This is a genomic window from Enterococcus devriesei (genome assembly GCF_001885905.1).
GTDB classification, from domain to species: domain Bacteria; phylum Bacillota; class Bacilli; order Lactobacillales; family Enterococcaceae; genus Enterococcus_A; species Enterococcus_A devriesei.
This window is the reverse complement of the sequence record NZ_JXKM01000009.1, coordinates 1-57,671: the sequence shown is the minus strand read 5'-3', so window position 1 is coordinate 57,671 and position 57,671 is coordinate 1. Positions and strand designations below refer to the sequence as shown.

Annotated in this window: 50 protein-coding genes, 1 tRNA gene and 1 other RNA gene (1 of these 52 running past the window's edge); 35 read left to right on the top strand and 17 right to left on the bottom strand. The window is 41.0% G+C overall.

Annotated features, from left to right (window positions below; all coding sequences use genetic code 11):
- The 4 genes from RV00_RS12145 to budA form a co-directional block, all read left to right on the top strand.
- Positions 1-401, top strand: the end of a protein-coding gene (locus RV00_RS12145) for a MerR family transcriptional regulator (RefSeq protein WP_071862863.1). The gene continues 445 nt to the left of window position 1, outside the view; the window shows 401 of its 846 coding nt (coding positions 446-846); its start codon lies off the left edge, out of view; it ends in the stop codon at positions 399-401.
- Between the two features lie 35 nt (positions 402-436).
- Complete coding sequence (gene tsaA / locus RV00_RS12140) at positions 437-901, top strand: tRNA (N6-threonylcarbamoyladenosine(37)-N6)-methyltransferase TrmO (protein ID WP_071862862.1); 465 nt, start codon at positions 437-439, stop codon at positions 899-901.
- Between the two features lie 192 nt (positions 902-1,093).
- On the top strand, positions 1,094-2,746 hold the full coding sequence (alsS, locus tag RV00_RS12135; RefSeq protein ID WP_071862861.1) for an acetolactate synthase AlsS: 1,653 nt from the start codon (positions 1,094-1,096) through the stop codon (positions 2,744-2,746).
- 55 nt (positions 2,747-2,801) lie between these two features.
- Positions 2,802-3,515 carry an acetolactate decarboxylase gene (gene budA / locus RV00_RS12130; RefSeq protein WP_071862860.1) on the top strand — a complete coding sequence of 238 codons (714 nt, stop codon included), beginning with the start codon at positions 2,802-2,804 and terminating at the stop codon, positions 3,513-3,515.
- A gap of 60 nt (positions 3,516-3,575) precedes the next feature.
- Here budA and RV00_RS12125 read toward each other — a convergent pair whose 3' ends face one another.
- The gene (locus tag RV00_RS12125) at positions 3,576-5,018 is read right to left on the bottom strand and encodes a peptidoglycan DD-metalloendopeptidase family protein (RefSeq protein ID WP_071862859.1); all 1,443 of its coding nucleotides are present in this window, start codon (positions 5,016-5,018) and stop codon (positions 3,576-3,578) included.
- 299 nt (positions 5,019-5,317) lie between these two features.
- Here RV00_RS12125 and RV00_RS12120 point away from each other — a divergent pair, with 299 nt between their 5' ends.
- Together RV00_RS12120 and RV00_RS12115 are read left to right on the top strand one after the other, a co-directional pair.
- Positions 5,318-5,800, top strand: a complete 483-nt coding sequence (locus tag RV00_RS12120; RefSeq protein WP_071862858.1) for a GAF domain-containing protein — start codon at positions 5,318-5,320, stop codon at positions 5,798-5,800.
- Between the two features lie 110 nt (positions 5,801-5,910).
- Positions 5,911-6,138: a hypothetical protein gene (locus RV00_RS12115; RefSeq protein WP_071862857.1), complete on the top strand. Its 228-nt coding sequence runs from the start codon at positions 5,911-5,913 to the stop codon at positions 6,136-6,138.
- Between the two features lie 95 nt (positions 6,139-6,233).
- Here the strand turns inward: RV00_RS12115 and icd are convergent, their stop codons facing one another.
- Both icd and acnA read right to left on the bottom strand, forming a co-directional pair.
- On the bottom strand, positions 6,234-7,463 hold the full coding sequence (gene icd, locus RV00_RS12110) for an NADP-dependent isocitrate dehydrogenase (protein ID WP_071862856.1): 1,230 nt from the start codon (positions 7,461-7,463) through the stop codon (positions 6,234-6,236).
- Complete coding sequence (acnA, locus tag RV00_RS12105) at positions 7,463-10,114, bottom strand: aconitate hydratase AcnA (RefSeq protein ID WP_071862855.1); 2,652 nt, start codon at positions 10,112-10,114, stop codon at positions 7,463-7,465. The genes icd and acnA overlap by 1 nt, the downstream gene beginning before the upstream one ends.
- A gap of 169 nt (positions 10,115-10,283) precedes the next feature.
- On the opposite strand from acnA, the gene RV00_RS12100 reads away from it, so the two are divergent.
- Positions 10,284-11,627 carry a citrate/2-methylcitrate synthase gene (locus RV00_RS12100; RefSeq protein ID WP_071862854.1) on the top strand — a complete coding sequence of 448 codons (1,344 nt, stop codon included), beginning with the start codon at positions 10,284-10,286 and terminating at the stop codon, positions 11,625-11,627.
- Between the two features lie 43 nt (positions 11,628-11,670).
- Here RV00_RS12100 and RV00_RS12095 read toward each other — a convergent pair whose 3' ends face one another.
- A complete protein-coding gene (locus tag RV00_RS12095; RefSeq protein ID WP_071862853.1) occupies positions 11,671-12,459 on the bottom strand; it encodes a Cof-type HAD-IIB family hydrolase in 789 nt (262 codons plus the stop codon).
- Positions 12,460-12,684: 225 nt separating this feature from the next.
- Between RV00_RS12095 and RV00_RS12090 the strand changes: the two genes are divergently transcribed.
- The 3 genes from RV00_RS12090 (at position 12,685) to RV00_RS12080 (ending at position 14,896) form a co-directional block, all read left to right on the top strand.
- On the top strand, positions 12,685-12,870 hold the full coding sequence (locus tag RV00_RS12090) for a hypothetical protein (RefSeq protein ID WP_071862852.1): 186 nt from the start codon (positions 12,685-12,687) through the stop codon (positions 12,868-12,870).
- 148 nt (positions 12,871-13,018) lie between these two features.
- The gene (locus RV00_RS12085; protein ID WP_071862851.1) at positions 13,019-13,867 is read left to right on the top strand and encodes an aldo/keto reductase; all 849 of its coding nucleotides are present in this window, start codon (positions 13,019-13,021) and stop codon (positions 13,865-13,867) included.
- Positions 13,868-13,960: 93 nt separating this feature from the next.
- Positions 13,961-14,896: an FAD:protein FMN transferase gene (locus RV00_RS12080; protein ID WP_071862850.1), complete on the top strand. Its 936-nt coding sequence runs from the start codon at positions 13,961-13,963 to the stop codon at positions 14,894-14,896.
- A gap of 39 nt (positions 14,897-14,935) precedes the next feature.
- Here RV00_RS12080 and RV00_RS12075 read toward each other — a convergent pair whose 3' ends face one another.
- Positions 14,936-15,871 carry a LysR family transcriptional regulator gene (locus tag RV00_RS12075; RefSeq protein WP_071862849.1) on the bottom strand — a complete coding sequence of 312 codons (936 nt, stop codon included), beginning with the start codon at positions 15,869-15,871 and terminating at the stop codon, positions 14,936-14,938.
- A 183-nt stretch (positions 15,872-16,054) separates the two neighbouring features.
- Here RV00_RS12075 and RV00_RS12070 point away from each other — a divergent pair, with 183 nt between their 5' ends.
- From RV00_RS12070 to RV00_RS12060, 3 genes are read left to right on the top strand one after another with little or no spacing between them, the layout of a single operon-like run.
- Positions 16,055-16,681, top strand: a complete 627-nt coding sequence (locus tag RV00_RS12070; RefSeq protein ID WP_071862848.1) for an NADPH-dependent FMN reductase — start codon at positions 16,055-16,057, stop codon at positions 16,679-16,681.
- Positions 16,678-19,119 (top strand): flavocytochrome c, encoded by a 2,442-nt coding sequence (locus RV00_RS12065; protein WP_071862847.1) that lies wholly within the window; start codon positions 16,678-16,680, stop codon positions 19,117-19,119. Before RV00_RS12070 ends, RV00_RS12065 begins: the two co-directional genes overlap by 4 nt.
- 11 nt (positions 19,120-19,130) lie before the next feature.
- Entirely contained in the window at positions 19,131-20,357 is a 1,227-nt protein-coding gene (locus tag RV00_RS12060) for an L-lactate MFS transporter (protein ID WP_071862846.1), read from the top strand.
- A 180-nt stretch (positions 20,358-20,537) separates the two neighbouring features.
- On the opposite strand, the gene ssrA is transcribed toward RV00_RS12060, so the two are convergent.
- Positions 20,538-20,906: a transfer-messenger RNA gene (gene ssrA / locus RV00_RS12055) on the bottom strand.
- Between the two features lie 228 nt (positions 20,907-21,134).
- On the opposite strand from ssrA, the gene RV00_RS12050 reads away from it, so the two are divergent.
- Both RV00_RS12050 and RV00_RS12045 read left to right on the top strand, forming a co-directional pair.
- The gene (locus RV00_RS12050) at positions 21,135-21,857 is read left to right on the top strand and encodes a response regulator transcription factor (RefSeq protein ID WP_071862845.1); all 723 of its coding nucleotides are present in this window, start codon (positions 21,135-21,137) and stop codon (positions 21,855-21,857) included.
- Positions 21,854-23,317: a sensor histidine kinase gene (locus RV00_RS12045; RefSeq protein ID WP_071862844.1), complete on the top strand. Its 1,464-nt coding sequence runs from the start codon at positions 21,854-21,856 to the stop codon at positions 23,315-23,317. The genes RV00_RS12050 and RV00_RS12045 overlap by 4 nt, the downstream gene beginning before the upstream one ends.
- A 38-nt stretch (positions 23,318-23,355) precedes the next feature.
- Here RV00_RS12045 and RV00_RS12040 read toward each other — a convergent pair whose 3' ends face one another.
- The 3 genes from RV00_RS12040 to RV00_RS12030 all read right to left on the bottom strand — a co-directional run bounded on the left by RV00_RS12040 (position 23,356) and on the right by RV00_RS12030 (position 27,818).
- Positions 23,356-24,795, bottom strand: a complete 1,440-nt coding sequence (locus RV00_RS12040; RefSeq protein ID WP_071862843.1) for an NCS2 family permease — start codon at positions 24,793-24,795, stop codon at positions 23,356-23,358.
- A 134-nt stretch (positions 24,796-24,929) separates the two neighbouring features.
- The gene (locus tag RV00_RS12035; RefSeq protein WP_071862842.1) at positions 24,930-25,586 is read right to left on the bottom strand and encodes a hypothetical protein; all 657 of its coding nucleotides are present in this window, start codon (positions 25,584-25,586) and stop codon (positions 24,930-24,932) included.
- A 120-nt stretch (positions 25,587-25,706) separates the two neighbouring features.
- A complete protein-coding gene (locus RV00_RS12030) occupies positions 25,707-27,818 on the bottom strand; it encodes an LTA synthase family protein (RefSeq protein ID WP_071862841.1) in 2,112 nt (703 codons plus the stop codon).
- Positions 27,819-27,995: 177 nt separating this feature from the next.
- Here RV00_RS12030 and RV00_RS12025 point away from each other — a divergent pair, with 177 nt between their 5' ends.
- Both RV00_RS12025 and aroD read left to right on the top strand, forming a co-directional pair.
- A complete protein-coding gene (locus tag RV00_RS12025; protein WP_315306232.1) occupies positions 27,996-29,165 on the top strand; it encodes a class I SAM-dependent rRNA methyltransferase in 1,170 nt (389 codons plus the stop codon).
- Between the two features lie 20 nt (positions 29,166-29,185).
- Positions 29,186-29,935 (top strand): type I 3-dehydroquinate dehydratase, encoded by a 750-nt coding sequence (gene aroD / locus RV00_RS12020; protein ID WP_071862839.1) that lies wholly within the window; start codon positions 29,186-29,188, stop codon positions 29,933-29,935.
- 76 nt (positions 29,936-30,011) lie between these two features.
- Here the strand turns inward: aroD and RV00_RS12015 are convergent, their stop codons facing one another.
- Entirely contained in the window at positions 30,012-31,049 is a 1,038-nt protein-coding gene (locus RV00_RS12015; protein ID WP_071862838.1) for a tagatose 1,6-diphosphate aldolase, read from the bottom strand.
- Positions 31,050-31,186: 137 nt separating this feature from the next.
- Between RV00_RS12015 and ybaK the strand changes: the two genes are divergently transcribed.
- On the top strand, positions 31,187-31,672 hold the full coding sequence (gene ybaK, locus RV00_RS12010; protein ID WP_071862837.1) for a Cys-tRNA(Pro) deacylase: 486 nt from the start codon (positions 31,187-31,189) through the stop codon (positions 31,670-31,672).
- On the opposite strand, the gene RV00_RS12005 is transcribed toward ybaK, so the two are convergent.
- The gene (locus tag RV00_RS12005) at positions 31,669-32,925 is read right to left on the bottom strand and encodes a BaiN/RdsA family NAD(P)/FAD-dependent oxidoreductase (protein ID WP_071862836.1); all 1,257 of its coding nucleotides are present in this window, start codon (positions 32,923-32,925) and stop codon (positions 31,669-31,671) included. The genes ybaK and RV00_RS12005 overlap by 4 nt on opposite strands.
- A 163-nt stretch (positions 32,926-33,088) precedes the next feature.
- Between RV00_RS12005 and gdhA the strand changes: the two genes are divergently transcribed.
- From gdhA to RV00_RS11990, 3 genes are all read left to right on the top strand, one after another.
- On the top strand, positions 33,089-34,432 hold the full coding sequence (gdhA, locus tag RV00_RS12000; protein ID WP_071862835.1) for an NADP-specific glutamate dehydrogenase: 1,344 nt from the start codon (positions 33,089-33,091) through the stop codon (positions 34,430-34,432).
- Positions 34,433-34,517: 85 nt separating this feature from the next.
- Complete coding sequence (locus tag RV00_RS11995; RefSeq protein WP_071862834.1) at positions 34,518-35,864, top strand: glucose-6-phosphate isomerase; 1,347 nt, start codon at positions 34,518-34,520, stop codon at positions 35,862-35,864.
- 311 nt (positions 35,865-36,175) lie between these two features.
- Positions 36,176-36,394, top strand: coding sequence for a hypothetical protein (locus tag RV00_RS11990; RefSeq protein ID WP_071862833.1), 219 nt, complete (start codon positions 36,176-36,178; stop codon positions 36,392-36,394).
- A 202-nt stretch (positions 36,395-36,596) separates the two neighbouring features.
- On the opposite strand, the gene RV00_RS11985 is transcribed toward RV00_RS11990, so the two are convergent.
- From RV00_RS11985 to RV00_RS11970, 4 genes are all read right to left on the bottom strand, one after another.
- Positions 36,597-38,156 carry a glycerophosphodiester phosphodiesterase family protein gene (locus RV00_RS11985; protein WP_071862832.1) on the bottom strand — a complete coding sequence of 520 codons (1,560 nt, stop codon included), beginning with the start codon at positions 38,154-38,156 and terminating at the stop codon, positions 36,597-36,599.
- Between the two features lie 34 nt (positions 38,157-38,190).
- Positions 38,191-38,790, bottom strand: a complete 600-nt coding sequence (locus tag RV00_RS11980) for a TVP38/TMEM64 family protein (RefSeq protein WP_071862831.1) — start codon at positions 38,788-38,790, stop codon at positions 38,191-38,193.
- A gap of 176 nt (positions 38,791-38,966) precedes the next feature.
- Positions 38,967-39,416: a threonine/serine exporter family protein gene (locus RV00_RS11975; RefSeq protein ID WP_071862830.1), complete on the bottom strand. Its 450-nt coding sequence runs from the start codon at positions 39,414-39,416 to the stop codon at positions 38,967-38,969.
- A gap of 45 nt (positions 39,417-39,461) precedes the next feature.
- The gene (locus RV00_RS11970; protein ID WP_071862829.1) at positions 39,462-40,214 is read right to left on the bottom strand and encodes a threonine/serine exporter family protein; all 753 of its coding nucleotides are present in this window, start codon (positions 40,212-40,214) and stop codon (positions 39,462-39,464) included.
- Positions 40,215-40,604: 390 nt separating this feature from the next.
- On the opposite strand from RV00_RS11970, the gene RV00_RS11965 reads away from it, so the two are divergent.
- The 4 genes from RV00_RS11965 to RV00_RS11950 all read left to right on the top strand — a co-directional run bounded on the left by RV00_RS11965 (position 40,605) and on the right by RV00_RS11950 (position 42,587).
- Complete coding sequence (locus tag RV00_RS11965) at positions 40,605-41,177, top strand: TetR/AcrR family transcriptional regulator (protein WP_071862828.1); 573 nt, start codon at positions 40,605-40,607, stop codon at positions 41,175-41,177.
- Between the two features lie 40 nt (positions 41,178-41,217).
- Positions 41,218-41,305: transfer RNA gene (locus tag RV00_RS11960), tRNA-Ser, on the top strand.
- A gap of 126 nt (positions 41,306-41,431) precedes the next feature.
- Positions 41,432-41,659 (top strand): hypothetical protein, encoded by a 228-nt coding sequence (locus tag RV00_RS11955; protein WP_071862827.1) that lies wholly within the window; start codon positions 41,432-41,434, stop codon positions 41,657-41,659.
- Positions 41,660-41,804: 145 nt separating this feature from the next.
- Positions 41,805-42,587 (top strand): DUF4357 domain-containing protein, encoded by a 783-nt coding sequence (locus RV00_RS11950; protein WP_071862826.1) that lies wholly within the window; start codon positions 41,805-41,807, stop codon positions 42,585-42,587.
- A 55-nt stretch (positions 42,588-42,642) separates the two neighbouring features.
- On the opposite strand, the gene RV00_RS11945 is transcribed toward RV00_RS11950, so the two are convergent.
- Complete coding sequence (locus RV00_RS11945; protein WP_071862825.1) at positions 42,643-43,449, bottom strand: Cof-type HAD-IIB family hydrolase; 807 nt, start codon at positions 43,447-43,449, stop codon at positions 42,643-42,645.
- 273 nt (positions 43,450-43,722) lie between these two features.
- Here RV00_RS11945 and RV00_RS11940 point away from each other — a divergent pair, with 273 nt between their 5' ends.
- On the top strand, positions 43,723-44,925 hold the full coding sequence (locus RV00_RS11940; RefSeq protein WP_071862895.1) for a multidrug efflux MFS transporter: 1,203 nt from the start codon (positions 43,723-43,725) through the stop codon (positions 44,923-44,925).
- Between the two features lie 69 nt (positions 44,926-44,994).
- Positions 44,995-45,405: a hypothetical protein gene (locus RV00_RS11935; RefSeq protein ID WP_071862824.1), complete on the top strand. Its 411-nt coding sequence runs from the start codon at positions 44,995-44,997 to the stop codon at positions 45,403-45,405.
- Positions 45,406-45,500: 95 nt separating this feature from the next.
- On the opposite strand, the gene RV00_RS11930 is transcribed toward RV00_RS11935, so the two are convergent.
- Positions 45,501-45,680 carry a YjzD family protein gene (locus tag RV00_RS11930; protein WP_071862823.1) on the bottom strand — a complete coding sequence of 60 codons (180 nt, stop codon included), beginning with the start codon at positions 45,678-45,680 and terminating at the stop codon, positions 45,501-45,503.
- Between the two features lie 213 nt (positions 45,681-45,893).
- Here RV00_RS11930 and RV00_RS11925 point away from each other — a divergent pair, with 213 nt between their 5' ends.
- From RV00_RS11925 to RV00_RS11890, 8 genes are all read left to right on the top strand, one after another.
- Positions 45,894-49,154, top strand: a complete 3,261-nt coding sequence (locus RV00_RS11925) for a DNA polymerase III subunit alpha (RefSeq protein ID WP_071862822.1) — start codon at positions 45,894-45,896, stop codon at positions 49,152-49,154.
- A 140-nt stretch (positions 49,155-49,294) separates the two neighbouring features.
- Positions 49,295-50,257 carry a 6-phosphofructokinase gene (gene pfkA, locus RV00_RS11920; protein WP_071862821.1) on the top strand — a complete coding sequence of 321 codons (963 nt, stop codon included), beginning with the start codon at positions 49,295-49,297 and terminating at the stop codon, positions 50,255-50,257.
- 61 nt (positions 50,258-50,318) lie between these two features.
- Positions 50,319-52,103 (top strand): pyruvate kinase, encoded by a 1,785-nt coding sequence (pyk, locus tag RV00_RS11915; RefSeq protein WP_071862820.1) that lies wholly within the window; start codon positions 50,319-50,321, stop codon positions 52,101-52,103.
- A gap of 463 nt (positions 52,104-52,566) precedes the next feature.
- Positions 52,567-53,115 (top strand): YceD family protein, encoded by a 549-nt coding sequence (locus tag RV00_RS11910; protein ID WP_071862819.1) that lies wholly within the window; start codon positions 52,567-52,569, stop codon positions 53,113-53,115.
- A 57-nt stretch (positions 53,116-53,172) separates the two neighbouring features.
- Complete coding sequence (rpmF, locus tag RV00_RS11905) at positions 53,173-53,352, top strand: 50S ribosomal protein L32 (RefSeq protein ID WP_010740070.1); 180 nt, start codon at positions 53,173-53,175, stop codon at positions 53,350-53,352.
- Between the two features lie 243 nt (positions 53,353-53,595).
- Entirely contained in the window at positions 53,596-55,017 is a 1,422-nt protein-coding gene (gene gndA, locus RV00_RS11900; protein WP_071862818.1) for an NADP-dependent phosphogluconate dehydrogenase, read from the top strand.
- Positions 55,018-55,127: 110 nt separating this feature from the next.
- On the top strand, positions 55,128-55,814 hold the full coding sequence (locus tag RV00_RS11895) for a response regulator transcription factor (RefSeq protein WP_071862817.1): 687 nt from the start codon (positions 55,128-55,130) through the stop codon (positions 55,812-55,814).
- A complete protein-coding gene (locus RV00_RS11890; RefSeq protein WP_071862816.1) occupies positions 55,811-57,316 on the top strand; it encodes a HAMP domain-containing sensor histidine kinase in 1,506 nt (501 codons plus the stop codon). Before RV00_RS11895 ends, RV00_RS11890 begins: the two co-directional genes overlap by 4 nt.
- The last annotated feature ends 355 nt before the right edge of the window (positions 57,317-57,671 follow it).

The window sequence follows — 57,671 nt, the reverse complement described above, 5'->3', positions numbered from 1 at the left end:
AATTGAAGGATCAAAAAATTGCTTATCCTAGTGATCCAAAAAAAAGTCTAACTATTTTTCATGATCAGGAATATCTTGAAGAGGGCGTCGATGTCGAATTAGCTATTTTGCTGGGGCGTAAGACTGAGGTGCAGCCGCCTTTAAAGTGCCGTCAACTGACGGCGATCAAGTTTGCCGCAACGTTGTTCGTTAAAGGAAATTATCATCAATTGCCGGAGGCCTATGAAGCCTTTGCCCAGTGGTTAGAGCTCCACCCGGAATTTACGATGGAAAAAGCCGCTCGTCAAATTTGTCATGTTGGACCAGAACACACGGACAATAGTGAAGACTATCTAACAGAAATACAAATTCCCCTAAATTCCTTGACTCTCACGCAACGGGAGGAATTATCTTCTAAGTAGAGGTCGCGACTCAATAAATAGTTGGGGGATTTATTATGGAAATAAAAGAAATCGGTAAAGTGAAACAAGACAATGGTGCTGTTTATTTGGAGCTTCTGCCAGAATATCAAGAAGGTCTGGTTGGACTGGATGATTTTAGTCATCTGTATGTTCTCTATTGGTTCCATCATTTAGATATTCCAGAATTGCGAGAGGCGACGATCAGCAAACCATATACAAATGGCCCTGAAAAATTAGGCACATTTGCGACACGAGGACCGCTTCGGCCTAACCCAATCGCTTTGTCAGCCGCAAAAATTCTCAAGCTCCAAGCAAACAAAGTTTATTTGGACTATTTAGACGCGGAAGAGGGCAGCCCGATTTTGGATATTAAGCCTTATACTCCAAGTTCGGATGTTTTAGAAAATTTTCAAGGACCTGACTGGTGTCAGCATTGGCCGCAAAGTTACGAAAGTTCCGGTGATTTCGACTGGGCAGCTGAGTTTAATTTTACAGAATAAACGATCGTTAGACGTTTTCGGAGTGGAACAATCCATTCCTTTTTTATTTTGTCAAAAATCAATCTATTTTCTGTACGAATATGAATAGTTTCCGAAAAACAATATTATAAAGTGTTTCATTCTTGATATATAAAAGAATAGATGGTATATTACCAATTGTAAATGATACAGATTTTTAGGAGATGTAATACAGTGAATAAAAAAGGTGCAGAAATCATTGTTAGAAGTTTAGAAAATCATAATGTTCCATTTATTTTTGGAATTCCCGGCGCCAAGATCGACGGCGTTTTCGATACATTAGAAGATCATGGCCCGCAATTAATTTTAGCTCGTCACGAACAAAATGCGGCTTTTATGGCACAAGCAATCGGCCGTTTGACTGGCGAACCCGGTGTGGTTATCGCAACTAGTGGACCGGGTGCAAGTAATTTAGCAACCGGGTTAGTGACTGCTACAGCGGAAGGCGATCCTGTTTTAGCTTTGGCTGGACAAGTAAAACGGTCCGATTTATCAAAACTGACTCATCAAAGCATGGACAATGCAGCTCTATTTGCCCCAATTACAAAATATAGTTCTGAGATTCAAGATCCTGAAACATTATCAGAAAGTATTGCGAATGCCTATCGCATCGCGAAGACTGCTAAAAAAGGTGCAAGCTTCCTTTCAATCCCGCAAGATGTGACCGATGGCGAGGTGAAGGGAGCAGCGATTAATCCCTTATCTGCTCCAATTTTAGGGGCTGCTTCAACAGAAGACATTCAGGATTTGATTCAACGGATCAAAGAAGCAAAATTGCCCGTCCTACTGGTTGGAATGCGCGCTTCAGGTGAAAATGAAACCCGAGCCATTCGCAAATTAGTAGAAAAAACCGGTTTGCCAGTTGTTGAAACTTTTCAAGGAGCGGGAATTATCTCACGTGAATTAGAAAATCATTTCTTTGGTCGTGTTGGTTTGTTCCGTAACCAACCAGGAGATATGCTATTAAAACGCAGTGATCTCGTGCTTGCAGTGGGTTATGATCCAATCGAATACGAAGCACGAAATTGGAATGCGGAGAAGGATGCGCGTATTGTAGTAATAGATGAGGTACCGATGGAAATCGATCAATACATGCAACCAGAGGTAGAATTGATCGGTAGTATCGCTAAAACGATGAAAAACTTAAGTGAAGCGATCGATCATTATGAATTGTCTGAAGATGCAGTCCATTATTTGACTACGCTGCAAGACAAATTAGAAAATGGCAATAAGCACTTTGCTTCTGTTGAGGGTCGAGTGCATCCGTTAGCGGTCATCGATACTTTGCAAAAAAATGTCAGTGATGAGATGACCGTAACAGTCGATGTTGGTAGCCATTATATTTGGATGGCACGCCATTTCCGCAGTTACGAACCACGTCATCTATTGTTCAGTAATGGGATGCAAACCCTTGGTGTGGCCTTGCCATGGGCCATCTCCGCAGCTTTAGTTCGACCAAATACCCAGATCTTTTCAATCTCCGGAGACGGCGGTTTCTTATTCTCCGCTCAAGAGCTGGAAACAGCCGTTCGATTGAAGCAAAAAATTATTCATTTGATTTGGAACGATGGCAGTTACAATATGGTGGAATTCCAAGAAGAAATGAAATACGATCGATCTTCTGGTGTTCATTTTGGTCCAGTTGATTTTGTAAAATATGCGGAAGCATTCGGGGCCAAGGGTCTCCGTGCGACATCTCAGGCAGAATTGGAAGCTGCAATTCAAGAAGGCTTGCAAACCGATGGTCCAGTGATTATTGATATTCCAATCGATTACAGCGACAACAAAGAATTAGGAAAAACGATCTTGCCCGATCAATTTTATTAAACAGCCGATTGACTTGATAGGTGAGTAGACTGACGGCAAGTAGGAGGGACTAATTATGACAGTGAAAACAAAAAGTTATATTTACCAACATGGAACACTTGGTGGATTGATGCAAGATTTAATGGATGGTACGGAAAAAATCGGTGAATTGCTGCATTACGGTGATTTTGGTTTAGGCACATTGGAAGGATCAAATGGGGAAGTGATCATCCTTGATGGTGTCGTGTATCATGCAGATGAAACAGGTGTGATCAATCAACTAGCAGGCGATGAGCTTACTCCTTACGCTGCGGTAACAACTTTTCAAACAGATGAGGATTTTTCATTAGCTGAGCTTTCAGATAAGGCAGTGAAGGACCGTATCTTAGAAAAAATCAGCCACAATTTGTTTTCAGCGGTGAAAATCAGCGGTACTTTCAAACATATGCATGTGCGGGTCGCGCCTAAGCAAAAGAAGCCTTATCCGCGCTTCGTGGAGATTGCAAGACATCAGCCAGAATTTTCTGCAGATGAAATTTCTGGGACAATCGTCGGCTTCTTCACGCCAAATTTATTCCAAGGAGCTGCAGCAGCGGGCTTCCATCTACACTTTATTAGCGATGATCGTCAATTCGGTGGTCACGTCCTTGATTTTGAGTTAACAGAGGGGAAAGTTGAGTTGATGGAATTAGCTGAGTTCCGCCAACATTTCCCAACAGAAAATACCGATTATTTAGAAAATGAAATCAAGCTTGACGATATTTCAAAAGATATTGAAGAAGCAGAATAAGAAAAGAGCCGTTCACATTTCGTGAACGGCTCTTTGTTTGTACAGATATCAATTTTACGATTAGACGCCTAGTAACGGGCCTGGATTTACAAAGCCAGACCATAATGCCGTAGAGACGCCAAAGTGTAGGTGGACGCCAGTTGAGTTACCAGTGGTACCCATACCGCCAAGAACTTGGCCAGCAGTGACGGATTGACCGACGCTGACATTAGCGGCAGATACTAAATGCATATAATAAGAGTAGTAACCATCTGGATGCTTGATAATTACATGATTTCCAGCGGACCAGTGGAAGCTGGCTTCTACGACTGTTCCGGCTTTTGTAGCAAGGATCGGCGTTCCTGCAGAGCCGGCAAAATCGATGCCGTCATGCTGGGTACCAGAAGCACCAGTTGGGTCTATCCGGGGACCAAAAGGGCTGGTAACAATTAAACCGATTGATAACGGTGATGCCCAGCCGCTGCTATTAGAGACTGATTTTGATTCTGATTCTTTAGGTGTGGTGAGACTTGGTGTAACAGGGGTGTCAGTTGTTGCTGGGTTTGTCGTTACTTGCACAGCAGAGGGATTAGTAACTGTCTCCGTTTGCTGCTGTTGTTGTTTGGCTTCTGCTGCTTGACGCTGTGCTTCTAATTGTGCGATTTCAGCGGCTTGTTTTTGTTTTGCACTCTCGGCTTCAGCGGCTTGTCTTTCGGCCTCTTCAGCCGCTTTTTGAGCTTCTTCAGCTGCTTGCTTCGCTTGTTTTTCAGCTTCTGCTTGGGCCTTTTCACGGGCTTCAGCTTCTTTTTTACGTTGTTCTTCTAAAGCTTTCAAAGCGGCTTGACGTTTTTTCTCAGCCTCTTCTTTTTGTTTTTCGTATTTCTCTTTTTGCCCTTTTTCAGTGGCGATGCTGGCTTGAAGCGCATTTATTTTAACTTGTTGATCCAATTTTGTTTGGACGAGTTTTTCTTGCTTGGCTTTTAGTTCTTCAGTCTTTTGATTAATCACGACTAGGCGCTGTTCGGCTTCTTTTTCAAGCGTTTCTAATTCTGCCTTGTCTTTGGTTTGCTGTTCCATGATATTTTTACTAGCTGTTAACATCGTTGAAACAGCCATTGTTTTCTTAACCGCTTCACCGATCGAATCTGATTCGATGACGGCGTGGACAACGGAAGTCGCTTGGTTTTTAGTTTGCACGTCACGTGCCTGACTTCTCAACTGCTTTTCACGCTTTTGAATCTTTTCTTGCAAAATCCCAATCTTTTTAGTTAAGTCGCTTAATTTTTTTTCTTCATCTGTCTTTTCTTTCAAGACATCGGTGACTTCTTTTTCAACAGCGGCAACTTGCTGTTCTAATGCAGCCTTTTGTTCTTCCGCGGATTGTTCTGTTTGTTGCAATTCTGAGATTTTTCTATCTTGATCAGCAATTTTTTGATCATATTCATCTGCTAACGCGCTAATAGGAGTAGCAGTTAAGGTCAAAGCGCATAACGTCAACGCCGTGTACTTTTTCAACTTAATCATGGATTCCCTCACTTTTTTCATCTTTCGGATTCAATTATATAAGAAGTTATGAATAAAAAGTTTAAAGTAGCCGAATTTTCATCTAACCGTATAGTTTGTAATGGGAATGAAATATTCAAACGGGGGAAATAGTCAGAATGTTACTTGACCTGTACGATTTATTGATTGTGGCCTATTTCCATTGGTTCCAAGCTAAATAAAAGCCGCTGGATTAATGGAGTTCTGCGGGTAATTACGGTAAAATAATGCCAGAAAGAAGTATTTGTTTAAATTTTTTTTGAAAGCAGGAGGACTATCAAATGAGTTGGAAAAATCAAGAGGGAAAAGAAGCGGCGTATCAATTACTGCTGTTGCAGCAAAAAGCGTTGCTTGAAGGAGAAAGTGATTTGATCGCGAATTTAGCGAACTCTTCAGCTTTGTTAAATCAAACTTTACAAGAGACTGTTTTTGCTGGGTATTATTTATTTAAAGAAGATGAGTTGATCTTAGGGCCGTTTCAAGGAAATGTTTCTTGCGTGCATATCGCAATGGGCAAAGGCGTTTGTGGCGAAGCTGCTGAGAAGAATCAAACATTAATCGTTGAAAATGTTTTGGAACATAAAAATTATATTGCCTGCGACTCAGCGGCTCGTTCGGAAATTGTCGTTCCTATGAAGAAAGGTGACCAACTGATTGGTGTACTAGATCTTGATAGTTCAGAAGTCGGTATGTACAATCAGATTGATCAATTTTATTTAGAGCAATATGTAGCATTATTAATGGAAAGTATCAGCTTAAATTAAGAATAATGCGTATAATGCTATTTATTCGAAGAAATAACACGCTTAATGTAGCTTTTTAACCCACTTAATGCTACGATATAAGTGTAGTAAAACTTTTAAGGGGGATTTCGATGAATAAAGAGGCAGTTATTATCGGAGAGAGCTATGAGTGTCGTAAAACGGACTTTGCTCGACCAATTATTGGAGAGGTTCTACGGAAAGAAGACGGCGGCTGTGTTGTTAATGTCGAGCGTTTCTATGGATTAGATGTAGATAAAATTGATCAAGTCGAAGGCCAAGTATTAATTAAATACAGTGAAGTAACAGGCATCGTTACAAACAATCGATTTTTTAGCTAAAAAAGTAAGTAAAGTGGGTGTCGAAAATTCCTTTTGACACCCACTCTATTCATGAAAAAAAGGTATGACTGAAGACAGTCATACCTTTTTTTTGCCTATTTTGTAACAAAGCGTACTAATTGTTCAGCAAACGCATCGGTTGATAACGCGTCGATTTTTAGCATTTGGGCAAAGTCGTGGGTCATTAAATGTGTTTCTAACGCTTGTTCGATCGCTTGAGTAATCAACTGACTAGCTTCGAACCAGCCGAGATGATCCAACAGCATCGTCGCCGACAGTAATAACGAGCAAGGATTCGCCCAGCCGTTACCGGCAATATCCGGTGCAGTTCCGTGGGTGGCCTCAAAAATCGCATGACCGGTTTTATAATTAATATTCGCCCCAGGAGCAATCCCAATCCCACCAACTTGGGCAGCTAAAGCATCGGAAATATAGTCCCCATTTAAATTCGTCGTCGCTACGACTTGATATTTTTCTGGATACAAAAGAATTTGTTGCAAGAAATTATCTGCGATCACATCGTCAACAATGATTTTCCCCGCGGCTTGCGCCTCCGCCAAAGCCGCTTCCGCTTTTTCCTTGCCGCCTTTGGCTGAGAGCTGTTTAAACTGATTCATCGTGAAGGCTTGGGAATAATTTTTTTCAATGTAATCATAGCCCCAATTTTTAAAGCCGCCTTCAGTAAATTTCATGATATTGCCTTTATGGACCAGCGTCACCCCGGTCTTGCCTTGTTCAAGGGCATAATCTAACGCCGCGGCGATCAGCCGTTGACTGCCTGCTTGAGAGATGGGCTTGATCCCTAAGGCAGTTGTTTCGGGAAAACGAACTTTTGTAACAGATAATTTATCAGTTAAGAAAGCTAACAGCGCTTGGACTTCGGAAGAATCTTTTGCAAACTCGATACCGGCATAAACGTCTTCGGTATTTTCTCGAAAAATCGTCATATCGGTTTTTTCCGGTTCCTTTAATGGAGAAGGAACCCCCTTGAAATAGCGGACCGGTCGAACACAGGCATAGAGATCTAGTTCTTGGCGTAAAGTCACGTTAAGAGAACGGAAGCCTTCGCCGATCGGTGTGGTCAACGGTCCTTTGATGGCAATCTTATGTTCTCTGATCGCTTCTAAAGTAGCGTCAGGAAGCCACGTGCCCGTTTGATTATAAGCTTTTCCACCAGCTAAAATTTCCAGCCAATCGATTTTTCGTGTTCCTTGATAGGCAGAATTGACGGCTGCATCGACCACTTTTTTGGTTGCCTGCCAAATTTCAGGACCAATACCATCGCCTTCGATATAGGGGATGACAGGATTGATTGTGTTTGTCATTAAACTTGCTCCTTCTGCATTTTTTTATGGATGACTAAAGGCAGGATACCTTGATTTTTCCAATAGCTGATGTCTGCAACAGAATCGAATCGTAATTTCACTTGGAAATGAATTTCTGTATCACCAACAGCAATTACGTCAATCAATTGATTGATAGCTGGTTCCTCTGGAAAGACAAAGCTGTAGCGTTCTTGTCCAGTTAAACCTAGAGAATCCGCCGTTTGTCCTAGTAGATACTCAAAGGGAATCACTCCCATCATCACGAGATTACTGCGATGAATGCGTTCGTAGCTTTCGGCTAAGACCGCTTTGACACCTAAAAGGTTGGTTCCTTTGGCGGCCCAATCACGAGAAGACCCCATGCCGTAATCTTTTCCCGCTAAAATGATCGTACCGATTTTTTCTTGCTGATAACGCATCGCCGCATCATAGATCGACAGTTCTTCACCCGTGGTAGCAAGTTTTGTATAGCCGCCAGTTGTTTCGGGAGTTAATTGATTTTGAATCCGGATATTGCCAAAGGTTCCCCGCATCATTACTTCATGATTGCCCCGTCTCGAACCGAAGGAATTAAAATCCTTATAAGCCAAGCCATGCTCCTTCAAATAGTTGCCCGCTGGTGATTGCAGACTGATATTTCCAGCCGGCGAGATATGATCGGTAGTAACCGTGTCACCAAATTTCGCCAAGACTTGCAGATTTTTCAAGCTTTCCGTATCATCTATTGCCGCACCTAAGTTTTCAAAGAAAGGCGGGTTAGCGATGTAGGTAGACGCGTCATCCCAATCGTAGCAATCGCCTTCAGAGGTCTCAATCTGATTCCAACGCTCATTCGATTGATAAACATTTTCGTAAGCCTTTTGAAAATCAGCCGGCTCTAAGAACTCATTGATATAAGTCGCCAATTCTTCTTGCGTTGGCCACAAGTCCTTCAAGTAAATCTCTTTTCCATTGACGACCGCGATTGCTTCCTTCGTCAAATCTTTTTTGATTGAGCCTGCTAATGCATAGGCGATCACTAACGGCGGCGAAGCTAAATAGTTTGCCTTAATCAACGGGTGAATCCGGCCTTCAAAATTCCGGTTGCCTGATAGGACGGCGGAAACGACTAAATCACTTTCTTTTAAGGTCGTTTCAATCTCTTCGGCCAAAGGTCCAGAATTTCCGATACAAGTAGTACATCCGTAGCCGACGATATCAAAGCCTAGTTCAGCCAAAGGTTCTAGTAAATGTCCCTTTTCTAAGTATTGGGTCACGATCTTTGAGCCGGGAGCAAGGGAAGTTTTAATGGTCGCCGGGACTTGCATGCCTAGATCGACAGCTTTTTTAGCTAATAAGCCGGCAGCCACCATGACGGATGGATTGCTAGTATTCGTACAGCTGGTGATAGCGGCTAAAGCCAAATCACCTGTTTCAAGGGCTGTGTTGGTTCCAGCGATTTTTTCTTGGCGAGTAAGTTCCTTCTCGTTTAAGCCAAAGCCTTTCGGTCCGTTGACATTGGTTAAGGAAGTGGCAAAATTATCCGCCACTTCGGCCAATAGGATCCGATCCTGTGGCCGTTTTGGGCCAGCGATGGAGGATTGAACCGTCGATAAGTCTAAATGAATCACGCGAGTATACTCAGGTGTTTCTGTTCCATCATAGAACAAGCGGTTTTGTTTCGCATAGGCTGCAACTAATTGTACTTGTTCCTCTGTTCGACCTGTCAAGCGTAAATAAGCTAGCGTCTCTTCATCAATTGGACAAAAGCCGCAAGTTGCACCGTATTCAGGCGCCATATTGGCGATCGTTGCACGGTCAGAGAGACTTAATGTTTTATAGCCACTACCAAAGTATTCGACGAATTTGCCGACAACTTTTTCATTGCGTAATAGTTCGGTTAAATAAAGGGCTAAATCGGTAGCAGTCGCACCGGGGCTTAAAGAACCGGTCAATTCTACACCGATGACCTCCGGAGTTGGGAAATAGGAAGCTTCGCCTAAGATCGCCGCTTCCGCTTCGATCCCGCCAACGCCCCAGCCAAGTACGCCCAGGCCGTTAATCATGGTGGTATGAGAATCAGTTCCTTCTAATGAATCCGGGAATAAAATATTTTTTTCATTTTTTAAGATCACATCGGATAAATATTCCAGATTGACTTGATGGATGATGCCGGTTTCTGGTGGTACAACTTCAAAATTATCAAAAGCCTGCTGGGCCCATTTTAAAAATTGATAGCGCTCGTGATTCCGTTCGAATTCTTTTTCGGTGTTGTAAGATAGACTTTCTTTAGTTCCCGCACAATCAACTTGGACCGAGTGGTCTACAACTAAAGTCACTGGAATCTCGGGATTGATAATCCGCGGATCGCCATCAAGTTTGACCACCGCATCCCGCATTGCTGCCAAATCAACTACCGCAGGAACACCGGTGAAGTCTTGCAGGACCACCCGTGACGGGCGAAAGGGAACGACTCCAGTGGGATTTTTCGCGTTAAAATTGACCAAGTTTTCTAAATCAGCAATTTCTTCATGGCGTGCTAAGCTTTCTATTAAAACCCGAATGCTGTAGGGATACGCCGTAATGTCTTTTTGGTAGGCTGCTGTAATTGAAGGAAGATCAAAATAGGTATAATGTTCGTCATTGACGACTAACTCTTTTTTCCAATCCAAGATGGAATCCCTCCTAAGTGTGTTATCGTTTGAAGATAGTTAGCAATATTATACGAATAAAAAAAAAGAATGTAAATGAAATTATTAAAACTATTTCATTTTATAATAATGGTGTTATAATGTTTCTTAAACCGAACACAAAGCTGGATAGAGTTAGGAGGACATAGAAATGTTAGATTTGAAACAAATGGCTGAGGTCTGCCGTCGTGAAGATTACTTAGACGCTTCCTTATATAAAAAGCATAATGTTAAAAAAGGCTTACGAGATCTTGATGGGAAGGGTGTTTTGGCTGGACTAACCAACATTTCCACGATTCATCCACAAATCATGGATGGAGACAAGGTAGTCTCAAAGTTTGGAGAATTACGTTACCGCGGGATCGATATTAACGAGTTAGTGAACGGGTTTGTTTCAGAAAAGCGTTTAGGCTTTGAAGAAGTCAGTTACTTGTTATTATTTGGCACTTTACCAACCCAAGCTGAACTGACGGAATTCAAGGATTTAATCGGTAAAAGACGAACACTTCCAACCAATTTCACACGTGATGTTATCATGAAGGCGCCCTCACATAATATAATGAACATGATGTCCCGCAGTGTCCTGACATTGGGATGTTATGATGATAAGACGGATGATATCAGCATTGAGAATGTTTTGGATCAGAGTTTATCATTGATTGCTATATTTCCGATGATCGCCGTTTATTCTTACCATGCCTATAATCATGGAAAAGGCGACAGCATGTATATTCATCGTCCAGCGGAAAACCTAAGCACCGCTGAGGCAATTTTAACCATGTTGCGGCCAGACAAGCATTATACTTTCCAAGAAGCACAGACTTTGGACATGGCGTTAGTTTTACATATGGAACATGGTGGGGGGAATAATTCTACCTTTACCACGCGCGTAGTGACCTCTAGCGGGACTGATACGTATTCAACGATTGCTGCCGCATTAGGGTCATTAAAAGGGCCAAAGCATGGGGGAGCGAATATCAAAGTCACCCGCATGATGGAAGATTTGAAGGCCAGCGTCAATGATTGTGAAGATGAGAACGAGATTCGTGCCTATTTAGAAAAAATCCTGAATAAAGAAGCCTTCGATAAGCAAGGATTGATTTACGGCATGGGTCACGCGGTCTATGCAGAATCAGATCCGCGAGCGGAAATTTTTAAACGCTATGTTGAGAAGCTGGCCGAAGAGAAAGGCTCCGCGGCTTCTGCTGAATTTGATCTCTATCGCAAAGTCGAACGCTTAGCACCAGAAATCATTTCTGAAAAGCGTAAGGTCTATAAAGGCGTCAGCGCCAATATCGATTTCTTTAGCGGGTTTGTTTATCATATGCTGGATTTGCCGCAAGAATTGTACACACCGATGTTTGCAATCGCTCGAATCGTCGGCTGGTCGGCCCACCGAATCGAAGAACTGATCAATGTTCAAAAAATCATTCGACCGGCTTATATGGAAGTTTCTGAGGATCAGAATTATCAAGAGCTTGGCAAACGAAAGTAAGTAAAAAGGAGGTCTGACAGAACTTGTCACACCCCCTTTTTGTTTATTCCGCAATCAATCCTAACTCCACACAGGCTTTCCAAATTCCATCATCTGAGACAGGAGCCGTCACGTGGGCGGCTTTTTCTTTCAGTGCCGGGGCCGCATTTCCCATGGCGACAGGAAAGCCGACGGCATCAAACATGGTAAAGTCATTCTCTTCATCGCCGAAAGCTAAAGCTTGGTCGGCGGTGATTGCCATTTCTGCGCAAATTTTATGGATTCCTTCCGCCTTAGTTCCTGTTTTCAAATGGATATTTGCCGCGACCGGAGCGACTTTTTCAGCGATCAATGGGGAATCAATCCCTAATTTAAAGTCTGTTCGTTCATTCCAACCAACGATTAGCTGTAGAACGTTTTCTGGTAAGGGATCACTTTGCTGTAATAAAGCTTTTTTTGAAGGATGCTTCTCATTTTGCTGCTCGTCTTCATAGCTGTAGATGAGATCAGCCGTTTCGATCAAATACGCAATTTCTTCTTGTTCTAGATGCGCTATCAGCTTTTTAAGTAAGTCATTTGGGATACTGTTTTGATGAATTATTTTTCCTTGATAATGAACACAGTTGCCATTGGAAGAAATAATACTGTCCACGCCAAGTTCTTCTGCCAAAGCTGCCAGCGTCTGATGATTGCGTCCTGAAGCGATCACGGGTTCGATCTGATTCTCCTTTAGCTTCCGCAACGCCAACTTAGCCGAGGCAGGGATGCGTTCTCCAAAAGGCAATGTATGAGGCAACTGATTGTCCACCAACGTCCCGTCAATATCAAAAAAAGCAACACGGAAATTTTTCATACCAACACTCCTAACCTTTGAATTCGGTTCCATTGCTGTTAATCCAAGTATAAAAGAAAATTCAATCAGGCGCATCCTTTTTTAAAGATGAAAGTGTCAAATGTAGCGATAGGGGATTCCTTCATTTCGTTAAGAGAAGAAACTATTTTTGGGAAAAGAAGCGTTTCCATCGTTTCGCGAGTATAATAGAGGTGAAGAACTGACTATTGAAAGGGAGGGAGAGGTATGCTAAATCCATTCATTAACGCAGGGTTAGAGATTATTTTAAAAGAACTTTATCGCGATAATGTCACCACTGAACAAGTTTATCAAACCACCGACATCCGCAAAGAACGCCTAATTGTTTATGTGTATCCCGATCAATTGAAGTTTGTATTTGTTGACCAAGAAGCTGAAACGCCAGAACTATAAAACGTTTTGCCCGATGATTCAGTTCATGATGCTGAATCATTTTTTGTTTGACTAGTGACTCAGAAACCGACCAGAGTCGTTAACTTGAATTTATTCTTGAATGTTTGTAGACTTTAATTATCAAAAGAGTGGAAGAAGGTAGAATCTCATGAAGACAGTCAAGTTGGCAAAGCAAGCGGTTTTTCCAATCGGGTTAGGAACGTGGAAAATGGGAGAAGAACGAGCTCCAAGAAAGCAAGAAATCGCGGCGTTACGTGCCGGAATCGAAGCCGGCGCAGAAGTGATCGATACGGCTGAGATGTATGGCAACGGCTTATCAGAAGAACTAGTTGGCGAGGCAATCACATTTTATGACCGAGAAAAATTATTTTTGATTTCGAAGGTCTTGCCGTCAAATGCTTCAAAAAAGCAATTAGCAAAAAGTTTAGACGCCAGTTTAAAACGCTTGAAGACTGATTATTTAGATCAGTATTTGCTCCATTGGCCAGGTCAAATCCCTTTTCAAGAAACGATCGAAGCTCTAGAAGAACAGCGGCAAAAAGGCAAGATCAAGTCATGGGGTGTTTCGAATTTGGACACTGACGAATTGAAGGAGATCCTACGTTTAGAAAATGGCGACCATTGTGCCACGAACCAAGTCTGTTATAACTTAGGAGATCGTGGAATCGAGTTTGATTTGATTCCACTGATGCGGAAACAGCAAATGCCATTGATTGCCTACTGTCCCTTAGCGATGGGAGATAGTCAAGGCTTTCATTTTACCAAAGAGAAAACCCTAGTAGAACTAGCCGAGAAACATGATTGCGATATTTTCCAGCTTTTATTAGCTTGGTGCATTAGAGACGGTCAGACGATCGCAATTCCAAAGGCGGGAAAAAGCGAACATGTTTTAAGCAATTTGAAAGCCGCTGAGATTCAGTTAAGTGAGGAGGATTTAATTCAGTTGAATCAAGTCTATCCCGAACCTACAAGAAAAATGCCGTTGACTATTTGGTGATTAGTAAGCCGACTAAAATCAGTCGGTTTTTTTAACTGCAAAAAATTGTGGTATGATGGCTGGAGAAAATTGAGTTAGAGGCGGTGGAGAGGAATGGCAATCAAAGAAAAAGTACTACACAGGATGGGGACGGTCATTCATTTGTGGCTCCAGCACGAGAAGCCGGAACCACTACTAGCTAAAGCGGAAGAAATGTTGATCGATTATGAAGGGCGCTTTAGCGCAAACGATAATCGATCAGCATTGATGCAGCTTAATCAACAGGCGGCTAGTCATTTCGTGAAGGTGGATAAGGAATTATTTGAATTGATCTCGATTGGAAAAGAACAAAGTCTCATGACTGATAGTTTTTTGAACATCGCGCTTGGTCCGTTAGTGAAGGAATGGCGGATTGGTTTCAAGGATGCCCATTATCCAGAGGCTTATCAGATTAAGGGATTATTGCAGCTTACAAATCCTGCAGATATTTTATTGAATGAAGCAGAAAGAACGGTGGCCTTCCGTCAGCAGGGAATGGAGATTGATCTAGGAGCGCTGGCTAAAGGCTATTTCGCAGATAAAATCATTGCTTTTTTCCGACGTGAGGGAGCACAGTCGGCCTATATCGACTTAGGAGGTAATGTACTGACCTTCGGGGAAGCACCGTTTCATGAAGACGGCTATTGGCGAGTGGGGGTTCAGAATCCCTTTTTACCCAGAAACCAATATGCGGCGGTGGTTAAAATCAAGAATCAATCGGTTGTCACCTCGGGAATCTATGAGCGGAAATTTGAATGGCAAGGAAAAACCTACCATCATATTTTTGATCCTCACACGGGTTTTCCGATCCAATCCTCTTTGGCCAGCTTGACTATTGTCTCTAAGCAATCACTGGATGGCGAAATATGGACCACCCGCTTATATGGGAAAACTCCGTCAACTATTATCATAGACTTGAATTCAATTCCGACGATCGAAGGCTTAGTAATCACAAATCCAGGTGAATTGGCCTTCAGCCAAGGATTAAAAAAGAATATCGAATTGTCATAAAAAAACGAAGCCGGGGCTTCGTTTTTTTATGTCTTTAAATTAAGAAAAGTCATGTTTTAGTTGTGAAAGAAAACAATCGATCAAGGCTTTCTCAGGTTCGTCTAAAGTTTTGTTGGCAGAGTGAGCGATAAAATAATCCAATGACAATAACTCTTTTGAGAGAGGGAGAATATTAAAATGTTGCTGATCGTCTTGTACCGCTATCTGGATGCTTTCTGGGAGAAAGGCGATCCCCAGATTTTGCTTAGCTAGTTCTCGAACCGTAAAGACATTATTGCTCTCTAAGACGATTCGAGGCTGAACCTTATACTTTTGCAGCAAGTGATCAATTTGGCGTCGGATTGGAGAACCTCGCGAAGTTAGTACTAGTTCCTCTTGCAACAATTCCTTTATTGTCATGGTCTGCTCCGTTAATTGCCGCGTCTTTTTTTGATAAAAACGTGATTTTTCAGGAATCACTGCATAATAGCCATGTTTTCCATGCTGATGGACAATCAAGTTAGGCGAAAGCATCTCAGGGTTTTGACCAATCAAAAAATCTAATTCACCAGCTAACAAACGTTTTTCATTCGCTTCTGGAATATCTTCATATAGTTCAACGTTGACCGCCGGATACTTTCTCATAAAAGCTGGTACGAACAAGGGCAATAAGTACGTTCCTAGGCTAGGCAAAACACCGATACGGATCAAAGGGCCTTCTGCTGAAGAATAGTGACTGATCTTTTTTAGAAATTGTTCTTGCTGAGTTTCTAAAGAGTTGAGGTATTGATAATAGATTCGCCCAGCTTCTGTCAGTTGAAGCGGGTTCGTCTTTCGATTGATAATATCGATCCCTAGTTCCTTTTCAACTTTTTTGATGGTCTGAGTTAAATAAGGTTGCGAAACATAAAGGTCTTTCGCTGCTTTAGTATAGTTTCCATGTTTAAGAAGTATATCCAGATACTGCAAGAGTACCGGAGAGTCCATCTGTACCATTTGCTGTCCCTCCATAACTGTTTGGTTATAGCTTGATAATTAAATAAATATTTCACAAGGCTTGTTCTCTGATCTAGACTATAGCCAAGAAAGCTCTTTGTCAAATGAAATTAGTTTCAATAGGCAAAGAATATTATTTTAGATTTATTTGTGCGCAACTACACAAACGAAAGGATGAATGAAATGAAACTTATCGGTATCGTTGGGACGAACTCAAGCCGTTCCACTAATCGTCAATTATTACACTATATCCAAAAGCACTTTTCGGAACAAGCGGAGATTGAGATTTGCGAAATCAAGGATCTACCTGCCTTTAATGAACCGGAGGAAGCGGTGGCTCCTGCTGCGGTGAAGGAATTATCAGACAAGCTAGATGAGGCAGACGGAGTAATCATTAGTACCCCTGAGTACGACCACGCGATTCCCGCTGCGTTGAAAAGTGCCTTGGAATGGTTGTCATATACGACACGGCCACTGATTGATAAGTCTGTTATGATCGTTGGCGCCTCTCATGGTTCTCTTGGCTCCTCCCGAGCGCAAGCACATTTACGTCAAATTTTGGATGCACCTGAATTAAAAGCTCGGATCATGCCAGGCATGGAATTTCTATTAGGTCGTTCATTGGAAGCTTTTGATGAGTCTGGAGAATTAGTATACGGAGATAAGGTGACAGAGTTGGAGGAATGTTTTGAAGAATTTCAACTTTTTGTTACTCTCACGAACCAACTAACAAAAGACCAACGTTTTAAAACAGAACAAAAGCGTAATTTTACCTGGGAACAGGCGGTAAATGGAGGAATCGAAAAATGAAATTTATTGGACTTGTAGGAACGAATGCAAAAAAATCATACAATCGAGAATTATTACAGTTCATGCAAAAACATTTTGAAGCAAAAGCGGAAATTGAAATTTTAGAATTAACGGATGTGCCGATGTTCAATGAAACCGATGATCAATCCAATAGCCCGGTGATTCAAGCGTTCAATAATAAAATCATGGAAGCCGACGGAGTAATCATTGCCACACCTGAACACAATCATTCGGTTCCATCAGCGTTGAAAAGCATTATCGAATGGTTGTCTTTTAACCTCCATCCTTTTGACGGGAAACCGGTCATGATCGTAGGGGCTTCTTACGATGTTCAAGGTTCTTCCAGAGCGCAACTACATTTGCGTCAGATCTTAGATGCTCCTGGCGTAAATGCGACCGTGATGCCCGGCTATGAATTCTTACTAGGCCGTGCTCATCAAGCCTTTAATGATGCAGGGGATCTAAAAGATGAACGGACGATCGATTTTCTAGAAAGCTGTTTTTGGCACTTTTTACGCTTCACTGAAGTGGCGAATTTATTGAATGTTCCTGAAGATGTGACCTTTGAACCAGGTTCATTTACAGTCACAGCGCCTGGACACAATGGTGATCTACCAATGACAGTCACTCTATCACAGGAGCGAATCGAAAGCATTGATATCGATACTTCTGGCGAATCAGAAGGAATCGCGGATGTGGTCTTCACCCGGATTCCACAACAAATCGTTGAAGGTCAAACTTTGAATGTGGATGTATTGTCAGGGGCTTCTGTCACAAGTAATGGCGTAATTGACGGCGTAGCGAAGGCGATAAAAATGGCCGGAGCAAATCCCGACACGTTGAAAAAACGTCCGAAAGCACCTAGCGCGTTAGCTACCCATGATGCGGCATACACGACGGATGTCGTTGTAGTCGGCGCAGGAGGTGCGGGATTGACTGCCGCCTCAAAAGTTTTACAAGAAGGTAAAAAAGTCATCGTCGTTGAAAAATTCCCAGCTATCGGCGGAAATACCGTTCGTACTGGTGGTCCGATGAATGCGGCAGACCCAGCATGGCAAAATGGCTTTGCGGCTAAGCCAGGAGAAAGTCATACCCTGAAGGAAATGGCTGAACTGGATGAAAATCAAATTGATCCAGAATACCGCGAAGATTTTCGAACATTGCAAAAAGAAATAGTCGATTACCTAGCAGAAAATGACGATCCAAACGGCTATCTCTTTGACTCAGAATTATTTTATCGGATGCAAACCTATTTAGGAGGCAAGCGGACCGATCAACAAGGAACAGTTATTTACGGACAATACGATTTAGTGAAGACCTTGACGGATCGAGCGATGGAATCAGTCGAATGGTTAGAGGCAATTGGAGTCGAATTTGATAAGACAGACGTAACCATGCCAGTAGGTGCTTTGTGGCGTAGAGGACATAAGCCATTAAAAAATGAAGGTTACGCTTATGTATCTGCTTTGAAAGCCTTCGTCGAAAAAAATGGCGGTCAGATCATTACCGATACGGCAGTGAAAAACTTGATTATTGAAGACGGAAAGGTCACAGGTGTCGTTGGGGAAGGGATGAATGGTGAGCAAGTGACTGTCCATGCAGCCGCAGTAATCTTAGCTTCCGGTGGTTTTGGCGCAAATACAAAAATGTTGAAGGAATACAATACCTATTGGACAGAAATTGATGATGACATCAAAACTTCTAATTCACCAGCGATTACAGGTGATGGAATTCTACTTGGTCAACAAGCAGGCGCAGATTTAGTCGGAATGGGCTTCTCACAAATAATGCCAGTCTCCGATCCAGAGACAGGCGCGTTATTTAGTGGTTTGCAAGTTCCGCCACAAAACTTTGTAATGGTAAACCAGAAAGGCGAACGTTTTGTCAATGAGTATGGTAGTCGGGATCTCTTGACCCAAGCAGCGATTGATAATGGCGGATTGTTCTACTTGATCGCTGATGAGCTGATTAAAAATACTGCTTACAATACTTCGCAAGAAAAAATCGACAAGCAAGTAGCGGCGGGAACTTTGTACCGAGCAGACACATTAGCAGAATTAGCTGAACAAATTCAAGTTGATCCGCAAGTTTTAACAGCAACGATTGAAAAATACAACGCAGCGGTTGATGCTGGCGTAGACGAAGAATTTGGCAAAGACGTCTTTGATCTGAAGGTTGAAGTAGCACCATTTTATGCGACACCTCGGAAACCAGCTGTCCACCATACAATGGGCGGGTTGAAAATTGATGTAAATACTCATGTGTTAGATAAAGAGGGAGCGGTTATTCCAGGCTTATATGCTGCGGGAGAAGTAGCAGGCGGAATCCATGCTGGAAATCGACTTGGCGGAAACTCATTGACAGATATCTTTACCTTTGGACGTATCGCTGGTAAAACAGCGATCAATGAACTAAAAGCCCACACAGTGAAAGTGTAATGGAGGAAATTATGATAACTAAAGTTAATCGATGGCAGATTCTTATCGCCTCAACCGCTGTATTGTTATGTACTGGTGCAATCTATGCCTTCAGTGTTTTTGCGGGACCTTTGAGTGCTACGAAAAACTGGAGCATGGGAGAAGTGATGACGGCTTTTGCAATCAATTCAGCGATTGGGCCGATCCCAATGATCCTTGGCGGCTTTTTGACAGATCGCGGATTAGCGAAGTGGACGATCACGATTGGTGGTTTGATGTTTGGTTTAGGTTTCTTTTTATCAGGAATGGCGAACACGACGACGATGTTATATCTGACTTATGGCGTACTAGGCGGCTTAGGTCAAGGCTTGGCCTATTCAGGCTGCTTAAGCAATACAATTAAATTGTTCCCAGATAAAAAGGGTCTTGCTTCAGGAATCATCACAGCTGGGATGGGTGGTGCGGCGATCATCGCAGCACCAATTGGAAACTATTTGATTCAAACACATGATGTGTCTTACGCTTTTCGTGTTCTAGGTATTTTCTATATGGCGGTAGTGGTTACGGCCAGCCTGTTTATCAAGAAGGCGCCGGTAGGTTTTCAGCCGGCAGGTTGGACGCCACCGACTGTTAAAGGCAATCCTAAAGGGAATAATAAGAACTGGCGGGACATGCTGAAGACACCTAATTTCTATTTGATTTTTCTAATGATGTTTACCGGGGCTTTTTCAGGCTTGATGATCGCGTCCAACGCATCAGCGATCGGACAACAAATGTTCCACTTGTCAGCTAGTACAGCGGCCTTTTATGTGAGTCTATATTCGTTGAGTAATTGTTGTGGCCGTGTCTTCTGGGGAATTATTTCTGACAGACTTGGGAGAAATCAAGCATTGAATATGATCTTTGGTGCAGTTATTGCCGCTTTTATTATGCTAGTGGCCTTTTCATCTTCACTAGGCTTCGCTGCGGGAATCATTGTACTAGGTTTGTGTTTTGGCGGCGTGATGGGCGTTTTCCCTCCATTAGTAATGGAAAATTATGGTCCGGTCAATCAAGGGGTCAATTACGGTATAATTTTCTGTGGCTACTCCGCGGCAGCATTCTTTGCACCTAAAGTCGCAATCAGTCTAGCTACGAGTCATCAAGGGAATTTTACCCAAGCTTTTTATGTGGCGATTTGTGTTGCCGGAATTGGGATCTTATTGAACATCGTTTATCTTCAATTGAAGAAGAAAGTGATGAAAGCTTCAATCAATTAAAATAGTGTTGTCTGCTTATCAAAGCAATGTGAGAAGGTTTGCCTCTTACACTGCTTCGATAAGTTTTTTGTGGGTAGCTGTTTGAAGCAAGGGATGGAGTCGAGAAAGAAGTTACAGATAAAGCTACTATTATTTTTTTGCAAATAAAAAGGAACGATCTCTCGAGATCGTTCCTTTTTATAATGGAGCTGAGGGGAATCGAACCCCTGTCCAAACATCTCTTAACCTAAATCTCTACGCTCATAGTCAACTCATTTGAAGTTTCGCTCGATAGCATGCCGAGTGACAAGCAGTCTATTTCGCTAGTCTGATGATCTCTTTTTTAACTTACAGACGGAAAGTTAAAACGTATCCCACTTAATTTGAGACCCTGATCCGAGCACATGGGCGATACCGGGAGGATCTACGCTAACTGTTTTTAGGCAGCTAAAGCGTAAGAGTTGTTATTGTTTTTAGCAGTTATATTTAACTGTAACGTTTTTACGTAGACGTAACCTACGAAGCGCAACTCAGGCCCGAACAATGCCTGTCGAATCCAGAAACAGCCCCCTAATAAAATTTTACTGCAAATGAAATTATAACATTCCATCATCGAAAAAGCAAAGAACTAAGCAAAGCTTTCAAGCTTTAGCGAAAGGCATGAATTGTCAGAGGAAAGCGCTAAAAAGATTGAAGAAAAAGCAAATTGTTAATGAAGATATAGGTAAGGTAATGGTTGAAAAAATTGAAATAGAGTATACTAAGTATGAGAATCAGATGATACTAGGGGGATATTGTATGAATATTTTAATGATTGAAGATAATGAATCCGTCTCTGAAATGATGCAGATGTTCTTTTTAAATGAAGGCTGGGAAGCTGAATTTAAATACGATGGCAAAGAAGGTTTGGAGGCGTTTAAAGCAGATCCACAAAAATGGGACATGATCACGCTTGATTTGAATCTACCTAGCATGGATGGAATGGAAGTGGGTCGTGAGATTCGCAAAATTTCTAGCACGGTACCGATTATTATGCTGACGGCCAGAGATTCCGAAAGCGATCAAGTGATTGGTTTGGAGATGGGAGCTGATGACTACGTCACAAAACCCTTCTCGCCGCTGACTTTAATTGCACGGATCAAAGCATTGCATCGTCGTAGCGAACTAGCGACTGAACCGAATAAGGAAGTCGCAGCGAACAATGAGAACTTTGATATCCAAACCGATCATTTCAAAATGAACTTGAAGACGCGAGAGGCTTATTTGGATGATAAGGCGATTGAGGGACTGACGCCGAAGGAATTTGATTTGCTTTATACAATGGCGAAGAAGCCGCGACAAGTCTTTACTCGTGAACAGTTGTTGGAATTGGTTTGGGATTATCAGTATTTTGGCGATGAGCGGACAGTTGATGCTCATATCAAAAAGCTGCGTCAGAAGATTGAAAAAGTCGGATCGCAGGTCATTCAAACGGTTTGGGGCGTCGGTTACAAATTTGATGATACCGAGGTTGCTCGATGAAGTATCTTTATCAGCAATTGTTGGCTTTCGGCGGATTGATATTGTTGATCCTGTTGACGTTGGGACTTTCTTTTACCCAATTCACGCGAAAAACACTTGAGGATAATAACTATAAAGAATTGTTCGGCTATGCCCGCTCGGTTGAAAAAACCAATCTTTCTTTCAGCAGTCAATATGATTGGATGACAGAAGACGCGGCCTTTCAAAATGCCATTAGTGTCACCGAAGTTAGTTTGAATCAACAAGGGGTGACCTTTGTTTTCATCGACAAGGATCAAAATGTCCAATACCCGCAAAAAGCCGGTAAGGTCAATAAGCACTTAGTTAGCGACGCGCAGTGGAAGGCGTTGAAGGCTGGTCAGCAGCAAAAGGAAACCAGCACGAAGAATGTGATGGGGCAAAATCAAACGACTTCCTATGCGATGGTGCCGTTTTTCAGCAATGATTCTTTTTATGGAGTACTTTTGGTCAGTCAGCCGGCGATGAACGTGGAAAATAGCGTCAATTCCATCGTGACGGACCTATTTAAAGCCTTCATTATTGCCTCGATTATCGCGATCATCGTCAGCTATTTATTTGCTACCAGACAGGTAAAGCGGATCAATCGAATGCGTTCGGCCACTAAAGAGGTGGCCACAGGGAACTTTGATGTAGTGGTACCGAATCGTAATCGGGATGAATTTGATGATCTAGCCAATGATTTTAATCAAATGACCATCTCTTTGAAAGAGTCGCAAGATGAGATCGAGCGGCAAGAAGAACGTCGGAAACAATTTATGGCGGATGCTTCTCACGAGATGCGGACACCGCTGACGACCATTAATGGTCTTTTGGAAGGGCTGCAATACAACGCGATCCCGGAAAATCAAAAGGCCAAAGCAATCACTTTGATGCAAAATGAAACGTCCCGATTGATTCGTTTGGTCAATGAAAATCTCGATTATGAAAAGATCAGGACCAATCAAATCAGTATTATTTTGCAGAAGTTCAATGCCACTGAAGCAGTCTCAACTCTGTTGACGCAACTAAAAGCCAAAGCTGAGGCTTCTGGCGACCAGCTAGTCTTGAACACGGATGAAGCGATTGACGTCTATGCGGATTACGATCGGTTCGTTCAAGTGCTGGTGAACCTGATTCAAAACGCGATCCAGTTTACACAAAATGGGACCATTAAAGTCTCAATCCAAAAAGAAGCCGCTGGGACAGCGATCGAGATCAGTGATAATGGGATCGGTATGTCAGAGGAACAAGTAAAAAATATTTGGGATCGCTATTACAAAGCCGATCCATCACGGAAAAATACGAAATACGGCGAGTCCGGACTGGGATTGTCCATCGTTCAAGAATTAGTTCGCCTGCATCATGGAACGATTGAGGTCACCAGCGAACTTGAAAAGGGAACGACCTTCAAAGTGACATTTCCCGATGAAGTAAAAGAAGACGTAAAAGAAGAAGCGTAAAACCAAATCGGTTTTACGCTTCTTCTTTAATGTTGAATTTATAAAATTGCCAAGATGATAAAGTTCAAAATGAATAGTAGATCAACGATCCAAAGAATCGGTGAGATTTCCTTGGTTTTTCCTTTAATGACTTTAACGATCGTGTAGAAAATAAAACCAGCAGCGATCCCATAAGAAATGCTGTAGCATAGCCCCATAAAGACACTCGCGAAGAAAGCGGGAACGGCTTCTTCCAAGTCCAACCAATTAATATCCGCGAAGGATGCCAACATCATGACTCCGACTAAGATCAAGGCAGGTGCGGTTGCTTGTGCTGGTACGATCGCAATCAGTGGAGAAAACAGACTGCTTAGAGCAAATAGAATAGCAACGACGACGGAAGTCAAACCTGTGCGTCCACCAGCACCGATACCAGCAGCTGATTCAACGTAAGTGGTAGTATTCGATGTACCGAAGATCGCACCAATCGATGTAGCAATCGCATCTGCGAACAAGGCTTTGTCCATCTTTGTTTTAAAGCCGCGGCCGTCATTGTCTAACGCCATTTCATCTTCTTTAGAGAAAATGCCGGTTCTCCGGCCAGTTCCAATAAAGGTTCCGATCGTATCGAAGGTATCAGATAAGCTAAAGGCTAAAATCGTCATTAATACTTGCGGCAATTTTGATGAATCAGAAAAGAGCGAGCCCATGCCAGCTGAACCAAAGGCTGCACCAAAGGTTGTACCAAGCTCTTGGATCGAATTGCCTAATGAATTTGCGTGCCAATCAATCGCGCCTAATTGAACGACGCCCATTGGAATACCTAATAAAGTCGTGACTAAGATACCAATCAAGATTGCGCCACGGACATTTTTAACGACTAAGATCGTTGTTAAAACCAAACCAATGACAGCCAAAATAATCGGCGCATTATTAAAGTTCGCCAAAGCAGGAACAATTCCGCTGTTGATCGAAACATTGGTGGCTTTGCCGCCTTCTATTACACTGCTAGTGATGGCTGAAGAGTCAGCAGTAAAGGAAAGTAGACCAGCATTTTTGATTCCCACATAAGCAACAAAAATCCCGATCCCACCACCGATCGCGTGCTGCATACTTTCAGGAATTGCACGAATGATCAATTTACGAATTTTGGTAACCGTGATCAGAATATTAATGATTCCGCAAATGAAAACCATCGCTAGCGCTTGTTGCCAAGAATAACCTAATCCAAAAACGACTGTGTAAGTGAAGAACGCATTCAGTCCCATACCTGGTGCTTGCGCATAAGGTACGTTAGCGAACAAACCCATGACTAAAGTTCCAATGACAGAAGCGATAATCGTTGCTAAAAATACCGCCTGAAATGGCATTCCTGAAGCTGATAAAATACTTGGATTAACGAATAAAATATAACTCATCGCGAAGAAAGTCGTGATCCCCGCCATCATTTCCGTTGAAAAATTGGTCCCGTGTTCTTTTAACTTGAAGAATTTTTCCATTTTAAATAAACGCTCCTTAAAATAAGTTCATGATATCGATAAAACCCGAATACTTTTTAAGTATAATGAAGGAATAATCGACTTTCAAGTTTTATTTCAAGAAAAGAATAATTAAAAGGAAGAATGTTCGTGTTTTAACGGACATCCTTCCTTTTGCTGATTCGATTGATTGTTTGGAATAGGAGAATCATTACGCCTAAGCTTGCGACGAGAAAAGCGCAGGCCTTCAGTAAAGCGTTAAAAAAAAGATCCAGTAAAGTCATAGAGGATAACTCAAAGGATAGGGAAGAACGAATCGAATAGGCAATTCCGCTAGTACCGTTACTTAAAACAAAATTCGGCAAGTTCTTGAATTGGTTTAAGCCTTGATGATACAAATTTTGTAAGACACTTTCGTAGACCGGTTCAAAGATCGCGAAAAGAAGAATTAAACTAATTGTAGCAACCATCAGGCCGATAAAAAATTCTAATCCTGTGGTGTAAATTAATTGCTTTAATGAAGTAGTATATTTTTTTTGGATGTATAAACGTAGAGCAAAGCCGATCAACAGTAAACAAAAGAAGCCGATACAACAAAAAAGCAGACGATCAGCAAAATATTCCTGTAGCTGTTTGATTTCAGGCTTCGTAAATAATTTGATTTGGTCGAGTGAATCTAATTGAATCAAGATCGACCGCAGCACACCAAAGCTGGTTAAACTAAAAAGGGCGAATAAACAAATCACCCATGAAATCGAAAATTGAAAGCGATGCCGCTTGATCGTTGTAAGTGTTGTTGAGAAAAGATTCATATACTCACCTCTTAATAAGTAGTATAAATTCTTAATTTGAAAGAAGTATGAATTCTATCAGAAGAAATAAGTGCAAAAAAATCACCCATTTCGTATGTTTGCGAAATGGGTGATTGAGAATTATTGTTGATTTTGTTCTTGATATTGTTTATACGTTTCAGTCTTATACAAGTCTTGAGTGGATTTTTTTCCATGTTGATCAAAGATGCTAGTGGATTTATCACCGAGTTTATTTTCGATTTTTTCCATCTGTTTCAAGCCATCTTTATAGTTATAATCGGATGCATCGATTGGCTTCAATCCGCTAGCTGAATAGAATCTCAAGAGATCCCCGTTATTGATGTGATCCGAGGTATCTAACTGTTTCGCAACAGCGTCCTTGTTCGCTTCAGTTTCGGCCTTAACCGTTTCATCCGGTTCAGTGATTGGAAGACCAGTCTTGTTGTCGTACAAGTTCCCACTGTAGTTTGTATATTTTGGTGTCACATAGTCGCCATCACGGAAAGCTACGACTTGGTCATGATCTTTTGATAATAAATCTTGACCTAGTTGCAAGTATTTGCTCGTATCTGTTCCTAATAGATGAAGCAGAGTAGGTAACGCATCAACTTCACCGCCGTAAGTATGGTTGATGCCGCCTTTTTCTTGTCCAGGCACATGAACCATGTAAGGTACCCGCTGCATTTGCGCATTGTCATAGTTTGACCAAGTTTCTTTCGACTTACCAAGTAATGGTGCTAAATCAGGATTTCTTGAATTAGAAATTCCATAATGATCGCCATACATGACGATGATGGAATTGTCATACAAGCCAGAAGCTTTTAGATAGTTAAAGAATTCTTCAACGGCTTTATCCAAATAGTTGGCTGTAGCAAAGTAACCATTAATGGTTTCGTCACCAGTATCGGCCATTGGGAAGCCAGCTTCATCATTTTTAAATTCACTGTATGGATAGTGATTGGATACAGCAATAAATTTTGAATAGAACGGCTGTTGCAGACGCTCCAGATATTTCACTGATTGTTGGAAGAACGGTTTGTCATGCAAGCCGTATTGGAATGAGTTTTCATCGTTCACATCATAATAAGAAGAATCGAAGAAATAATCATAGCCAAGATTTTTGTAGGTTTCCGTCCGGTTCCAGAAGTTTCCTGAATTTCCGTGGAAAGCCGCACTTGTGTAGCCTTCTGTTTGTTTCAAAATATCCGGTGCTGCTTGGAAGGTGTTCTTTCCGCCTAGTTGCGAGAAGAGTGAACCTTGATTCAAGCCGAACAACGAGTTTTCCATCAATGTTTCCGCGTCGGAAGTTTTTCCGGCTTTGACTTGGTGGAAGAAATTATCAAAAGCAAAAGTGCTGTTGTTATGGAAAATACTGTTTAAGAACGGCGTTACTTCATGTTCTTGTCCATTTGCATCTTTCAATTTGTAGTCGATCACAAACTGTTGCAGACTTTCTAAATGGATCGTAATGACGTTCCGTCCTTTGGCAATACCGTAATAGTCACTGTTTGGAGCGGCGTAGTGTTCTTTGACATACGCTTCAACATCCTTTAGATCATTTGGACTCGCTTCTGCTCGTACTTGGTTGGTATTATAGGTTTGGATGCCATCGTAAACGGTAAAGGCATTAACCCCAAGATATTTAATCAAATAGTCACGAGAAAAAGTCCGGGTCAATAATTCTGGACGGTCTGCTTCTGCCAAGAAAAGATTTCCTGAGAAGATCATGATCGATAGAGCGGTCATCGCAAAAGCCATCCGAGCACGTACGGGACGTTCTTCTTCTTTGATTCGTTTGCGCCATAAAAGCAGCGGCAAGATAATGATATCAATCAAGAATAAGAGGTCATATGGACGGAACAAACGAATGGCACTCTCACCTAAACCACTAGCGACTTTGCCGGCACCTAAGAAAGTGTTGACGGTAATGAAGTCAGTAAATTCGCGGTAGTAGACGACGTTGGCAAACAGTAAGAAACTGGCCAGCGCGTAAATCACCATCATTGTTCGATAAGATGCCTTTGGTCTGCGCACATACAAGGCGATCGATAACAAGAACATCGTCGAGGCGATTGGGTTGATGAAGAGAATAAAGTATTGGGTCAGGCTCTCGATCCCGAGATTAAATTCAAATAAATAGGCAAAGATACTTTTAGCCCATAATAAGAAGGTTAATAAGGCGTAAAAGCCTAAACGCTTATTTAAAAATTTTGGTGTTTTGAGTTTATTCAATAGTAACTTCCTTTCTAATGCAGAAGAAATGCAAATTGTTCACTTGGTAACATTTTACTAGCTTACATGGTCCCCGTCAATTCTTATCAAATTAGGAGCAATCAGCTTTAATAAAAACTTTATAAGCGAAAACTAGCTGTTTTTTTTGATATACTAGTGGTGAAAGCAGGGATGAATGTGAAGATAGAATTAACAAATAATGGAATTAAACGAATTCGTCAAGGAAATCCATTAATTCAAATAGAAGATTTGAAACAAAATATAAAAAAAATTCCCCTTGAATGGGTGACTTTTGTTGATGGTAATGATAAATATGTTGCCTCTGGCTATTTAGGCAAACAAAATAAAGGCATGGGCTGGGTATTAGATCGAACGCAGCGTCCCATTGACCGTGCTTTTTTTATAGAAGCTTTTAAACAGGCGATCCAGCGGCGTCAAGCTTTTTTTGCGGATGGAACAACGACCGCTTTTCGCTTATTTAATGGTGAAGGAGACGGCATCGGCGGATTGACGATTGATTATTATCACGATTATTTAGTGTTGTCTTGGTACAATCAGACGATCTATCATTTTCAACAAGAAATCTTAGACAGTTTGTTGGTGGCCTTTCCAACGGCGAAAGGTGTGGTGGAAAAGATTCGCTTTACTAGCGACTTAAGAGAAAGTCAATGGTTGATGGGGGAGAAGCCACAGGAGCCATTGCTTGTCTTGGAAAATGGTGTTTCATATGCGGTCTATTTAGATGAAGGCTATATGACGGGGATCTTTTTGGATCAAAAAGAAGTTCGGGGGCGGTTGACTGAAGGATTGGCCGCTGGCAAGAAAGTGTTGAATATGTTTAGCTATACCGGTGCTTTTTCAGTAGCGGCTGCTTACGGCGGCGCGGTGGAAACGACTAGCGTGGACTTAGCTCAACGTAGTTTACCAAAGACGCAGGAGCAATTTGCCGTCAATGGCTTACCCTTAGAGCAGCAAAAAATCATTGTCATGGATACTTTTGATTATTTCCGCTATGCAATGCGAAAGAACTTACGTTATGATGTAATTATCTTAGATCCGCCAAGTTTTGCCCGCAATAAGAAGAAAACATTTTCCGTGGCAAAAGACTACGGGCGGTTGATTGAAGACAGTGTTGAAATCTTGTCTGATGAAGGAATGATCATTGCTTCTACCAACGCGGCGAATCTGTCTATCAAGAAGTTCAAACAGGCAATCGAACAAGCCTTAAACAACAAGCAAGCGACCTATCATTTAGTAGAAAGCTATCGATTGCCTGCTGATTTTCCAGCCAGTCATTTTGAAGAAAGCAATTACTTGAAGGTATTGTTTTATGAGATAAAAAAATAGAAAAATAGGATGGGATATGTATGATGGATGTGCAAGTAAGAGAGGTGCGATTTGATGCAGGAAAACCTAAAATCTGCGTACCGATTCTTGGGAAAACCTTCGATGAGATCATCGAACAGGCGAATGAAGCGAAAAATGTCGCAGAAGTAATCGAATGGCGCGCGGATTATTATGAGGATCTTTTAGATGAAGAAAAATTAAATCAGACTTTACTGGCCTTGCGAGATGAAATCCGTAATATTCCTTTGATTTTCAATCTACGCACCGAACGGGCGGGAGGAACATTAGATTTACCACTCAATCAGTATCGGCAGATCAATGAGTTTGCGGTTTCTTCGCGAGCGATTGATTTGGCGGATATTGAGGTTTCGATCGTTGATACACTTTCAACGACCTTTATAAAATGGATGCAGGCTCTAGATGTGCGGGTCATCATGAGCTATTATGATTTCGAACAGACACCAGAAGACGCAGTACTGTTATTTCGCTTAAACCTAATCGAACATTGGGGAGCGGATCTGGCAAAAATTGTTGTCACTCCTAAAAGTGAAGCTGATGTTTTGCGACAAATGAAAATCATTATGAAGGCCCAGACCTTTGTGACGCTGCCGATTATTTCGGTTTCACTAGGTAGACTGGGTAAATTCTCACAAGTCGGCGGTTCACTGGATGGCTCTTGTATGACATATGGGTCTTTAGCAGGAAAAACGCAACCTGACGCGATGATCGAGGCTGAAAAATTAGCGATGATCGTAAACGAGTTAAGATAAGAGCTGCTGAGGTGAAACGAATCAGTTCAAACAAATAAGAGAGTGAAACATTTTTTAATGTTTCACTCTCTTATTTTTATTCCATCACATCAATATCAAAGACTTCGATCTGGTCTAACCCGCCATAGATTTCATACCAAGGTTTCGCATACTGATCGAGAATTTCATTTAATTCTTCAATATTTTCGCGTCCTTGTGTGTCCAGCCATTTGATCAAGCCTTCCTTACCGTTATCGGCATAGACTTGCACTCCATCACGCCAAGTAGCTCGACCGCCTAAGATACCGCAATAATTGGCACCATGTTGTCCGGCGAATTTCAGTTCATCGCGGAAAATATCTGCAGGCACACCAGCACTTAAATAAATGAAGGGCCGGGTTGCTGCTTCGCCAGCTTCTTTGAAGTAAGCTGCCGCTTCTTCTTGCGTGTAAACAACTGGATCATTGTCTTTTGTATAGCCTTCAACGTATTTAAACAAAACAGGAACTTCGACTTTCAAAACATCGATATGGTATTTGTCTTGGGTAAATTCCTTGATTGTATCGATCACTTTTTTCGGTTTGATTTTCGCAAATTCCGGTGAATGATCATCGGTAATTTTACTATCGTAAACGATTGGTTCCACAAATACCGGAATATCCACCGCTAAAGCTTCTGTCCCTAAGCGTTCCAAAAAGGCATGCTTCACGTCTAAAATTTCTTGCGCTTCATCAGGATCATAATAGACCAAGACTTTCGCAGCGTCGGCGCCTTTTGCTAACAAGCGATCTAATGATTCGTCTGGTAATAATTCTGGTAAACGACCGGGTGTATTCGCATCGTAGCCAGTTTTTTCATAAGACATGATCAAACCACAATTGGGATCTTTGGCTTTGATTCCTTTGAAGCCGTACTGTTCATCTAAAAGAATGGCACTGACGTGTTTGGTTAATTCTTGGGAAACCAATTCTTTAAACTCATAAACTTGGTCCATTGAGAATTTTTCCTCACCCACAGCGGTTTGCATCATTTTTTTCATAGAGCCTCGTTGATCGATAGCTAAGGCCGCAATGACGCCGTGATCATTTGACAATTGTTGCATCTTTTCAAACTTTCCTCTTGAAATTCTTTTCATGATGAAATCCTTCCCTTCTTATCTTGCTACAATTTCAGTGTAGGACTTTTGCGGGAAAAGGCCAAATAAAACGATCATTTGTTTGATTGACGCTTTTTTGCTAGACTTTAGGAAATAAGTAAAGGTGAGGGATTGACGTGGCGAAGAAAAAAATTCAAAAAACCAATGCAATTCGCTTGGTAGAACAAAAGAAGATCGACTATATCGAGCATGAGTATGCTTGGAGTGAAGAGGATCTAGGGGCGGGCCATGTATCCGAGCAAGTCAAAATCGAACCAGCGCGCATTTTCAAGACTTTAGTTGCAGTAGGAAATAAAACTGGTCCAGTAGTAGCGGTAGTTCCAAGCAATCACGAGCTAGATCTAAAAAAAATCGCGAAGGCTAGCGGCAATAAAAAAGTTGAAATGCTCCATCTAAGAGATTTGGAAGCAACCACTGGGTATATTCGCGGCGGCTGTTCACCCATCGGAATGAAAAAACTATTTCCAACCTTTGTAGACGCGTCCGCAAAAAGCTTCGAAAAAATCGCTATTTCCGCAGGCAGAAGAGGGCTGCAAATGGAAATTGCCCCCGACGCCATTGTTGAACTGACGCGAGGGCAATTTGTTGAGTTGACGCTTTAATCAAAAGCGTGATAAGCGGCGTTGGTTCCGGCGACATAGCCGGTACAAAAGGCGGTGGTGATATTGTAACCGCCGGTATAGCCATTCACATCAAGCACCTCCCCGGCAAAATATAGGCCGGGGATTTTTTTGCTGGCTAAATCTTTAGGATTGACTTCTTTAAGTTCCACGCCGCCACCAGTGACGAAGGATTTTTCTAAGCCAAAGGTTTTATTGGCGGTCAATGACCAGTTTTTACAATAGTCGATCAACTGTGACCATTGTTCGTTAGTGGTTTGCGGATAAGTCTGCTCGCTGATCCCAACTTTTCCTAAAAAGAATAGCAGTAATCGTTCAGGCAAAAGGCCGCCTAAAGCATTTTTTAATTGTTTCGTAGAGGCACCGCCCCGTTCTTTGATTTCAGCTAAAAGTTCGTCTTTCGTAAGCTGCGGGAAACAATCAAGCGTTAGTGTGACCGTATCTTGATTTCGCAATAGCTGATTGACAAAGCTGGAACAACGCAACGCCGCAGGGCCAGAGACCCCAAAGTGAGTAAACAGCAGATCCATTTCATGGCTGGCAACCGTCTTATTTTTTTGGTCTATCACACTCAAGGTCACATCTTGCAGGGATAGGCCTTGTAAGGTTTTGGCGGCAACAAAATCATCGGTTAAAAAAATCGGTGACTCGGTCGGGTATAACGGCGTCACATGATGACCGACGCTTTTGGCGAAACGGTAGCCGTCTCCTTGAGCACCGGTTGAAGGATAGGTAATGCCACCGGTAGTAATAACCACACTTTTAGCGGAATAATCGCCTTCAGCGGTACGCACCCCTTGGATCATCGCGCCATCAGAAATGATTTTTTCAACAGGCTCCTTAAAATGCAGCTCCACGTTTAGACTTTCCAATTCCTTCTTTAAAGTGTCGACAATCGTCGCTGATTTATTTGAAACTGGGAAGATCCGACCATGGTCCTCTTCCTTTAAAGCAACCCCACGCTCACTGAAAAAGCTCATAATATCCTGGTTATCAAATTGTGCAAAGGTACTATATAAGAACCGCCCATTTCCAGGTATATGGGTAATCAGATCATCCACCGGTCGATTATTTGTCACATTACAGCGACCGCCGCCAGTCATCAATAGCTTTTTACCTAAGCGTTTATTCTTTTCAAAAAGTGCGACCTTTGATCCGTTCATCGCAGCAGTAATACTCGCCATCATACCGGCGGGACCGCCGCCGATCACGATCACATCAAATTTATTTTTCATCTAGTCAACCAACCTTTATTATATTTTATCTGACGATTTTATTTGAAAGTCATTGTTTCATTTACGAACATTCCATTTATAAATTGCAGTGTAGCATGAATTAATTCCCACTTCTATTAAAAAATGATGTAAACTATGAGTATTAAATGTGAGGAGGAATTTGATGGAAGTAAGAGAATATGTGGAACAGGTTCAAAAAAACTTAGCAGCAAAGGATCCAAACCAAGAAGAATTTTTACAAGCGGTGGAAGAATTTTTACCGGCAGTCATTCCTTTCTTAGAAGAGCATCCAGAGTACGTAGAGAAGAATATTTTAGAAATCATTCTTGAACCTGAAAGAATGATCCAATTTCGGGTACCTTGGCAAGACGATGCGGGAAACTGGCAGGTCAATCGCGGCTATCGCGTTCAATTTAATTCAGCGCTTGGTCCATATAAGGGTGGATTACGTTTCCACCCAAGTGTTAATTTGAGTATTTTGAAATTTTTAGGTTTTGAGCAAATCTTTAAGAATAGTTTGACGGATCTGCCAATTGGTGGCGGCAAAGGCGGCTCAGATTTTGATCCGAAAAAGAAATCCGACTCTGAGATCATGCGATTTTGTCAAAGTTTCATGACTGAGTTAGCAAAACATATCGGACCAAACCTAGATGTGCCGGCTGGAGATATTGGTGTTGGCGGTCGTGAGATTGGCTATCTATTTGGTCAGTACAAACGTCTGCGTGAATACGACATGGGCGTCTTAACGGGCAAACCACTAGGATTCAATGGCAGTCTTGGACGAACAGAAGCAACTGGCTACGGTGCCGTTTATTTTGTCAAACACTTGTTGGAGGACCGTGAGGATTCTTTTGAAGGCAAAAAAGTATTGGTTTCCGGCAGTGGAAATGTAGCAATCTATGCGATTGAAAAAGCTCATGAATTAGGCGCGAGAGTCATTACTTGCTCTGATTCAAACGGCTATATTTATGACGAAGAGGGCATTGACCTAGACTTGTTGAAAGACATCAAAGAAGTCCGTCGGGAACGTCTGACGGAATACGTCAAAGAACGGTCATCGGCTGAATATTATGAAGGTTCTGTTTGGGAGTTTGAAATAGACGCGGATATTGCTTTACCTTGCGCGACACAAAATGAGATCGATGGCAAAAAAGCGGAGATCTTAGTGAAAAACGGAGTCAAAGTCGTGGCTGAAGGCGCCAATATGCCAAGCACGATGGACGCTGTCAAATTATATCTTGAAAAAGGGATTCTCTACGGCTCAGGCAAGGCAGCAAACGCTGGAGGAGTCGCGGTCTCAGCGTTAGAAATGAGCCAAAACTCACAACGGTTGGCTTGGACGAAAGAAGAAGTGGACAGCAAGTTAGATGGTATTATGAAAAATATTTATGAAACATGTCGTGATACCGCTGAAAAATATGCTGAAAAAGATAATTTCGCCGCTGGCGCCAACATTGCCGGCTTTGAAAAAGTCGCCGCAGCAATGTTAGCTCAGGGATTAGTTTAATTTTTGAGAGGTTCGAACTTGAAAAAAAAGGAAAAGAAACGTAAAGTATAGGTTGTACTGAAGTGATTTTCAAGGAGGAAAAACAATGGCACACATTCAATTCGATTACTCGAAAGTAGCACCATTTGTGAGCGAACATGAAATGGACTACATCAAAACTGAAGTAGCTCGAGCTCATAAAGAATTACATGAAGGAACTGGCGCAGGAAATGATTTTCTTGGCTGGATCGATCTTCCTGTAAACTATGACAAAGATGAATTTGCTCGGATCAAAAAAGCAGCTGAAAAAATCCAATCTGATTCAGAAGTTTTAGTTGTTATCGGGATTGGCGGTTCATACTTAGGCGCTCGTGCAGCGATCGAATTCTTACATCAAACATTCTTCAATGTATTGGACAAAGAAGATCGTAAAGCACCGCAAGTATTCTTTGCCGGAAACTCAATCAGCTCAACGTACATTGCTGACTTAATCGAAGTGATCGGAGATCGTGATTTCTCAGTCAACGTCATTTCTAAATCAGGAACGACTACTGAGCCAGCAATCGCTTTCCGTGTCTTCAAAGAATTATTGATCAAAAAATATGGTGAAGAAGAAGCCAACAAACGTATCTACGCAACAACTGATAAAGCTCGTGGAGCTGTTAAAGTTGAAGCAGACGCAGCAGGCTGGGAAACATTCGTTATTCCAGATGATGTCGGTGGACGTTTCTCTGTTCTTACAGCCGTTGGTTTATTGCCGATCGCAGCAAGCGGTGCTGACATCGATGCATTGATGAAAGGTGCAGCTGATGCTCGTGAAGCTTACTCAAGCGATAACTTAGATGAAAATGAAGCCTATCAATATGCAGCACTTCGTAATATCTTATACCGTAAAGGTAAAGTGACTGAAATCTTAGTCAACTACGAACCAGGCATGCAATATTTCAACGAATGGTGGAAACAATTATACGGCGAATCAGAAGGAAAAGACTTGAAAGGTATTTACCCATCAAGTGCCAACTTCTCGACTGACTTGCATTCATTTGGACAATACATCCAAGAAGGCCGTCGTAACATTTTCGAAACCATCGTAAAAGTTGAAAAGCCACGTAAATCTGTGGCAATTCCTGCTCAAGAATCTGACTTAGACGGTTTAGGTTACTTGGAAGGCAAAGACGTTGACTTTGTTAACTCAAAAGCCTACCAAGGAACATTATTAGCTCATACTGACGGCGGCGTGCCTAACCTAGTGTTAAACATTCCAACAATGGACGCTTACACTTTAGGTTATGCAATGTACTTCTTTGAAATCGCAGTTGGAATATCTGGTTACTTATTAGGGGTCAACCCATTCAACCAACCAGGTGTTGAAGCTTACAAGAAAAATATGTTTGCTTTGCTTGGAAAACCAGGATTTGAAGATTTAGCAAAAGAATTGAATAATCGCCTATAAAAAACGAAAACGGCTTTCGCGATGCGAAGGCCGTTTTTTTAATTGGTATAGTGAAAATAGCCTTTTGCTAATCAAAATTAACCACAAAAAGTATTTTTTGCGAAGAATAAAATCGCTTTTAAATAAATAAAGATAAGTAAAAAATGAACGTAAGATTAAAAATAACTATAGTTGTTTCTGTTTGTGTTTTGCGAATTTTCTAAAAATTGTAATTATTCCCTTGATATAAAAGCAAAAAAAGTAATAAAAAACGTTTTCAATTTTTCGTCATTGTGTTATTATAAAAACGTAGAAATAAAGGGGGAGTTATTATGAATAATATTGAAATTGGTCTTTCGTATGAATGCCGAGCGATCGGAATAGAAAAAGAAGTTGTAGGAGTGGTGGAACAACTTTACAACAATACTGTTTTAATCAACGTTGTAAGCTGTGATCCAACAGACCGTGCATCAGTGATTGAGCTACAAAATCGTCTGCTGGTGAAGTACGAAGATGTGCTTGCGTGTCTTGAAACAGAATGTACCGCTTAAAGCTATAAAAATACATGTGAAATATTGCGCTTGTTATAAAATCGGTTTTCTCCTTTATTTCAAAGAGAAGACCGGTTTTTTCTTTGAAAAAAATGTGATTGCGGATTAAATATAGGTTGTTTTTAAATAATCATTTTAAATTGATAATGACCGCTTGTAAATCGAAAAAAGCAACCGACAATGAAAATCGGTTGCTAATTTTTTAGTTTATCCAAAGAGCAGCGACTACTTTGGCTTTGATGCTGTTGCTCTGAGGGCTTAAGATTGTTAATTTGTCGCTTAATAATCCATCGACTGCTTGCAATTGAAAGGCTTGGTTTTGTAATGAAGTGTTGATCGACCAGACGTAAACGCCTTGTTTTCGTTGCTGGATTGCTTGGATCAGCTGGCGATTCGCAGTTCGGGCTTCGATGTTGATAAAATCCAACTGAGTCTTAGGACTTCCTAATAGGTCAAAAGGTAAGATGTAGCCGATCTTGTGTTTGGGAAAGTTCTTTTTTAAGTTCTGAGCTGTATCTAAATCCATGCTTTGCAGTTGATGTCCAACCAGTTGATCCTTTAAAGGAAGCAGTTGTTGGATCATCGTTTCCTTTGTTTTAGCGCTGACCTTCAATTCAATCAGTAATTTTTGCTGGAGTTTGTTTGCTTCGGCTAGATAATCCACAAATAAAGGGATCTTTTCCTGATAACCGTTTTCTTTTAATGTCAATTTTTTTAATTGGGACCAGTTCGTTTCATCAACGCGTAAATTTTTTCCGGCAAGTTCCTTCAAGTTTTCGTCGTGTATCACGACTAATTGGTGATCGGCAGTTTCTTGAACGTCCATTTCCACTAAATCGGGATGATACGTTTGACTAGTTCGTTTAAGCGCCGTGATTGAATTCTGTAACGCGTTGTCCTCGGAAACACCTCGATGCGAGATCGTTTGTGGAACGGGGGCTGGTTTAATTGTCAATCGTTGCGTATAAGTCAGCCCATAAAGAGCAAGACTAGCAATAATCGGAAGAATCAGCCAATAATTTTTGCCCGAGTTGTGCTGTGCTTCTGCCTGGTTATTGAAAGCTAGATATAAAAAGAAGAGCGTGAACAAACTGCTTTTACAGGCTTGATAGAGCAGCAATAGACTCAGACCAGCAGTCCTAGTTGCGACCAGCTGTGCCATTAGGGTGAACAGGACTTTCAATAGTAGACTACTTAATAAAAAGAGTAAAGCAATCACTAAAAAAGAAATAAGCTGAAGACCGATTGCCAGCTTCCTTTGCTGCCAACTTTTTTGCAGACTTACTCTTAAAGAAAGACCATCGTTTAAATAGCTGGGAACCAGCAGAAACCGCCAGACAAAATAAAGCAACAGTAAATAAAGCACTGCAATGATCGGCAAAATTTTCCAGCGATACAGAAAGATAAAAGATAAGAACGTCGCTGGTAGTGGCCGGTATGCTAAGAAAAGCTGATAGAATTTGAAAAAAACGATGGGAGAAAGGATCAGCCAATAGAGACTGCTAAAAAGTATCCCGCTTAAAGAAAAATCTTGAAAAAAAGGTTTGCGAGTTTGAATTTGACTAAAGAAGAATCCATACAAACCAAATAACGCGAAAAAAAGCAGGTAGAAAAATTTTGGAAAGTTTCCGTGTCGGAATAGTTCTTGGAAAAATAAAAAGAGCCCTTCGGTTAAAAAAGATAAACCAAAGGTAACGATTAAAAAATCCTGTAAACGAATAGAATGAAAAAAAGACTTTGCAGTACGACTGATGAACTTCATGGCTCCTCCTAGGCAAAAGAAAAGTCCACTAAGATTAGTGGACGAGTAAGTGTGATAATAAGCTGCCACCTTGCAATAAAGCTAAACTATATAAGAAGATCGAAGCAGGTTTAGCTAAAAAGATGATCGCGCCATATTTTTTAAATGAGATGTTTGTCAGACTAGCCATTAGACAAAGGGCGTCATCTGGAGCGACAGGGAAGAAAATCGCTAAGGTAAACATTTTTTCGAAACGAGATTGATCATCTAACCAGTGATTATACTTCTGATATACCTTATCACTAACCAGATGCTGAATCAAGGGTTTGCCATAGTGACGGCCTAGTAGGAACAAGATCAACGAACCGATACAAATCCCGATATAGTTATAAAGAAATCCCCAATAAGGGCCGAAGATTAGAACACCGGCAGCGAGGCTGATGCCTCCAGGGATAATTGGGATGACTACTTGAATGATCTGAATCAAAATAAAGATAAGCGGTCCGGCGAGGGGAGAGTTTCCCACAAGTTGTTGCAACGAATTCATATCATTGAATACACCTAAATGATAAAAGTAAATAGTTAAACTGATTGAACAGGCAATTCCGATTAAGGAAATAATATTTAGCAATCGTCGTGATTGAACAACGCTCATTTGATTCAGCTCCTTTGCACTTCATGATTGAAGTATAAGGGATAAATCAAAAAAAAGCATAGGTCTAAGGTTGTAATTTAGCATTTTAAGATTAAACTTAAAATTTTTTTAGATATTTAATGATTTCGCTTTCATCACTGCTCTGCCAGTAAATGGCAGCAATTTGAGTTTTTAACTTATTTTGGCTGGAAGTTTGAACGTGTCCGCTTTAAGGCCCGCTCGATTAAATTCGTAAACATGAATCCTAAGGCGATCGCTCCAGCGGTAACGAGAACCGTCACGACTTTTTCCATTGACTCCGTAAACTTTTGATCCATCATGTAGCGCACCGCCATAAAAGCGGGACCGCCAGGAACTAGTGGTACTAAGCTAGGAACATTAAAGACGATCACAGGCATATGCATTTTACGAGAAAAGAGAATGCTCATGAGTCCGATCATTAAAGCACCTAAAAAGTTAGAGATTCCAATATTTTGATGACAGTAAGTTTGCAAGATCCAAAAAGTCATCCAACCCGTTGCGCCAGTCAGCCCGCAAGTAAAAAATGCGCGGCGAGGAATATTCGTAATAATGCCAAAGGTAATGGTGCTAAACATACTAAAAAGAAAATTAATGATAAAGGTCATGGCTGGGCTCCTTATTTTCAGTTGATTGTTTTGGTTGCTGGGCGACTAAAAAAAGTTAAAGGCGACGATAATGCCACCGCCGATGGCTCCTGCAATAAATAAAGCCTCCGTACCGCGAGCTACACCGCTGATCAAATGTCCTTCCATAATATCGCGAAAGGCGTTCGTAATGGCTAGTCCCGGTACCAATGGCATGATGGAGCCGATAATCAAGCTGTTAACATCACGCGCGAAAGCCGTTTTAACCGCGAGTAATGATAAGACGCCGATGACAAAAGCGGCGAGAAAATCATTTAGAAAACTCATTTGGAGCTTCTTGCCAACAAAGGTGTGAACCGCAAAGCCGGTAATCCCGATAAAGAATGTTGGGATAAAATCGTACCAAGTCCCATTTAAAATGATCATTAAAGTGCTGCTGACGACGCCGGCAGCAATAATTTTCCATAAGTAAGGAAAGTCCGGAGTCTGGTTATCTACTTCATTTAAATAAAGATAAAAATCCGGCAGTGAGAGTTCACCTTCCGCAAATTGGCGAGAACCTTGATTGACGGCGGTCACTTTTTCCAAATTGATCGATTGACAAGTGATTTGAATCACCTGGCTATTTTGTTCAGAAGGGAAGCCGACGACTAAGCCGGTGGCGGTGACATAGGTTTGGATATCATCAAGTCCCGCGTTGATAGCGATTCGTTTCATAGTGTCTTCCACCCGATAGACCTCGGAGCCTGACTCCATCATGATTTTTCCGGCTTTTAAGCAGGTGTTTAAGACTAATTGTGAATAATTTTGTTGCTCCATAAAGATTCCCCCTCTGCGTTCCTATACTATAGTAGTGAAAATAAAGAAAATAGACAAGAAAAAGAATAAGGATTGTCACTGACTACGAGAAAAAGTATAATAAAGTAACAAGATATTTTTTTATCCAGCGAGTCTTATTATTTTTAAAGAAACAAAAATGAATCAAAAGCATAACGACACTTTTATTTTTTAATTATAGAAACATAAAATTATCAAATTAATAAAAACGGTTCCACCCCTTATGTAAGAAAAAACTTCATTCTAAGACGTTCTATTTTAAAAAAATATCACTAAATTTAGATAACATGTTGCATAAGGGTTGCAAAACTAATCAATTTTTGATTAAAATAAAATGACAACAAAAATAATAACATTCTGGGAGGAATAGAAATGAGAAGAAAAGTTTATACCAAAGACCAGATTTTAAAGGCTGCCTATGAAGTTGTTGAAAATGAAGGATTCTCTGGATTTACAGCACGGAACATCGCCAAAAAAATGGGGATCAGCACGCAACCAATCTATTTAGAATTTAAAAACATGAGTGACCTTAAAAATACTTTGTTAGATGAAATCTGTAATCACCTGTATTACGATATTTTCCCAGAAGTTCGGACTGGTGATTCAATCATCGATTTAGGCTTAAGCTATGTTTATTTTGCCAAGGAACAAAGCAACCTCTACAATGCCTTATATGTACAAGAATACGGCGGCGGGAAAAAAATGCACGACTTTTCATACAATTACTTCCACCAATTGATTATGGAACATCCGAAATACAGCAAGCTATCTGAAAAGAAAATCAATGCACTGCACGTTGGGACATGGATCGCCGTGACCGGGATCGCAACATTGATGTCTTCTGGTATCATTTCACCAAGTCAAGATGAAATTGTTCATCTGATTAACCGGACGATCAATAATATCTTGCAAGAAGAAGATACTTCTGTCTTAGACGCATTATAAATCTTGACAAATTGAAGCAAAGAGGTAAGATGGATGATGCGGAAGGTTGGCAGAGTGGTAATGCACCGGACTCGAAATCCGGCGAGCCGCAGTAATGTGGTGCACGGGTTCAAATCCCGTACCTTCCTTTTATCTTATCGTTATTGGGCTGGAACACGGAGGCAGTTGCTTTTCCGTATCCCAGCTCTTTTTCTGATATAATGAAGAGAATGAATGATTCATTATGCCGCAATGAAATTAAGGAGTGAAGATAAATGGAAGAAACAGTTTTCTTTAATTTAGGCAATGCTCTGGCCTCGAAACGTGATCCTAAAGAGTTGATTAAAGAGGCCCAAATCGTGAAAGACAACCGCGATCCATTGGGAAAGCTCGTGATCGTTGAAGATGAAAAAAATGAAACGCATATTTTATTTGAGCTAGATGACCAACTGTCAGCGTCAGATCAGGGAGAAGCGTTTAAAGTAAAGCAGATCATCGAGTAAATGGACTAAGAAAAGCGTTGCTTCGAAAGAAATGTCTCAAGCATTCCTTTCGAAGCGACGCTTTTTATAATTGGAAAAGACGTATGATTCGACTGTTAGACGCTTTTTTTATAAGCTGAAAGAAAAAAGATTCGAGGCTGATCGTATGATTAAATTGACCGTTGAGATTACAAAGACGAGTACCAAAATAAAAACTGAAGCAGGGGTAGCGTTGATTTTTTATCAAGAGTTGAAGAAATTACCAGCAATGACTTCTGATCAGTTATTGATTTATGTTACAGGTCGTGAACCTAAAGCGATCGATTATAATCACGAGTGGGATAAGTCGGCTATTAAGGAGGCAGATCAAGTGATTGCCATCACGATTCCGTGGGATATTGAAGGAATCGAGCTGGCCCAAGTGATGCTGCAAGCTTGGCAGGACAATCAATTAACGGTGAAAAGTCTAGTTGATACAGCTAAAATCGCCGCCAATCATTTTCCAACGTTAACCAATACTCAAACGGAATTGTTTGCGATTTTTGCGACCTTTGGCATCGTCAACGAGAAACAAAAGAAGAAACCAATGAAAGCCCAACATCGCTGGAATAAAAAGGTCAGTGAGATTCCTTTTTATATTGATTACAGTGATTCAAAAGGAGAGGTAATTTGGCAAAAACGCAATGAGATGTTGCTGAAGGCAGGGGCCAAGTTAAAAATGGAGATGCCTTTGAATAAAGATGGTTCAATCGGCTTTAGTGCTCGACTGACTGAAAAGCTAAGAGCAGATCACAGTGACAAAATAACCAATGGTGTGACGACTGAGGATATTATTTTAAAAAGTGTCAATGAAGTTGGGATCTTTCTTTATTTTGCCGGCACAAATGGCTGGTTAGTCTTAAAGGATCAGAATGGCAAAACGATTGATGAGTATACCGTAGTTAAATAAATCGGAGATAAATAAAAACGCAGTGCTTCTACAAGAAGCATTGCGTTTTTTGCGATTATAAATCAAGATATTTTGTTAAGTAATCAGCCATGCCGTCCTCGCTGTTAGGCATTTCAGTAATATCATTAGCAACGGACTTCAGTTGATCAGTCCCGTTTGCCATAGCGACGCCCCAACCAGCAAATTTCAACATTTCTACATCGTTGTGTTCATCACCAAAGGCGATAATGTCTTCTTGCTTGTGATGGACGCTTTCTAAGACTCGTTTCAAACCGTGGGCTTTTTGGATACCTTTAGCTACAACTTCTAAAATCGGCTTAGGTCCGCCCCAAGTGTTGACTTCAACCTCGTGACCGAATTGCTGCTTCAATTCTTCAGAAACACTACCGACATTTTCCGGTTGGCTCCTTAGTAGAACAGAAGTTGGATTCGTTTGAAGTGTGTTCACCGTTAATAAATTGTCATTCGTAGCGAAATCACTAGCAAAAAAGTGCTGATCGAAAAAGTTTAGGTCATCAATAAAGAAAGTTTCGCGATTTTCCGCTGCGATGAAATCCAGCTTTAAATTTTTCTTTTCCGCTAACAAATCAAACACAATACTGCGATTAAAGGAAATTTCTTGTTCTCCTGCCCATTTTTGTTCTGGAAGATGAACCAAAGCGCCGTTGAAATTGATCATCGGTGTGGTTAGCTGTAGTTCTTGATAAAAGTTCTTGCTCATACGGTAGGGTCTGCCGGTGGCGATCACCACAGAGTGTCCATCTTCAATCGCACGATGCAATGTTTTAGCGGTTTTTTCAGTTATTACAGAATCTTGATTTAGCGTCGTCCCATCTAAATCAATAGCGATCAATTTTTTCATGAAATCTCCTACCTCATTAAAATATTTATATGCAACGCCTACTTCATCAGGAGTTGACCCCAAATTAGGTTTCCAACTACTATTAAACTAGACGAAGATTCTTAGGTTCAACTTGTTTTAGTCTAGCATATCCATTAAAAAACGCAACAACAGCGCTTAAAAATAATGAAATTATTAAATATATTTCTGATTGGTTAAGCCAACGAAAACGTTTTTGTTAAATTCTCTGGTATAGTAGAGATAGGTAAATGGAAGAAAGTGGGTTTTGAAGCAATGAAAATCAATTGGCGTAGAAACTTATTTGTTTCGTGGATTGGTTGTTTTTTTACTGGCGCAAGCTTTAGTTTAGTCATGCCGTTCTTGCCTGTTTACATTGAACAGTTGGGGACGCCAGAATCACAAGTTGAATTATTTTCCGGCTTGGCGATTTCGGTGACTGCTTTTGCCGCGGCGATCGTTTCACCTTTATGGGGAAGCTTGGCTGATCGAAAAGGTAGAAGACTGATGATGATTCGAGCTGCAGCTGGAATGACCGTGACAATGGGATCGCTGGCTTTCGTCCCAAATGTTTATTGGCTGTTAATTATGCGGTTTATGACCGGTGTCCTATCAGGCTATATTCCTAACGCAACGGCGATGATCGCTTCGCAAGCACCAAAACAAAAAAGCGGCTGGGCTTTAGGGACACTCTCAACGGGTGCGGTAGCAGGGAGTTTGATCGGTCCGTCAATCGGTGGACTGCTGGCTCAATGGTTTGGGTTAGAAAATGTATTTATTATTACTGGAATTATTTTGTTGATTTGTACTGTGTTGACTATTTTTATGGTCAAAGAAGATTTTACACCTATCGAAAAGCAAGATGTTGTTAGTATGGGAGAGCTGCGCAAACGAATCGATCACATGCCGATCTTGATTGGTTTGTTTATTAGTACCTTGATTTTACAGTTAGGCGCGACTAGTATCAGTCCAATCTTGACATTGTATGTGCGACAGCTAAGCGGCCCTAGTAGTAATACCTTGTTAGTCAGCGGATTCATCGTTTCAGCGGCTGGGGTGTCGGCGATCTTGTCTTCGCCAACGTTGGGGAAAGTCGGCGATCGGATCGGTAATCATAAAGTTTTATTGGCGGGACTAGTCTTATCTCTTTTATGTTTTATTCCGATGGCTTTTGTCAAAACACCGTTTCAATTAGGTGTGCTGCGCTTCTTCCTAGGTTTCTCAACGGGGGCTTTGATGCCGTCGATTAATACATTGATTGGCAAAATCAGTCCTCCAGAAGGCGTTAGTAGAATCTACAGCTATAATCAAATGTTTAATAACTTTGGTCAGGTGATTGGTCCAATGCTAGGATCGACGGTGGCACACACGATGGGTTATCCCTCTGTTTTTATCGTGACCAGTGTCTGCGTTTTCGGAAATATCATTTTAAGTACCTTTAATTTCCGTAAGTTATTAGTGACGAAAACAAAAATATAATTCAAAGAGAACTTGGTTAAAACTTTTGGCAAATTATAGTTTGCAATCTGAAAAGGAAGGAGAAGGGAAATGAAACGATTGGTGATTTTTGATTTGATCATGGCAATACTTGGAGCAACCGGTGCTGGAGCAGCGTTGATTCCTGGTGGAGCTGCCAGTATGGGAGTGAGCACCGATATGTTGGTTCATGCTCCCTTTAAGACCTTTTTAGTTCCCGGGATTTTTTTGCTGGTCGTGATTTTTGGTGGAAATCTAATCAGTGGGATTTTACTTGGGAAAGGGCTTGGAATAGGCGCCTACTTGTCTGCTTTCATGGGTTTTATTACCGGAGTATGGATTATCATCCAGTGGCTATTGATGGCGGCTATTTTTCCAATTCAGATAATTTTTATGATTATTAGTCTTATTCAATTAACATTAGCGCTCTGGTTGATTCGTAAATATAAACTACCTGTACCTTTTTCTGCTTATCAGCATTAAGCTATTAGCATTGAAATTGTGTTAGCTGAAATCTTTATGATACTAGCAGTTTGAAATAAACAAAAAACCAGTTACAATAAAGTAACTGGTTTTGTTTATGCTTCAGTTTTTTTGGGTGAAACAAAACGTGCGGTAATAATCGCGATAACACCAACAACTAACGAAATAATCGTAGATAGTTCGAAGTTATAAGTCCCGCTTTGCAAGGCACCACCTAAATAACAAACGGCTTGTCCAATTGCGAAAGCCCAAAATAATGTAACTAGATATTTCATCAAGAGCACCTCTTTTCGCAGTAATATCTAGGTTCAGTTTAGCATTTTTTTTGAAAATGTAAAGAAAAGTCCTGCAACAAAAATGAATTTTCATTTGTAGGAACAGCGACAGTTTTTGGCGTGAAATTTACTATTAATGATTTTTGAAATTCGTGTTACATAGATGAGCAGTCAGATTTATTTAAAAATATCACTACGAACTAGGAGGATCTCATGGGAATCCCACAACTATATACAAAAACTTCCTATTCATTATTAAACAGTACGCTGACAATCAAGGAATACGTCGAGGCCGCCAAAAAACGTGGCTACTCGGCGATCGCTATTACCGATGAAAATGTCTTGTACGGCGCGGTAGAATTTTTCCAAGCCTGTAAAGCGCAAGAAATACTTGGGATCATTGGCTTAGAATTGGATTTTGCTTTGGCTGAAGAAACAGCGAAGTTACTGTTTTATGCAAAGGATGTCGCAGGTTATCAGGAGCTGATGCGCTTGTCTAGTGAACGCATGATGGCGGAAAAACCATTGCTGCTCTCAGACTATCAGCTTCAGACAGAAAAGTTAGTCATCGTTTTACCGGTAGATGGCTTAGAAGATCATCGAGATGCTGCTATCGCGGAAGTGTTAAAGGAAACGCCGAAAGAATTTTATTTAGGAATTTCGCCAAACAGTGATACGTTTGATTTGACGACGCAATTACCGAGAATCGCGATCCAACAAGTGGCTTACTTGGAAGCAGATCAGGCTTTTTCCATTAAGGTGATGCAGCATATCCAAAATGGCACGCAGCTGCCAAAAGATGAATTAAGTAATCTGCTGGGAGAAAACTACCTATTAGATAGTCAAGTGTTGGCAGCAAGCTTCCAAAATGAAACGGAGGCTGTCAGGAATGCCGAAGCAATAATTGAGAAGTGTCAGTTTGAACTGCCGCTGCATCAAAAACTATTGCCTCATTATCCCGTACCAACCAAGCAAACAGCCAACGAGTATTTACAAGAGTTATGCTGGGAAAAATTACCGCAGCGGATCGAATCAGTAACAGAAATTTATCGTCAACGCCTGACACGAGAGTTAGCGATTATTCATAGCATGGGCTTTGATGACTATTTCTTAATTGTTTGGGATGTCATGGATTATGTTCATCGCAGCAAAATCGCTTCTGGGGCAGGTCGTGGGTCGGCTGCCGGTTCGCTGGTTGCCTATGTTCTGAGTATCACCGATGTTGATCCAATCAAATACGATCTTTTATTTGAACGTTTCTTGAATCCAGAACGCAATAGCATGCCCGATATTGATCTGGATATTCCTGATAATCGCCGTAATCAAGTCTTGCATTATGTCCATGAAAAATACGGACATTTCCACGTGTCGCAAATTGCGACCTTTGGTACGATGGCGGCCAAAATGGTCTTGCGGGATGTCGGCCGAGTATTTGGCCTTTCTCAAAGTGAAGCCAATCAATGGTCAAAGGCCATACCTAGTCAATTGAAAATTACGTTGAAGGAAGCCTACGAAAAGTCGGAGCCCTTGAAACGCCTAGTGGCTCATGATGAGCGAAGCCATTTATTGTTTCAAACCGCTTTGACGCTGGAAGGGTTGCCTCGACACGTTTCCACCCATGCTGGCGGTGTGGTGATCAGCGATGTGAATTTAATGCAAGTCGTGCCATTACAAAATGGTTCGGAGGACATTTTACTGACTCAGTTCACCATGACGGATGTAGAAGCGATCGGCTTATTGAAAATGGACTTTCTTGGTTTGCGGAATCTTTCCATCATCGATACAGCCTTACAGAATGTTCGCCGCATTTATCATGAGGAACTGGATCTTAAAAAAATTCCTTTAGATGATGCAGAGACTTTGGCGTTATTTCAGCGGGGAGAGACAAGCGGCGTGTTCCAATTCGAATCTGCGGGTATCCGAAACGTGTTGCGCAAATTACATCCTACCGACTTTGAAGATATCGTAGCGGTTAATGCGCTGTATCGACCCGGTCCAATGCAGATCATCGACCAATTTATCGCTCGTAAAAATGGCAAGGAGCCCGTTGCTTTTCCAGACGCGTCGGTGAAGCCAATCTTAGCACCAACCTATGGCTTTATCGTCTATCAAGAACAAATTATGCAAGTTGCTGCTCAGATGGCCGGCTTTAGTTTAGGACAAGCCGATATTTTGCGCCGAGCGGTGAGCAAAAAGAAAAAAGATTTATTAGACGAAGAGCGTCGACATTTTGTTGATGGGGCTGTTCAACGAGGGCATAGTCAGAAAAGCGCCGAAGAAGTCTATGACTATATTGAACGTTTCGCGAATTACGGCTTCAACCGTTCTCATTCGGTGGCCTATAGTTTTGTCGGCTATCAAATGGCCTACTTGAAAGTTCATTATCCTGGGGCCTTTTATACAGCATTGATGCAATCGGTGCGGAATGATCCGAAAAAATTGCGGGAATACATCGCGGAAGCCAATCGAGCCGGGGTAAAATTATTAGCGCCGGATATTAACCGTAGTCAGTACAGCTTCACCTTAGTCGAAAAAGAGTTGATTCGCTTTGGTTTAGATGCCATTAAAGGAATTCGGCGGGACTTTGTCAGCAACATTCTGACGGCTCGCAAAGAAAATGGTCCCTTTAAGTCCTTAGATCAGTTTTTGTTAAGTGTTGAAAAACGTTGGTTGAAAAATGAGTACATTGCACCATTGATTTTGATTGGTGCTTTTGATGAACTGCATTCCAATCGTCGACAGCTAATCGAAGAATTAGAAGGGAAAATCCAGAACGTGCAATATAGCGGTGGCAGCATGTCTTTGTTAGACGTGATGAGCTTAAAGGAGCGGCCGTTAGCGGATTATTCTTTAGCTGAGCGTTTGAACTATGAGGAACAATATCTAGGGTTGTATGTCTCAGGCCATCCTACGGAGAATTTCCCTAAGTTGCTTAAACAAAAGGACTTGCGTGCTATCACGGAGTTATCTGTCGGTAGCCGCAGCAAGATTCTTTTCTATTTAAAGGATATACGCGAGATTCGCACCAAAAAGGGTGAGCAGATGGCCTTCTTGACTGGAAATGATCAAAGTGGCGAGATTTCTTTGACAATCTTTCCACAAACCTATCGTCGAATCCGCAATGCGCTGGAGTTAGAAAAGGTTTATTTAGTCGCTGGAAAGGTCGAACGCAGTCGTTATGATCAAGCCCTTCAGTTGTTAGTGGAAGAATTGGAATTAGCAGAGATTGCTGAAGAAAATATCAGTGACCAAACATTGTTTTTGCGTGTGCCAACAGAGAAAGATGACCAAGCAATTCAACAAGCGATTGCCGATAAACTCCAAACTTCTCCAGGAAAAGTACCGGTGATTATCTATTATGAAAAAAATCGCAAAAAGATTGTGTTGGATAAAAAGTTCTGGGTGGGGATTAATGACACCCTGTTAAATGCTTTACGTGACATATTAGGGGAACAAAACATCGTAATAAGATGATTTCTTGTAACTTTCAAAAACTTTTTGCAAAAACTCGGCTTTTCACGTGGACATCCCAAGACTTTTGGGATGTTTTTTGGTAGAATGTACCATGAATTAAACGATGTACGTTTTTCGAGAAATATTTATGAGGTGAGAAAATGAAACGCATTGGAATTTTAACAAGTGGAGGAGACGCTCCAGGAATGAACGCTGCTGTTCGTGCCGTTGTGCGTAAAGCAATTTTCGAAGGCATGGAAGTTTACGGAATCAATTACGGTTTTGCTGGATTGGTTGCTGGAGACATCCGTCGTCTAGACGTTGCTGATGTTGGAGATAAGATCCAACGCGGCGGGACTTTCTTATATTCTGCTCGTTATCCTGAATTTGCTACTGAAGAAGGGCAATTAAAAGGGATCGAACAATTGAAAAAATTCGGTATTGAAGGCTTAGTGGTTATCGGTGGCGATGGTTCTTACCATGGTGCGATGGCTTTAACAAAACACGGTTATCCAGCTGTTGGTATCCCAGGAACGATCGATAATGATATTCCCGGAACTGATTTCACGGTTGGTTTTGATACAGCAATCAACACCGTATTAGAATCAGTTGACCGTATCCGTGATACTGCAACTTCACACGTTCGTACATTCGTCATCGAAGTAATGGGACGTAACGCAGGCGATATTGCTTTGTGGTCAGGTGTTGCTGGTGGAGCAGACGAAATCGTGATTCCTGAACATGATTTCGATATGGAAAAAATTGCAAAAAAAATTCAAGCAGGCCGTGACCGCGGGAAGAAACATTGCTTGATTATCTTGGCTGAAGGCGTTATGGGCGGAAATGAATTCGCTGATAAACTAGCAGAATACGGCGACTTCCATACACGTGTCAGTGTGTTAGGTCACGTTGTTCGTGGTGGTTCTCCAAGCGCTCGCGACCGTGTATTAGCAAGTAAATTTGGTTCATACGCTGTTGACTTATTATTAGAAGGTAAAGGCGGATTGTGTATCGGAATCGAAAACAATGACGTCGTTGCTGCTGACATCATCGACACATTAGAAAACAATAAACACAAACCTGATTTATCGTTGTATGAATTAAACAACCAAATCTCATTTTAATCTCGTTAATAATAGTGCAGACTATATATTATAAACAATCAAGAATGGAGCGTATTACGTAATGAAAAAAACGAAGATCGTTAGTACATTAGGACCAGCAAGTAACACAGTTGAAACAATTTCTCAATTAATCGAAGCTGGTGCCAACGTGTTCCGTTTCAACTTTTCACACGGAGATCACGAAGAACAATTGTCACGTATGCAAATGGTTCGTGATGCAGTCAAAAAAACAGGTAAAGATGTTGGTATCTTATTAGATACTAAAGGTGCTGAAATCCGTACAACTGTTCAAGACACAACAGAAGCAGACTACGGTCGTGCTGGTTATATCGAATTTAACGTTGGCGACGAAACACGCATCTCAATGGACTCTGAATTAAAAGGAACGAAAGAAAAAATTGCTGTGACTTACCCAGGTTTATTCGACGATGCACATATCGGCGGACACATTTTATTCGATGATGGTCTGATCGACATGGAAATCGTAGACAAAGACGAAGCTAACCGCGAATTAATTATGCTAGTTAAAAATGCTGGTATGCTAGGTTCTCGTAAAGGTGTGAACGCTCCTGGAATCTCAATCAACTTGCCAGGGATCACTGAAAAAGATGCAGATGATATCCGTTTTGGTTTAGACAATGACATCAACTTTATCGCTGCAAGTTTTGTTCGTAAAGCACAAGACGTTCTTGATATTCGTGAAATCCTTGAAGAAAAAAATATGACACACGTTCATATCTTCCCTAAAATCGAATCACAAGAAGGAATCGATAATATCGACGAAATCATCAAAGTTTCTGACGGTATCATGATTGCTCGTGGAGATATGGGTGTTGAAATCGCACCTGAATTAGTACCAATGGTTCAAAAACGTATCATTAAAAAATGTAACTACGCTGGTAAACCAGTAATCACTGCAACTCAAATGTTAGAATCAATGCAAGAAAACCCACGTCCAACACGTGCGGAAGCTTCTGACGTTGCCAATGCTGTATTTGACGGAACAGATGCAACGATGCTTTCTGGTGAATCTGCAAACGGTAAATACCCAGTTGAAGCTGTTGGTACAATGGCTCGCATCGATATGGAAGCTGAATCTGCTTTATCAGAATTAGGTTCATTCCAAATCAACGAATTCGACAAATCAAACGTAACTGAAACAATTGGTTTATCTGTTGCTCGTGCTGCGAAAAACTTAGGTATTAAAACAATCGTTGCTGCGACTGAATCAGGTCACACAGCTCGTATGATCTCTAAATACCGTCCAGATGCTGATATCTTGGCTGTTACTTTTGACGAACGTACAAAACGTAGCTTGATGGTTAACTGGGGTGTTTATCCAACAGTTGCTGAAAAACCAACAACAACTGATGAAATGTTCGACTTAGCTGCTCAACAAGCTGTAGATTTAGGTTTCGCTTCAGAAGGCGATTTAATCTTAATCACTGCTGGTGTACCAGTTGGCGAACGTGGAACAACTAACGTAATGAAAGTTCAAATGATCGGTTCTAAATTATTAGAAGCGCAAGGCGTTGGTGAATCAACAGTCGTTGCTCATGCAGTCGTTGCTAAATCTGCTGAAGAAGCAATTAAAAAAGCAAAAGATGGTATGGTTTTAGTTGTTCCTACAACTGATAAAGAATATATGCCAGCAATCGAAAAAGCAGCAGCATTGATCGTTGAAGATGGCGGCTTAACTTCACACGCTGCAGTCGTTGGTATCGCTCAAGATATCCCTGTAGTCGTAGGTGCTAAAGAAGCAACTTCAACTGTTGTTGACGGTGAATTAGTCACTGTTGACCCTCGTCGTGGTATTGTATACCGTGGACAAACAACAGCGATCTAATAACCTTTAGATCAGCGTTTTAAAAAAGAGATGCGGGGGACTGCGACAATTTGTCACAGTCTCCTTTTGCGAGTTTTTCTAATCACGCTTTAGCGTGATTAGAAAAATCGTATGCGAAACGTTTAGTTGGATAGTCTGTCGCTGACGATACGCATAAATTTTGATAAAGTTTATATTTCCTAATTATTTGAGTCGGCTAAGATTATGGGTAAATCAAATTTGTCTGAAATGAGTATTTTCGAAAAAGGATAACTGGTTTTGTTCGGATATCTAGCGTCCTAAGCTGAATTTTTCAACAATAAGCAAAAATGTATATAAATCTGATGAACGGTTTCTATCTATTTTCGTCTTATTGCTTAAAATCTAGGTGAGTTGAAAAACCTTTAAGGGTGTCAAGAAAATTTCATTGACAAAGATTTTTTACACCTGTATAATAGCGATTGTTGCTTAGAGGTGATGAATAATGAAATGGTCGATTGGCGAATTACGCCGCTACAAAGAAGAAGCACTAAATTTTTCAGAAACGATCGATGTAAGTGAAACATTAACAGCACGAGATAACGAAATCTTGGCGGTAGCTCCGGTTACTGTGGAGGGTCTCTTGTCTGTTGGAAAAAATGAATACATTTTACATTATCAATTGAAAACAATTGTAACTGTTCCTTCAGCACGTTCCTTGGAACCAGTTGACTTACCGCTTGATTTATCGGTGGATGAGGTATTCATGACACGGGAGCAATGGTCTTCACTGGAAGATGAGCGAGACGAAGAGATCCTTGTCATAGACAATGATACGATCGACTTGACGGACTCCATCGAAGACAACATTTTACTGGCGATTCCGCTACAAGTTTTTTCTGAGGAAGAAAAGCAAGCGACCGACCTTCCAAAAGGTAACGATTGGGAAGTTGTTAGCGAAGAAGAGTATTTCCAGAAAAAGGAATCTGCTGAAACAATTGATCCTCGTCTTGCGAAGTTATCGGAATTATTCAATGAGGAAGATGATCAGTAAGATTGGAATAAATGTATCATTAATGATACTTCATTTTATAAGGAGGTGTAACACCCAATGGCAGTACCAGCTAGAAAAACATCAAAAGCTAAAAAGAACAAACGTCGTACTCACTACAAATTAACCATCAAAGGTTTGAACGAATGTCCAAACTGTGGCGAAATGAAGAAGAGCCATCACGTATGTGCCAACTGTGGCTACTATGATGGAAAAGATGTTATGTCTAAAGAAGCATAAGCACTTTTTAATAGAGAAGCCAAAACCTCAAGACTAACCATGGAGTCTTGGGGTTTTTTTCTTAGAGTTAACACAATTCATTTTCCATTCTTACTTTGTTAGGATATAATGAGAAACGTATTGAATACTAACAAAACGATTTTACTGCGTGTTCAACGGATGGTAGAAACGTTAAACATGGAAAGAATCTATCTTATTTTTCTAAAGAAAAATAAGTGTTTAACACGAATTAGGAGGATAATTATGTCAAAACAACAATTTGGTGTCGTAGGTATGGCAGTAATGGGCAAGAATCTAGCCTTGAATATTGAAAGCCGCGGGTATTCTGTTGCCTTGTACAATCGGACAGGCTCAAAAACGGAGGAGGTTGTTGCAGAACATCCTGATCGCAAGTTGAAAGCTACTTTTTCGATTGAAGAATTTGTTGATTCGATTGAGAAACCTCGTCGAATTTTATTGATGGTCAAAGCGGGGCCTGCTACGGATGCAACAATCCAATCATTATTACCTCATTTAGATAAAGGCGATATCTTGATTGACGGAGGAAATACGTTCTTTAAAGATACGATTCGCCGCAATGAAGAATTAGCCAACTCAGGAATCAACTTCATCGGTACTGGTGTTTCCGGTGGTGAAAAAGGTGCGTTAGAAGGTCCTTCAATGATGCCTGGTGGTCAAAAAGAAGCGTATGATTTAGTTGCGCCGATCTTTGAGCAAATCGCTGCCAAAGCTGAAGACGGTGAACCATGCGTTACTTATATCGGTGCCAATGGTGCGGGCCATTATGTAAAAATGGTTCATAATGGTATTGAGTATGGCGACATGCAATTGATCGCCGAATCGTATGATTTGATGCAACAATTATTAGGACTATCAGTTGATGAAATGGCGGATGTCTTTTCCGAATGGAACAAAGGCGAATTAGACAGCTATTTGATCGAGATCACAGCGGATATTTTGACACGTAAAGATGATGAAGGAACGGATCAACCAATCGTTGACGTGATTAAGGATGCAGCTGGTAATAAAGGTACTGGTAAATGGACTTCACAAAGTGCCTTAGACCTTGGTGTGCCACTACCGTTGATTACTGAATCAGTTTTTGCTCGTTTTATTTCTGCATATAAAGATGAACGGGTTGCCGCTAGCAAAGTCTTGCCAAAACCAGCTCCTTATAAATACGAAGGCGACAAACAAGAATTGATCGAAAAAATTCGTGAAGCATTGTACTTCAGCAAAATCATGAGCTATGCGCAAGGGTTTGCGCAATTACGCAGTGCTTCAAAAGAATACGGATGGGACTTGCCATTTGGCGATATCGCGAAAATCTGGCGTGCCGGTTGCATTATTCGTGCTCGCTTTTTACAAAAAATTACCGATGCTTACGAAAAAGATGCAGACTTGGCGAACTTGATGCTAGATGAATATTTCCAAGAAATTACCGCGAAGTATCAACAAGCTGTCCGTGATGTTGTAGCGATTGCTGTTCAAGCAGGTATTCCAGTTCCAACCTTCTCATCAGCGATTACTTATTATGATTCTTATCGAGCTGAACGTTTACCAGCAAACCTAATCCAAGCGCAACGTGATTACTTTGGTGCTCATACTTATGAACGGACCGATAAAGAGGGGATTTATCATTACAGCTGGTATCACGAAGAATAAAAAAACAGCTGATTTAAAATCCCATGTTAAACTGGCTATAGCTTTTTAGTATGAATACCACTATAATGGTAAAGGTTTAATGAAACTTAACTTGGAAAGGAACTAAAAAAATGAGTAATATTCTGATCATTGAAGACGAAAAAAATCTAGCTCGTTTTGTCGAGCTGGAATTAAAGCACGAAGGTTACGAAACAGAAGTGCATTATAATGGCAGAACTGGCCTTGAAGCTGCATTGGAAAGTGACTGGGATGCAATTTTACTTGATCTAATGTTGCCTGAATTAAATGGTCTTGAAGTTTGCCGTCGCGTCCGTCAGGTGAAAAATACGCCAATTATTATGATGACAGCTCGTGATTCAGTTATTGACCGCGTTTCAGGTTTGGATCATGGCGCAGACGACTATATCGTCAAACCTTTCGCAATCGAAGAATTATTAGCACGCTTACGCGCATTACTTCGCCGTATCGATATCGAAGGCGATAAAAATGTTGCTAAACAAACCACGATTACGTACCGCGATTTAACGATCGAGAAAGAAAATCGAGTGGTTCGCCGTGGCAATGAAATTATCGAATTAACGAAACGTGAATACGAGTTACTGTTAACACTAATGGAAAACGTCAATGTGGTTCTTGCCCGTGATGTTCTATTAAATAAGGTTTGGGGCTATGAAACAGAAGTCGAAACCAATGTGGTAGACGTATATATTCGTTACTTGCGTAATAAAATTGATGTACCCGGTGAAGATAGCTATATCCAAACAGTGCGTGGTACTGGTTACGTTATGCGCTCATGAGAAAATTTATCAAGAATCAAAGAGAACTGAAAGGGCCCTCACTTACCATCAAGTGGGCCTTTACAAGTTCTTTCTTTATATTTGTGGTGTTTACTATTTTCGCGGTGATTACTTACAAGTCCTCCGTGAATCTGATTGTAACGAAGGAACGAAACAACGTCGAACGGACCATTACAGCGGTGACCTCGCGGCTAGCCGATGCGGATGAAGAGCTGACGCTCGTAAGTACGTATCGAACATTGACGGAATCTACTGCGCAAGACAACTCTTTATATGATCAAAACATGACCTTAGAAGGCAATATGATGCGCATCGACGATTTCATCTCAGAGCTAGGTCAACGACAACTATCGCTAGACATCTATAATCTAGACAAAAAATTGATTTTCAAAACACAGGAAGAGTATCAACCATTAGTTCAGACAAAGCATAAAAGTCCTACTATTGTGACGGTGGATGAAAAAAATGGATTTCTGTCGGTTGAACCAATCTATTCCAAAAAAACCGGTGAGAAAATCGGCTATGCCCAGATTTTTTATGAGCTTTCAGATTTTTATGAGATGCGGAGCAAATTGCTATTAACGTTGATCATTTTAGAAATCTTCTCGTTGTTGTTAAGTAGTTTCTTTGGTTTCTTATTGTCTTCCTATTTCTTGAAGCCAGTAAAAATTCTCCGAGATACCATGGAAATTATCCGTCAGGATCCGCAAGCAGAAGTCCATGTTCCAGACATTACAACTAATGATGAGTTGGCGGACTTAGCGGTGATTTTTAACGATGTGATTGATCGGATACGAATGTATATTGAGCAACAGGAACAGTTTGTAGAGGATGTATCTCACGAACTAAGAACACCAGTCGCTGTAATCGAAGGACATTTGAATATGCTGAACCGTTGGGGAAAAGATGATCCTGAGATTCTTGATGAGTCGATTCAAGCCAGTTTACAAGAGCTGGTTCGGATGAAGAGTCTCGTTCAAGAGATGCTAGATTTATCTAGAGCTGAGCAAGTAGATGTTTATTATGGCAATGAAACCTCAAAAGCCAAAGAAGTTACGTACCAAGTGTTTAATAATTTCAAACTACTTTATCCAGAATTTACCTTTACCTTAGATGATGATTTGGATAAAGAAAAGATTTTAAAAATTTATCGCAATCACTTAGAGCAAATTTTGATTATTATTTTAGATAATGCAGTGAAATATTCGACTGATCGTAAGGAAGTCCATATTTCTGTTTCTTCAACCTTCAATCGTTTTGAAATCGCGATTCAAGATTTTGGTGAAGGGATTCCCGATGAAGATATTGGTAAAGTGTTCAATCGTTTTTATCGAGTAGATAAGGCCCGTGCTAGAACAAAAGGCGGAAATGGCTTAGGATTGTCTATCGCTCATAAACTTTTAGAGAGCTATAAAGGAAATATTAGTGTCGAAAGCTCTGTTGGAAAGGGTACGATTTTTAGAATTTTTATTCCAATGCTAGAAGAAGAGACAACCGAGTAAAATTCGGTTGTTTTTTTATGCGAAAGTTCAAAGATGAAATTATTCTAGATAGCGTTATTTTTGTTTTAAAATCGAACGTTATTTTGGAGTTTTGCAAGAACGTTCGAAAAAGCAAAAAAGATTGAAAAAAGTTCAAAAAATAGTTGCAATGTAACTTGAAGATTGCTATATTATTATCTGTTCCCAAGAGAATAAAGCATCTTGAAAAAAGATTCAAAATAATAGTTGACGGATGTTTTTACTTGTGGTATTTTTATAAAGTCGCTGATGCGAGAAGTCATCCAAAAATGTTTTTTTATAAAAAGTTTTTGAGAGAAAGTTCTTGACATCGAGACAGTAACCTGTTAAGATATAA

Coding starts and splice junctions, on each gene's coding strand:
- tsaA (WP_071862862.1), top strand. CDS start 437: ATGGAAATAAAAGAAATCGGTAAAGTGAAACAAGACAATGGTGCTGTT.
- budA (WP_071862860.1), top strand. CDS start 2,802: ATGACAGTGAAAACAAAAAGTTATATTTACCAACATGGAACACTTGGT.
- RV00_RS12125 (WP_071862859.1), bottom strand. CDS start 5,018: ATGATTAAGTTGAAAAAGTACACGGCGTTGACGTTATGCGCTTTGACC.
- RV00_RS12120 (WP_071862858.1), top strand. CDS start 5,318: ATGAGTTGGAAAAATCAAGAGGGAAAAGAAGCGGCGTATCAATTACTG.
- RV00_RS12115 (WP_071862857.1), top strand. CDS start 5,911: ATGAATAAAGAGGCAGTTATTATCGGAGAGAGCTATGAGTGTCGTAAA.
- icd (WP_071862856.1), bottom strand. CDS start 7,463: ATGACAAACACAATCAATCCTGTCATCCCCTATATCGAAGGCGATGGT.
- RV00_RS12100 (WP_071862854.1), top strand. CDS start 10,284: ATGTTAGATTTGAAACAAATGGCTGAGGTCTGCCGTCGTGAAGATTAC.
- RV00_RS12095 (WP_071862853.1), bottom strand. CDS start 12,459: ATGAAAAATTTCCGTGTTGCTTTTTTTGATATTGACGGGACGTTGGTG.
- RV00_RS12090 (WP_071862852.1), top strand. CDS start 12,685: ATGCTAAATCCATTCATTAACGCAGGGTTAGAGATTATTTTAAAAGAA.
- RV00_RS12085 (WP_071862851.1), top strand. CDS start 13,019: ATGAAGACAGTCAAGTTGGCAAAGCAAGCGGTTTTTCCAATCGGGTTA.
- RV00_RS12080 (WP_071862850.1), top strand. CDS start 13,961: ATGGCAATCAAAGAAAAAGTACTACACAGGATGGGGACGGTCATTCAT.
- RV00_RS12075 (WP_071862849.1), bottom strand. CDS start 15,871: ATGGTACAGATGGACTCTCCGGTACTCTTGCAGTATCTGGATATACTT.
- RV00_RS12070 (WP_071862848.1), top strand. CDS start 16,055: ATGAAACTTATCGGTATCGTTGGGACGAACTCAAGCCGTTCCACTAAT.
- RV00_RS12065 (WP_071862847.1), top strand. CDS start 16,678: ATGAAATTTATTGGACTTGTAGGAACGAATGCAAAAAAATCATACAAT.
- RV00_RS12060 (WP_071862846.1), top strand. CDS start 19,131: ATGATAACTAAAGTTAATCGATGGCAGATTCTTATCGCCTCAACCGCT.
- RV00_RS12050 (WP_071862845.1), top strand. CDS start 21,135: ATGAATATTTTAATGATTGAAGATAATGAATCCGTCTCTGAAATGATG.
- RV00_RS12045 (WP_071862844.1), top strand. CDS start 21,854: ATGAAGTATCTTTATCAGCAATTGTTGGCTTTCGGCGGATTGATATTG.
- RV00_RS12040 (WP_071862843.1), bottom strand. CDS start 24,795: ATGGAAAAATTCTTCAAGTTAAAAGAACACGGGACCAATTTTTCAACG.
- RV00_RS12035 (WP_071862842.1), bottom strand. CDS start 25,586: ATGAATCTTTTCTCAACAACACTTACAACGATCAAGCGGCATCGCTTT.
- aroD (WP_071862839.1), top strand. CDS start 29,186: ATGATGGATGTGCAAGTAAGAGAGGTGCGATTTGATGCAGGAAAACCT.
- RV00_RS12015 (WP_071862838.1), bottom strand. CDS start 31,049: ATGAAAAGAATTTCAAGAGGAAAGTTTGAAAAGATGCAACAATTGTCA.
- RV00_RS12005 (WP_071862836.1), bottom strand. CDS start 32,925: ATGAAAAATAAATTTGATGTGATCGTGATCGGCGGCGGTCCCGCCGGT.
- gdhA (WP_071862835.1), top strand. CDS start 33,089: ATGGAAGTAAGAGAATATGTGGAACAGGTTCAAAAAAACTTAGCAGCA.
- RV00_RS11995 (WP_071862834.1), top strand. CDS start 34,518: ATGGCACACATTCAATTCGATTACTCGAAAGTAGCACCATTTGTGAGC.
- RV00_RS11990 (WP_071862833.1), top strand. CDS start 36,176: ATGAATAATATTGAAATTGGTCTTTCGTATGAATGCCGAGCGATCGGA.
- RV00_RS11985 (WP_071862832.1), bottom strand. CDS start 38,156: ATGAAGTTCATCAGTCGTACTGCAAAGTCTTTTTTTCATTCTATTCGT.
- RV00_RS11980 (WP_071862831.1), bottom strand. CDS start 38,790: ATGAGCGTTGTTCAATCACGACGATTGCTAAATATTATTTCCTTAATC.
- RV00_RS11975 (WP_071862830.1), bottom strand. CDS start 39,416: ATGACCTTTATCATTAATTTTCTTTTTAGTATGTTTAGCACCATTACC.
- RV00_RS11970 (WP_071862829.1), bottom strand. CDS start 40,214: ATGGAGCAACAAAATTATTCACAATTAGTCTTAAACACCTGCTTAAAA.
- RV00_RS11965 (WP_071862828.1), top strand. CDS start 40,605: ATGAGAAGAAAAGTTTATACCAAAGACCAGATTTTAAAGGCTGCCTAT.
- RV00_RS11955 (WP_071862827.1), top strand. CDS start 41,432: ATGGAAGAAACAGTTTTCTTTAATTTAGGCAATGCTCTGGCCTCGAAA.
- RV00_RS11950 (WP_071862826.1), top strand. CDS start 41,805: ATGATTAAATTGACCGTTGAGATTACAAAGACGAGTACCAAAATAAAA.
- RV00_RS11945 (WP_071862825.1), bottom strand. CDS start 43,449: ATGAAAAAATTGATCGCTATTGATTTAGATGGGACGACGCTAAATCAA.
- RV00_RS11940 (WP_071862895.1), top strand. CDS start 43,723: ATGAAAATCAATTGGCGTAGAAACTTATTTGTTTCGTGGATTGGTTGT.
- RV00_RS11935 (WP_071862824.1), top strand. CDS start 44,995: ATGAAACGATTGGTGATTTTTGATTTGATCATGGCAATACTTGGAGCA.
- RV00_RS11930 (WP_071862823.1), bottom strand. CDS start 45,680: ATGAAATATCTAGTTACATTATTTTGGGCTTTCGCAATTGGACAAGCC.
- RV00_RS11925 (WP_071862822.1), top strand. CDS start 45,894: ATGGGAATCCCACAACTATATACAAAAACTTCCTATTCATTATTAAAC.
- pfkA (WP_071862821.1), top strand. CDS start 49,295: ATGAAACGCATTGGAATTTTAACAAGTGGAGGAGACGCTCCAGGAATG.
- pyk (WP_071862820.1), top strand. CDS start 50,319: ATGAAAAAAACGAAGATCGTTAGTACATTAGGACCAGCAAGTAACACA.
- RV00_RS11910 (WP_071862819.1), top strand. CDS start 52,567: ATGAAATGGTCGATTGGCGAATTACGCCGCTACAAAGAAGAAGCACTA.
- rpmF (WP_010740070.1), top strand. CDS start 53,173: ATGGCAGTACCAGCTAGAAAAACATCAAAAGCTAAAAAGAACAAACGT.
- gndA (WP_071862818.1), top strand. CDS start 53,596: ATGTCAAAACAACAATTTGGTGTCGTAGGTATGGCAGTAATGGGCAAG.
- RV00_RS11895 (WP_071862817.1), top strand. CDS start 55,128: ATGAGTAATATTCTGATCATTGAAGACGAAAAAAATCTAGCTCGTTTT.
- RV00_RS11890 (WP_071862816.1), top strand. CDS start 55,811: ATGAGAAAATTTATCAAGAATCAAAGAGAACTGAAAGGGCCCTCACTT.